Genomic DNA, 41,777 nt, shown 5'->3' with positions numbered 1-41,777 from the left:
CGGCATCTCAAACTTAATGTATTTATATAAGAGGAAAAAGCCACTTTTGGAGAGACTGAACTATTCATAAATTTTAAAAATATGAATAAAGTTCATCTAAATCGCTGTCGGAGACAGAAATAATTAATTAATTATTTGGAACTACATGTTCATTACCAAAATAACTGCTGCAAAATGATTCAATTTTTTAAAACTTCAGGCGAAACTGTAATCGCTGTTGATGCCATTCTTCCGCTAAGTCAGAACGACATTGAGAAATTAACCTGGCTGTTTTCCGGTGCCGGATTCCTGAAACAGGAAAAGCTGGAGGGTTGGTTTGTCGGCCCACGCAAAGAGATGCTCACGCCGTGGAGTACCAATGCCGTTGAAATCACCCAAAACATGGGCATCAAAGGGATTGTTAGAATAGAGGAATTTGTTGGGGTTGAAAATGAAAATGCAGCGTTTGATCCGATGTTGCAGGCCATATATAACAACCTCGACCAACATATTTTTATAATCGATAAGCAGCCCGATCCAATTCTGGAAATTGACGACATTGCAGCATACAATGAACAGGAAGGACTCGCTTTGAGCGCCGAAGAAATTGATTACCTCAATTCGGTGTCGAAAGCGATGGGGCGGCCGTTAACCGACAGCGAGGTTTACGGATTTGCCCAGGTGAATTCGGAACATTGCCGCCACAAAATATTTAACGGCACGTTTGTCATCGACGGGAAAGAGATGGAATCGTCACTTTTCCAGATGATTAAAAAGACCTCGAAAGAAAATCTCAATAAAATTGTTTCGGCCTATAAAGATAATTGTTCGTTTGTGCAGGGACCGGTGGCGCAGCAGTTTGCACCCAAAACGCAGGATAATCCCGATTTTTTTGAAATCAAAGAAGTGGAAACCGTACTCTCTTTGAAAGCTGAAACCCATAACTTTCCCACAACGGTGGAGCCTTTTAACGGGGCATCAACCGGAACCGGCGGTGAAATCCGCGACCGGATAGGCGGCGGAAAAGCCAGTTTCCCGGTGGCAGGAACGGCCGTTTACATGACTTCCTACCCGCGTACCGAAGCCCAGCGCCCGTGGGAGCAGTCAACCGAAGAGCGCGACTGGTTGTACCAGACGCCTGAAGAAATTTTAATTAAAGCATCGAACGGCGCCAGCGATTTCGGCAACAAATTCGGACAGCCACTTATCGCAGGCTCAGTGCTTACTTTCGAGCATTTTGAGTCGTTCAAAAAATACGGTTACGACAAAGTTATTATGCTGGCCGGCGGAATCGGCTACGGCAATAAAAAAGACAGTCTGAAAGATGATCCGGGGAAAGGAGACAGTGTTGTTTTACTGGGCGGCGACAATTACCGCATTGGAATGGGCGGGGGCGCTGTTTCTTCGGTTGCCACCGGTGAGTTTAAAAATCATATTGAACTCAACGCCGTGCAACGCGCCAACCCTGAAATGCAAAAACGGGTGTACAATGCCATTCGCGCGCTGGGCGAATCGGATAACAATCCAATTATTTCGATTCACGACCACGGCGCTGGCGGTCACCTGAACTGCCTGTCGGAACTGGTGGAAACCACAGGCGGCAAAATTGATACGGCAAAACTTCCTGTGGGCGATCCCACGCTTTCTCAAAAAGAAATTATCGGGAACGAATCGCAGGAGCGAATGGGGCTGGTGATGAAACCCGAAAATGTGGAATTGCTGAAACGCATTTCTGATCGGGAACGGGCTCCGATGTATGAAATTGGAGAGACCACCGGCGATATGCAGTTTACTTTCGAAAACTCGAAAACCGGCGAAAAACCAATCGACTGGCAGTTGGGCTACATGTTTGGGAATCCGCCGAAAACGGTTTTGGAAGATACAACCGAAAATCCTGATTTTGAGAATTTACAATACAATCCGGAGGAAATAAATTCGCTTGTTGAAAATGTAATTCAACTGGAATCGGTGGCTTGCAAAGACTGGCTCACCAACAAAGTCGATCGCTCGGTAACCGGCCGGATTGCCAAACAGCAGGGCGCCGGGAAATTGCATCTGCCGCTGAATAATGTGGGCGTTATCACGCTCGATTATCAGGGGAAAGCGGGGATTGCCACCTCAATCGGGCATGCGCCGGTTGCAGGTTTGGTTGATGCACCCAGCGGCTCAATTCTGTCGATTGCAGAAGCGTTGACAAATATAATCTGGGCGCCTTTAACCGATAAAATTAGAAGTATTTCGTTAAGTGCCAACTGGATGTGGCCGGCGAAAAATCCGGGTGAGAATGCACGGATTTACCACGCAGTGGAAGCTGCCAGCGATTTTGCCTGCGCGTTGGGAATAAATATTCCCACCGGGAAAGATTCCATGTCGATGACCCAGAAATACAAAGACGACGTGGTTTACGCACCGGGAACAGTTATCATTTCTGCCTCGGGCGAAGTTTCCGATGTGCGAAAAACTGTGGAACCGGTGTTGGTAAACGATGAATCGAAAGAGATTCTGTTCATCGATTTTTCTTTTACTGAACGCGCTTTGGGCGGAAGTGCTTTTGCACAGTCAATTAATCAAATTGGTAAAACAGCGCCCAATGTGACCAATCCTGAAAAATTTGTTGCGGCTTTTAATACTGTTCAAACCCTGATTGAAGAAGAGCTGATTCTGGCCGGTCACGATATTGGTTCGGGAGGTTTGATTACCTCTTTGCTCGAACTCTGTTTCAGTAGCAATAAAGGAGGAATGAAAGTTAACCTCGATGGTTTCAACGAAGCAGATGCCGTGAAGATTCTTTTCAGCGAAAACCCGGGGATCATTATTCAATGCGCTGATAATGAAAAAGTAAAAGAACAACTGATAGAAAATGAAGTTGGTTTTATTTTGCTTGGCAATTCGGTTCCTTACCGGAAAGTGAGAATATCTCATTCTGAAAATGAAACCGATTTCGATATCGATTCGCTACGCGATTTGTGGTTCAAAACTTCTTATTTGCTCGACCGAAATCAGAGCGGAAAAGAACTGGCGCTGGAACGTTTCAAAAACTACAAAAAACATGAACTTGATTATGATTTCCGTGCGTTTTCAGGCGTCGCTGCCGACTTTGGAATCAATATGGACCGTCGCGAAAAATCGGGAATTAAAGCTGCCATCATCCGCGAAAAAGGGGTGAACGGCGACCGCGAAATGGCTTACGCTATGCATCTGGCCGGAATGGATGTAAAAGATGTGCACATGACCGATTTGATTGCAGGCCGTGAAACGCTGGAAGACATCAACATGATTGTGTTTGTGGGCGGCTTTTCCAATTCCGATGTGCTCGGTTCGGCAAAAGGCTGGGCCGGTGCATTTAAATACAACGAGAAAGCGCGCATTGCACTCGAAAATTTTTACAAGCGTGAAGACACGCTTAGTCTCGGCGTTTGCAACGGCTGCCAGCTCATGGTGGAACTCGATTTGGTGTACCCGGAACACAGCATCAAACCGCGTATGGAACACAACGAGTCGCACAAATTTGAATCGGCATTCCTGAATGTGGATATTCTGGAAAATCAGTCGGTGATGCTGGGTAACATGGAAGGTATGAAACTGGGAATTTGGGTGGCGCACGGCGAAGGTAAATTTTACCTGCCGTTCAATGAAATGGAATACCACATTCCGATGAAATACAGCCATGATGAATACCCGGCAAATCCCAACGGCTCACATTTTTCAACCGCAGCAATTTGCTCGAGAGACGGCCGCCACCTGGCGATGATGCCACATCTTGAACGTGCATTCATGCCGTGGCAGTGGGCTAATTATCCTATCGACCGGAAAAAAGATGAGATTGCCCCGTGGGTTCAGGCATTTGTGAATGCGCGGGATTGGATTTTTGAAAGATTATAAAATTTTTCAAGAGTCATTCCGTACATTTTGCACCTCTTCTTTGGTCACTTCGGAGGCGTTGTTGCCAAAACTTTTCCGTATGTAAGTCAGCACATCGGCAATTTGTTTGTCCGACAAATGGGAGTGCGGAGGCATGAGGCTGTTGTAAACTTCCCCTTTTACTTCAATTTTTCCTGATAATCCTTCCAGGGTAATTTTTATCAAACGTTCCTTATCGCCGGTTACCCAATCGGTATCAATGAGTGGAGGATGCATTCCCGGAACGCCTGAACCATCGGCCATGTGACAGGCCAGGCAAACAGAATCGTACACTTTTTTTCCGGGATGATTAGACATGTCGGCTGATGCTGATTTTGTTTCAGTCACTGCATTTCCGGAGGTTTGTTTGGTTGGTTCTGATTGTTGCTGGCCTGAGTTTCCCTTTCCGCCGCAGGCACTTAAAGCAACAGCCAGCAGTAAAATGGCAATTTTGTTGATTCTCATTATTTTTGGTATTTTATGAATGGATAATTCTCCAGACTTTTCCTTTATTACTGTCCACTACATAGAGCGAACCATCAGGGCCCTGTGCCAGCCCACAAGGCCTGTACTCCGCGTCGCCTGTGCTGTTAACTGGTTCTGTGCCTGCAAAACCGTCGGCAAAAACTTCCCAGTCGCCCGACGGGTTTTCGCCATCAAATGGAACGAAAACCACAAAAAATCCTTCCTGTGGTTCTGGTGCCCGGTTCCACGATCCGTGAAAAGCGATAAATGCCCCGTTTTTATATTTTTCAGGAAACATACCTCCGGTATAGAACAACAAATCGTTGGGCGCCATGTGACCAGGAAAGGCCATGATGGGGGGCTTTTTGTTTTCGCATCGTTCCTGTATTGTTTTGTCTCCACCATATTCGGGAGCAAGAACTTTACTGTTCTGCAAATGGTCGTAGTAGCAATAGGGCCAGCCAAAATCAGAACCTTCAGTTACCAGGAAGAATTCCTCCGCCGGAAGTTCGGCACTCTCTTCGGTGGTGTACATTTCCGGGAAAAATTGGTGAAGTTGATCCCGGCCATGCTGAACGGCATACAATTCACCCACCTGATTGTTCCACCGCGTGGCCACGGCATGCCTGATTCCTGTTGCATAACGTTCGCCATCCTCCAAATAATGCTGGTTTAAACTGTTTTCATCTACCTTCCAAATTCCTCCGGCATAATCAAGAATGGGGCATGGATCCATTCCCGGCGAGCCTTTGGTGCGCATCTGTTCCATGCAAGCGTTTGAAGGAGCGCCAATAGTTACATACATGTTGCCTTGTCCGTCGAATTCCATTGGTTTGGCTTCGTGCTGGCCTTCCTGCGGAAACCCGCGGGCAATAAGTTCCCACGAATTACCGGGTTTCAGTTCACCTTCCTGCATGGGGTACCTCACCACCGCACTGTCGGCACCAAAATAGAGGTAGCCGTTGTGGAGCTTGATACCGGTACCTGTATGTTCTCCGGCATATTCAATAATATCTGCTTTTCCGTTGCCCGACGTATCGCGTAAACAGGCAATTCCCCTGTTGCCGTCGTTCTGGCGCAGCGAAACGTATATATCGCCGTTTTCATTCACTTCAATATGGCGGCCGCGGCCCACGTTGTCGGCAACTACCAGCGCCGAGAATCCTTCGGGTAATGTCAGTCCGCCGTTGTCGTTGTCGGGATGGAGCGTGTGATTTTCTGGTGCATTTTCCTGCCCGCACGAAACAGCGAGCAAGGTCAGTAAAACAAAGTATGCTAATTTTTTCATTGCACTAATGTTTAAGTTCAGTCAAATGAACGTTGTAACCCGGTAAAAAGTTCAGAAAAACCGGATTGTTTCTGTATCGGTTATTTCCTGCTGGTTTAACTGAAAACTGTTTCTTATTTTTGCTGTCTATTGCAAAAATTATGAATGAATATTTGAAGATAAATCATGAGTCTGAAGTTCCGAAATACAAGCAGGTCGTTGATCTGGTCATTTCTGATATTGAATCGGGTATTTTTAAACAGGGACAGCGCATTCCTTCGATAAATGAAACCAGCGAAGAGTTATTGCTGTCGCGCGATACAGTGGAGAAAGCGTATGTTTTTTTGAAAAAGAAAGGCATTCTCTCATCGGTTCGCGGGAAAGGATATTATGTAAATCAGACCAATGTGAGCAGGCAACTCAAGGTGGCATTGATTTTTAATAAACTCAGTAACTACAAGAGAAGTCTCTACTATTCTTTCATTGAAACTCTGGGGAGTAAAGCCAGCGTTGACGTTTTTATATACAATTATGATTTGGAACAGTTTGCCAAAATTATTTTCAACCATGTATCCAATTATGATTATTACGTTATTTTGCCGCATTTTAAAGACGAAAATGCCGATGTTGCCGGTGTTATCAGAAAAATTCCGGGCGAAAAAATACTTCTGATAGACCGGAATCTCGATATCCTGAAAGATTACCCGATAGTTTATCAGGAATACGAAAAAGATATTGAAACAGCACTGACTTGTGGGATTGAACTCATCCGGAAATATAACCAGCTGAACCTTGTTTTTCCTAAAAATCAGTATTACCCGAAATACATTATGCGCGGATTTCAGATTTTTTGCCAGGTGAATGAGCTTGAATTTTCAATTATTGATGAGTTAAAAGAGAAGGATTTAAGAAAAGATGAGGCGTATGTAATTGTTGCTGATGATGATTTATACCGTTTCATAAAAATTTTACAGGAAAAAGGCTGGATCCCGGGCCACGATGTGGGGATAGTGGCCTATAACGACAATCCGGTAAAAGAAATTTTGGAGGGTGGAATAACCACCATTTCAACCAACCATGATGAAATTGGGCGAACAGCTGCCGAGATGATTCTTTCAGGCAATTTCCGACGGATTAAAAGTCCGTTTGAATTCATTAAAAGGAAATCTTTATAGCACTGTGTGTTTTGTTATTCGCTGAGCAGTTTTTTAACATCTAAAGGAATAAACGGCCCTTTTGTTGCCGGAACCCGATTCATGCTGACATGTATCTGCATTTTGGCAGGTTCGAACAGGATGCACTGAAGGTTTTCTCTGGGTTTACGGGCTGCATGCATGGCTTTTTTCAGGTTGCCAAAATTAAATGTCCCGTAGTTATCACGGGCTTCAAGCATTAACTGAGAGAACCGTTTGTCAGTCACTGTTTCTTCAAACATCCCGGGGGAGTAGAAATAGTTGGATGCTGCTAAAACTCCTTTGCTGCCTTTTCTAATGGCAAAGTTTTGTTGCCCCAATTCGGCAAGCAGAGCTTCGGTACTGTCGGCACACATTACATTTACCGGCACTAGGTGTTGCTGTTCCGTTAAAATTTTTATCATTTCGTCTGCTGAGCCGGCTTTTTCAGCTGCATATTGCATTGCAAGCTGCACGGGCAGGCCGTCAAATTTGTCTTCGTCTTCAAAACCGTTGTAAACAAGCATGTTGCCGTAGCATACGCCTTTTTCATTAATTCCGGTGAATGTGCCGGCCAATCCAAGAAAAGAGGAAGCAACAGTGGCATAACCATGGTGGGGATGTTTTACCACTGTCAGGCCCAGTGCTTTATTAATTTTTTTGAAATTGTAGTCCGCGTTTCTTCCCATTAGTAATTGTCCGTCATTGGTGGCATCTCCCCATACAGCCAACACACTGCACGTTGCTTTTGGAACTGTATTGAGGGCCAGTAGTTTGAGGTATTCCACTCCCGAGTTTTCTGCCATTCCTGTAATAAAGGCAACCGTTTCAGGGGGAAGTTGTTCTTTTAGTTTAGTGGCTTTCTCGAAATAGCTGTTAAGCGTTTTTTCAGGAAAGAATTTTTCGCTTATATAAGCCAGGGCGTTAAGTTGTTTTTGAAGGATTGAACCATATTGCCTTCCCATTTCCTGCGGCCCCCCGTAAAGATGAATTACAGGTATCCCTTCATAATATTTCAGCCGTGGTGTCCCTCCTTTATTGGGAAATTCGTTATCCCAGTTTTCGTTAAAAACAGTGTTAAATGCTTTGTATGTACTACATCCTGAAAGCAATATAAATGTAAGGGTACAGAAAAGTAAACTAACCCTGAAAGTAGTTAAAACCTTCAGGGTTAATATTTTCAATTTCATTTTTTAAAAATCAGTGTAATCCCATTTTCCACGATATGGACGGCCTACCATAAGGTTAGCATAGTCGTCGCCAACAAACTTCTCTTTTTCAGGGTTCCACAATAGCGGACGCCCAAGTTCATAAGCAATGTTGGTAACGTTACAAACCGAAGCGGTGCGGTGCCCGGTTTCCACATCCGAAACAGGCTTGGTGCGGTTTTTTATGGCATCCACCCAGTCCTGGTAGTGATTATCGCTGAAATAAACCCGTTCATCGGTATCTTTTAATTCCGCTTTTGCAAGGTTTTCGTTGGGGAAAGTGCGTAAAAAGCTGCGGCTTACTTCAATTCGTCCTTCTGTGCCAATAAACTGCACTGCATTGTAATCACCCTCGCCGCCCCATTGTTTGTGGTTCATTCTTACACCATTTTCATAAACCATTGTAAGTCCGTTGTCCTGTGTCGGGTCGGCAGGAGGTAAAAATTGCACGGGACCCGATTCGTCCATGCCAAGTGCCCACTGGGCAATATCAAACATGTGGGCACCCCAGTCGGTAATCAGGCCGCCGCCAAAATTCCGGTAGCCACGCCACCATGCCCACGGGCCGTCGGTGCTCACTGGCGCTAAATCTTCGTGGTAACCCCGGTAAAGCGACGGGCCAACCCATTCGTTCCAATCCAGCCCCTCGGGAACCGGTTGTGTGGGCAAATCGCATTGTTTTACCGGTTCGCCAACACTCACGTTAACTTCTTTAATTTCACCAATATAACCGTTGCGAACTAACTCAACAGCATGGCGGAAATCGCGCCATGAGCGCTGCATGTTGCCGGTTTGGAACACGCGGTCGTATTTGCGGGTGGCGTTTACCATGGCACGGCCTTCGGCAACTGTAAGTGCCAGTGGTTTTTCGCAGTAGATATCTTTTCCTGCTTTGGCGGCATCAACAGCAATTTGTGCGTGCCAGTGGTCGGGAGTGACAATTACAACGGCATCCACATCGCTGCGTTCCAACAGCTCGCGATAGAAGTGGTAGCTGTCAACTTTTGCGTTCAGCCCTTTGTCTGTATTTTTTTTGTTGGCCGATTCGATGAATTTGTTCAGCTTGCTGTCAAAAACGTCGCAGGCAGCAACAACGGCTGTTTCTTTGCAGCCGCCAATACCATTGAGCAGCGTGTAAACTTGTTTCCCGGTTCCAATGAATCCCAGGTTAATACGATCGTTGGCAGCAACAAATCCTTTCCCGCCCATTACATGTCGTGGAATAATGGTTACTGCTGCTGCGCCGGCAGCTGCTTTTCCAATAAAGTTTCTTCGGTTCATCTTGTTCATAATGAAAAGTTTTACTGATTTACTATTATTTTAGAATATTAAACTCAACGGTTTTTGGTCTTTCAGACATCAAAGCAAAATTAAAATTTTTATTCAATTCTCATTAGCTTGTTTAGTGAATTGAACTGGTTAGACCAAAAATAAATTATCAAGCGCTCCGTTTCAATAAATGCATGAACAAAAGTGATACTTAAAAGCAGATTTCCGGGTAAATTGCCTAAAATTTTGTACACAATCCCAATTCAATTTGTGCCATTTTTACCGGTTCTGAAACCAGAAACCACGGGGAAAGCCACTTTTTGCTATGTTGTAGATTTTCTAAAAGTTACTACTTTTGATCGGTTAAATCTTTGAGATCAAAAAGTATCCATTATATGATAAAACAGGTGTTTTTTTTGATTGCAACATCGTTAGTTTTGTTTTGTGGCTCAGCTGCACCCCAGCCTTTTACATTGCAGGTAATTGTGAAAAATCAACCCGCTGCCCCTGCTGTTCTGGGCACTTTAAGGGGTGATAATTTTCTGCCGCTCGACACGCTGAAAGCGCAGCCTGTATTACGGGATCCTTCTTCAGTAGCTGAACCTGCATTGAAGAACTTTCATTTTCATTTTTCTGACAATGCCGTAAGAGGGGTTTACAGGCTCATGCTCGGCCAAACCACTTACGCAAAAGTAATGAACGAACCGCCGCAGCAACTCGATTTTATTTTCAATAAAGAAAATATTGTTTTAGAAACTGATTTTAAAGCCCCGCTGGACAGCCTGCAGGTTCACGAATCGGTAGAAAACCGCGTGTGGTTTGATTTTTTGCAGAAAGAACAATTGCTGACAGAAGAGATGGAATTGCTGGAAAAGGAAGTGGATTATTACAAGTCGAGGGTTGTTGAAGCCAGATCATCAGGAGGGAATACCACAAACTTGCAGGAGTTGGAACAGCAGGCCGATCAAAAAGCCAATGCGTTCAATCAACTGCAAATGGAGCGCAATATGTTTGTGGAAAATACGGTAAAAGAAAACCAAAACCTTTTTACTGCACGGCTCATTCAATCCTTCAGGCAACCTTTCCGCGACGGGTATCTGAATGCAGGAGAACGGAAGAATTCGGTTCAGCAGGAGTATTTCAGCTACATTGATTTTTCAGATGAATCGCTGATTAATTCCCCGGTTTTAACCGATAAGGTTTTTGAGTTCCTGGTAAGTTATAACCAGCCTGGCTACAATCAAGAACAAAGAGAAGGGGCTTATATTGAAGCAGTTGATAGGATAATGGCCAGTGCTCAAAAAGGAAATGAAAGAGTAGCAGAATTCATTTTAAATTATTTGGTGAATGGTTTTGAAGGACTGGGCATGGAAAATGTATTGACCTACATTGCGGAAAATTACAGCGATAATATTTGTCAGACCGACGAAAAAACCACACTTGAGCGCAAGCTGGAATACCAGAAAATGAAGCCCGGAACTTTTGTCCCCGATTTTACAATGGACAATATTAAAGGCCAGCCGCTGACTTTCTCGCATGTGCAGGAAAGCCGCAACCTTATTATTTTTTGGGCCAGTTGGTGCCCCCACTGTGTTGAATTGCTGCCCCGAGTTAAAACCTGGTTCCGGCAATTTAACCCCGGCAATTTTGAAATTATAGCCATTTCGCTCGATACTTCTGAAAAAGAGTGGAAAAATGCAGTTACTACAGCAGGGTTCGAAGAGTTTTATAACCTTTCGGATCTTAAAATGTGGGACGGGAAAGTTACAGAAGACTACAATGTATTTGCCACGCCCACTATGTTTTTAATCGATGCAAACCGGAAAATTCTGGCCAAACCGGAAACCTTTGAAGAGTTACTGAAGAATGCTGCTCGGTAACTGAAAATCTGTTTAATCCAAATAATGGTTAGCTATGTGGAAATTTGATGTAAAATTGTATTTTTGACAAAAACTATATTTTTATTGCAATCTTGATTATAAACCAATAACTAACAGACCCGGAAATGAAACTCACGATTATCGACATTGTCATAATTTTTGCCTACCTCCTTGCCACCGTTTTTATTGGCCTCATTCTTAAAAAAGTAGCCCAGAAAAGCAAAGCCAACTACCTGCTGGGCGGAAACAAACTGCCCTGGTACATGCTCGGCCTTTCCAACGCATCGGGTATGTTCGATATTTCTGGCACCATGTGGCTGGTAACGCTGCTGTTTGTTTACGGGCTGAAAAGTATTTGGATTCCCTGGCTCTGGCCGGTTTTTAACCAGATTTTTCTGATGGTGTTTCTGAGTATCTGGCTGCGCCGCTCGAAAGTAACTACCGGTGCCGAATGGATAAACACCCGCTTTGGCCGCCGGCGCGACAGTAACCTCTCGCACGGGGTGGTGGTGGTGTTTGCACTCATTATGTGTCTCGGCTACCTCGCCTACGGGTTTATCGGGCTGGGGAAATTTGTCATGATTTTTATCCCGTGGGATGTGGTGGCACCCTACATTCCGTTTGAAGTTCCGCTGGAATACGTACCCCATATTTACGGAATTGCCTTTACGCTGTTTGCCGTGTTTTACGCGGTGTTGGGCGGAATGTCCAGCATCGTGTGGGCCGATGTGCTGCAGTATGTTATCATGACCATTTCTGCTATTTTGATCGGCATCCTCGCCATGAAAGCCATGGCGGTGGAAACACTGCAAGTACCCGATGGCTGGCACTCGCCCTTTTTCGGCCGGGAGCTCGACCTCGACTGGCGCGGAACCATCGATGAAGTGAATGCCAAAATTGCCAGCGACGGCTATTCGCTCTTTTCCATCTTTTTTATGATGATGGTTTTCAAAGGTGTCCTGGTTTCGTTGGCCGGACCGGCGCCAACCTACGATATGCAGAAAATTCTTTCCACAAAATCGCCCAAAGAAGCCGCTAAAATGAGCGGATTTGTTTCAGTCGTGCTGATGCCCATTCGCTATTTTATGATTGCAGGTTTTGCCATTCTCGGGCTGCTGTATTACGATCGGCTGAACCTGATGGTGGCCGGCCAAATTGATTTCGAACAGATTTTACCGTCGGCCATTTCAGAATTTGTGCCCATCGGTTTTATGGGATTGCTGCTGGCCGGGTTGCTGGCGGCATTTAACTCCACTTTTGCCGGAACACTCAATGCAGCCCAGGCATACCTTGTAAACGATATTTACCTGCGCTACATCAAACCCGATGCGTCGAATATCGAAACCCGCAACATGAATTACATTACCGGCGTTCTGGTGGTGATTGTCAGTATCATTTTCGGCGTTTTTGCGCAGGATGTCAACAGCGTACTGCAGTGGATTGTGTCGGCGCTTTACGGTAGTTACGTGGTTTCCAACGTACTGAAATGGTACTGGTGGCGGTTCAACGGGTACGGCTATTTCTGGGGAATGGTTACCGGATTAATCCCGGCGCTGATTTTCCCCTATGTTTTTTCTGAAACGCTCGATTTATACTACTTCCCGTGGCTGCTGCTCATTTCAATTGTTGGTGCGCTGCTCGGAACATTTCTTACCAAACCAACTGATGAAGAAACCCTGAAGGGATTTTACAAAAATGTGAATCCCTGGGGATTTTGGGGCCCCATCAAACGCAAAGTAATGGCCGAAGATCCCACATTTGTGCCCAATAAAAATTTCAAACGCGATATGCTAAATGTGTTGCTGGGCACTATCGCCCAAACTGCGCTGGTAGCGCTGCCTATTTATATCATATTGAAAGAGACACTGCCCATCTGGATAACAATCATTATTACGCTGATTTGCGGATTTATTCTCAAAAAAACATGGTGGGACAGGCTGCCGGATAAGTAGTTTGTAGTTCGAAGTTTGTGGTTTGTTGTTCAGGTTTCGAAGTTTAAAAAATTAAAAGCAATAATATGATCCCATCAAAAAAAGAGTTCAATAAGCAACTGGAAAAACTGAAAAAGCAGCATGTGAAGTTGCTGACGAAAAAGAATAAACCGCAAAAAAAGGCATATAACGGAATTTATACACGCTATAAACGTCCGATACTAACCGGCGAACATGCGCCGCTGGAGTGGCGGTTCAATTTAAATTACGAAACCAATCCGTTTTTAATGCAACGGATTGGAATTAACGCAGCGTTTAACAGCGGTGCCATTTATCTTGATGGGAAATATTTACTTGTAGCCCGCGTGGAAGGTTGGGACCGCAAATCGTTTTTTGCTGTGGCTGAAAGTCCGAATGGAATTGACAACTGGCGGTTTTGGAAACGCCCCATAGTCCTACCCGAAACGGATGAACCCGATACAAATGTGTACGACATGCGGGTAGTTCAGCATGAAGACGGCTGGATTTACGGTATTTTTTGTGCCGAACGGAAAGATTCTTCGGCACCAAAGGGCGACACCTCCATGGCAACCGCCAGTGGCGGAATTGCACGCACCAAAGATTTGGTGAACTGGGAACGCCTGCCCGATTTCATTTCGCACCACGGACAACAGCGAAACCTGGTGTTGCATCCCGAATTTGTGGATGGTATATATGCTTTTTACACCCGCCCGCAGGATGGGTTCATTGAAGTGGGCGGCGGTGGCGGCATTGGCTGGGCTCTGGTTGACGACATCACCAAAGCCGAAGCGCTGCACGAAGAAATCATCGATGAGAAAGTGTACCACAGCATCAAAGAACTGAAAAACGGGCAGGGCCCGGCACCGCTGAAAACTGAAAAAGGATGGCTGCACCTGGCACATGGTGTGCGTAGCTGTGCGGCTGGATTGCGGTATGTGTTGTACATGTTTGTGGCAAGCCTGGAAGATCCGTCGAAAGTGATTGCGAGACCCGGCGGGTATTTTATGGCACCGGAAGGGGAGGAGCGCATCGGCGATGTTTCGAACGTTTTGTTCGCCAACGGTTGGATTCGAAACGAAAAAGATGAGGTTTTTATTTATTACGGTTCATCCGATACGCGCATGCACGTGGCCACTTCAACCATCGAGCGGCTGGTGGATTATTGTCTGAACACTCCGGAAGACGGATTGCGTTCGGCCGAAAGTGTGAAGAAAATTAATGAATTAATAGATCGCAATAAGTCATACCCTCACTCAAAGTGAGGATATGACTGAGCCTTTGGTTTCAGAAAAATTGGAAAACGTGAAACACTTCGTACTTTTGGAGAAATATTAAAATTATGGAAAAAACTTACAACTGGGCCGTGTTAGGCTGCGGTCATATTGCCAAAAAGTTTAGTAACGATTTAAAATTGCTGCCCAATGCAAATCTTTACGCGGCTGCTTCGCGCAACCTTCAAAAAGCAAAAGGTTTTGCCGGCGAATTTGGATATGAAAAAGCTTACGGGAGTTACGAAGAGATGGTGAACGACCCGAAAGTGGATGTGGTGTATGTGGCCACGCCTCACTCGCATCACCGCGAGCACGCCCTGCTATGCCTGGAAAACCAAAAGGCCGTTTTGTGCGAAAAAGCTTTTGCAATGAACCGGAATGAAGCCTCGGAAATTATTGCTGTTGCACAGAAAAACAACACGTTTTTAATGGAGGCATTCTGGACCATGTTTCAGCCGAGTTTCAAAAAGGCAATGGAAATTATCAAATCCGGTGAGTTGGGTAAGCTAAAAACGGTTCGTTCCGATTTTGCATTCAACGGAGTTTTCGATCCTCAGAAGCGGCTTTACAACGTGAATCTTGGTGGCGGGTCGCTGCTCGATATTGGAATATATCCTGTATTTGCGGCGCTTACTTCGCTGGGGAAACCTGAAATCATAAAAACATTTGCCGATTTTGCTTCAACTGGTTCGGAAGAAAGTATCAGTATGATATTCAAATACAAAAATGGCCAAATGGCCAGCCTCACTTCCAGCTTTGCTTCTTTTTCGCCCACTCAAACTGAGTATTGGTGCGAAAACGGCTACCTGGTTTTAAATCCCAAATGGTTTGTGCCTACAAATATTACCGTTTGGAAAAAAGGTGAAGAGCCCGTGAATTATCCGTCGGAACACAAGGAAGGTTTTGGTTACCAGTACGAAGCTGCGCATGTGATGGATTGCCTCGATGCCGGTAAAATTGAAAGCGACAGAATGCCCTGGCAAATGAGCCTCGACCTGATGGAAACGCTGGACAGGGTTCGTATCGATGCCGGGATATTTTTCCCGGGTCACGATAAAAACTTATTTTTTTAATAAAATTAATCTGAATGAATATGAAGAAAAATCAATTATTGTTAATCGTAATTTTAGCTGTCACTGTTGCATCCTGTATGATGTCAGGTAGTTCGGGTGAAAGTGATGCAAATCGTAAGGATGTTGTCGGGAGCTGGCAAATTGCCGGGAAATCCTACGAAACGATTAAAGATAAAAATGAGGAGAAGGAGACTCAAACTGTGCTTTCATTTCAGTTGAAGGCGGACTCAACAGGTACCATGGTTTATGAGATGAAAAACAGGAAGAATGAAATACCTATTACCTGGACCTGGAAAGCTGAAAAAAAACTTGGCAGCGAAAACTTTGGAGTGAGCATGAAAAGTGATGTTGTGATACGTGGCGGTGGATTTACTATGTTGGGATTAATGATAGAAGAAAATGCGGGGAAGCTGAATTTAAAATCATCCGATTATCTGTTTGAAAAAGATTAGCCGAAATTTATTTGTAAACTCATTCTATTTGCATGAATTTAAATAAGTTAAAAAAGGAGTTTGAAAATGAACTCACCGATAACATCCTGAACTACTGGGCAAAAGAAGTTTATGATCCGAAACGGGGAACCTTTTTCGGGCGGATTACCAACAATGGTGAGAAATTTCCGGAAGCGCCGCTTTCTGCTGTTTTTATTACGCGAATTATGTGGACTTATGCTGCGGCTTACCGCCATTATCCAACAGCTGTTTACCAAAAAATGGCCGATGAGGCATTTCGCATTTTGAAGGAATCGTTTTGGGATCCGGTTAACGGGGGAATTTATTGGAGCGTTAATCCTGAAGGCACACCCGTGGATACCAAAAAGCAGTTTTATGCCGAAGCATTTTTCATTTATGCACTTTCAGAATATTACCTTGCTTTTAAAGATAAAACGGCGAAGCAAATTGCGGAGTCAATGTTCATGCTAATGGAAAAATTTGCTTTCGACAACGAATTTGGCGGATATTTTGAGGCCAAAACTGCCGACTGGGAAGAAACCGACGACCAGCGACTGAGCCCCCAAGAACTGAATGTGAAAAAGTCGATGAATACACACCTTCATATCCTGGAAGCCTACACCAACCTGTACCGGATTTGGAAAACCGAAGAGTCGGAAAAGCAGCTGCGCCATCTCATTCGCCTTTTTCTCGATAAAATTATTGATGCGGAAACTTATCATTTCCACCTGTTTTTTGATGCCGACTGGACCGTGCGTTCTGACATCGATTCCTACGGTCACGATATTGAAGGAAGCTGGCTGCTTTGCGAGGCTGCCGAAGTTTTGGGCGACGAGGAACTGATTGAAGAAGTGGAGAAAGTGGCCATCAAAATGGCTGAAGTGACTAAAAATGAAGGATTAGATGAAAACGGAGGATTGTATTATGAAAAAGATGGCGATCACTTGCAGGAACAGTTCGACTGGTGGCCGCAGGCAGAAGCGGTAGTCGGGTTTTTCAATGCCTGGCAACTGACTGGCGAGGAGAATTACCTCGGACTCACCCGGCAAAGCTGGGGTTTTATTCAGAAATACATTATCGACTCTGAAAAAGGGGAGTGGTTTTGGGGAGTGGATGCTGAACTGAAAACCCTGCCCAATGACAAAGTAAACGGCTGGAAAGCACCGTACCACAACAGCCGAATGTGCATGGAAATGATGCGCAGAATTGCACAGGATGGAGAAAAAAAAGCTGACAAATAAAGTATCAGTTTGAAATTTCATAGAATGAGAAAACTTTTGGTTATTTTGTCAGTTGTTACTGCATTTTCAGGATTAAACACGGGATGTAAAACAACACAGACAACAGTGGATACAACTACAATTAACGAACTCGATTTGGACAGGTACCTCGGAAAGTGGTACGAAATTGCCCGGTATGATCACTCTTTTGAGCGTGATTTGGTTGGCGTAACGGCTACCTATTCTTATCGCGACGACGGAAAAATAAAAGTGGTGAACGCGGGCTTCAAAAACAGCCTCGATGGAAAATATAATGAAGCCATTGGAAAAGCAAAGCAGCCTAATCCTGAAAAAGCCCCCGGAAAGTTGAAAGTCTCCTTTTTCTGGATTTTTTATGCCGATTATTTTATTCTCGAACTTGACGAAGATTACCAGTGGGTACTAATCGGAAGTTCGTCCGATAAATATTTGTGGATTTTAAGCCGCACACCTCAGCTTGAAAAAGAAACGCTGAATGACATTCTTTCAAAGGCAGAAGAGCGCGGATACAATACCAGCAAGTTGATTTGGGTGGAGCAGAAAACGCAAATTTAGAAAGAACAGTTCTGTTTTTGGGTCATTGTATTTTTTGCAGTAATTTTTCTCCTGAAATAAATCCGTATTTTCTGAAAATCTCCTTTCCCTGTTTGTCGAGAATCAAATGGGTGGGAACTGCCGAAATCCCGAAATATTTCATCACATTCTGGCTGTTTGCGTTCATTACACTCAGCACAACGACATTTATTTTTTCGCCCGGTGTGTTTTCTACTTTTTCCAGTTCAGGTTTCATTTGTTTACAAATGGTGCATCCGGTGGATTTGAATTGCAGCAGCGTGTATTCAAAATTTTTATTGTTTTGCGTGTAGTTGAAAAGTGAATCCACCCACTGTTCCCCCGAAATAACCTCCCCGCTTTGATTCGATTCCCTCATTTTTTCAGAAATAAAGTTGTTAAGGTTGTCTTTCATGAAATACCCCAGCAGCAAAAACGCAACCAGCAATGATGAAAGGATAACAGGAAGGTATTGTTTTTTCATTTTCAGATCCGTTTCTACAAAGTTAAAATTTTTGAAGTAACAGATTTTAACCCTCCAAAGGATTAAGCCTCGAAATATTCTTTCAATTCATTTTTATACGCAATATTTGTAAAATGCCGAAAGTTAATAAAAACCTCACCGAGGGAAATATTGGCAGGCAGTTGACAAGCCTTACCTGGCCCATGTTGCTGGGCCTGGCAGGCATGGTGATTTTCAACCTGGTGGACACCTATTTCATCGGGCGGCTGGGAGTGCAGCAGCTGGCAGCCATCGGGTTTTGTTTTCCGGTTATCATGTTTGTGAATAGTCTGGCTCACGGAATAGGTATTGGAACTTCCTCGCTCGTATCGCGCAACATTGTAAGTACCAGGCGCGAAATTGTGCGCCGGATGGCCAGCCGTGCAGTTTTTCTGGGTGTCATTATTGTTGTGGTATTTGTGATTTTCGGCCTGTTAACCATCAAATCCTTATTTTCCGCACTTGGAGCAGTTCCCGAAATTTTGGGATACATCAACGATTACATGAGTGTGTGGTACTATGGGGTTGCATTTGTAGTGGTGCCCATGATTGGAAACAACATTGTACGCGCCACCGGTGACACTTTTTATCCCGGGATGCTCATGGTTCTGGCGGCGGTAATCAATGCCATTCTCGACCCCTTGCTGATTTTTGGCATTGGCCCGTTTCCCGAAATGGGCATAAAAGGTGCCGCCCTTGCTACAGTTATTTCAAGAGGAGCAAGCCTGATTTTTATTCTTTTTATCCTCATTCGCCGCGAAAATTTGTTGACCCGGAGCATTGGCCGTATTTCTGAAATTTTGAAAACCTGGGGCGAAGTATTGTACATTGCCGGTCCTGCAAGCTTGGCTTTGTTGATTACTCCCATTTCGCTCGGACTGATTACCCGAATTATTGCCGGTTTTGGCGAAGAGGCAGTGGCAGCTTTCGGTGTGGCTTCGCGTGTTGAAACCTTTGCCCTCATGATGATCTCAGCGCTGGGCTCTGTGATGATTATTTATATGGGGCAGAATATCAGTCAGCATAAATTTTCAAGGATTTTTCAGGCGTTAAAATATGCGGGAATCTTTTCGTTGAGCTGGGGTGCTTTAATTTTTGTGGGATTTCTACTTTTTGCCGATTCCGTTTCTGCATTATTTTCCGATAATCAAGCGGTTATTGACATTACTTCCGATTATCTGAAAATTGTGGGGATGAGCTACGGATTTCAGGGATTGGTGATGCTCAGCATGGCCAGTTTCAACGGCCTTAAAAAACCGTTGCCTTCCGCGTTTTTTTCATTCCTTCGCATGATGGGGATCTATGTTCCTCTTGCCTGGCTGGGAAGTATTCTGTTTGAGTTGCCCGGTGTGTTTTGGGCCGCCTTTACCGCCAATGTCATCTCCGGAGTGGCTGCATTTTTTTACCTAATCCGCACTGTCAAAAAAATGAAAGGTACATGAGGAAATCGATAATTTTCCGCAAACTTACATTTTTGTTAAGCCTGACTGGCTTTTCCCATCTGTCAACCCGATTTTGCTATTTTTGCACCGCAATGTGAAAAACAAACATTAACATCATAACCGGTTTGTTCAAAGGCCGGAATAATTCAATCCACAATTTTTTGTTTGATTGACGGGGTGCACAGGCATCCTGAAATCGAGGTACTTTAAAGGAGAAGGGAAAACATGATTCACAAAACAGAAGCCGAAGAACGGGAATATTTAAATGCAGTAACGCAAAAACTGAACAATGCCCTGGAAGAAATTGACAATAAAGTTTCGGGATATACCAAAGATTTGCAGGAACAGAAAAATTACCTGTACGAGAATAAATCCGACATGGATCATGTGGAGAAAAATGCCGTACGGCAATCGGTAACAACCGCCGCATTAACCGGTGAAGCTGCCCTGGAGCGCAAAAAACGAATTCAGAAACTGCTCAAATCTCCCTACTTTGGCCGCTTCGATTTTTCGGAAAATGGCAACGGGCAGGCATTTCCTGTTTACGTAGGAGTTCATGCTTATTTTGATGAAGCAGAAAAAGCCAACCTGATTCACGACTGGCGGGCGCCCATTTCCACGCTGTTTTACGATTTTGAAAATGGCCCGGCGTACTACGAAACTCCGGATGGCAGAGTGGATGGAATCATCTTGCTGAAACGGCAATACCGTATCCGCAATGGGAAAATGGAGTACATGCTGGAAAGTTCGCTCAACATTCACGACGATATTTTGCAGAAGGAGTTGAGCAAAGCATCGGACGATAAAATGAACCATATCGTGGCCACTATTCAGCGTAACCAGAATGCCATCATCCGCAACGAAACCTCGCGTGAGCTGATCATTCAGGGGGTGGCCGGCTCGGGGAAAACCTCCATCGCCTTGCATCGCATCGCTTTTTTGTTGTACCGTTTCCGCGAAGATATTTCTTCCGAAGACATTTTGATTCTTTCTCCTAACAAGGTGTTTGCCGACTACATTTCAAACGTGTTACCCGAGTTGGGTGAAGAGAAAATTCCTGAACTGGGGATGGAAGAGCTGGCCGCCAACCTGCTGGATGGAAAATATCGGTTTCAAACCTTTTTCCAGCAGGTTTCCGCGCTTCTGGAGAAAAACAATGAGGCTTTTCGCGAACGCATTCAGTTTAAATCCACCTTCGGATTTGTGAAAAAACTGAACGAGTACCTGGCACACATCGAAAACAACTATTTTGAACCCGAAATGCTGATGGTAAAAAGGAATCCTGTTCCTGTAGATTACATTGAAGAACATTTCCGGAAATGGCACCGGGTGCCTTTGTTTAGCCGTTTCAATAAAGTGGTGGAAGACATCGAGCGTGATCTGCTGTTTTACAACAATTACGAAATTTCGGGAAAAGAACGCAACGAACTGCGCAAATCAGTTAAAAATATGTTCCGCATCACGAATTTGCGGGCGCTGTACAAAGATTTTTACGAATGGTTAGAAATGCCGGAAATGCTGAAAATGGCCGCCAAAAGTGCGTACGAATATTCCGATGTCTTTCCGCTTATTTTCCTGAAAATGAAACTGGAAGGCGCGGGTTCGTTCAGTAAGGTGAAACACCTGCTGGTGGACGAAATGCAGGATTACACGCCGGTGCAATATGCCGTTTTAGCGCGGTTATTTCCCTGCAAAAAAACCATTCTGGGCGATGCCAGCCAGTCGGTGAACACTTACAGTTCGTCGTCTTCCGAAGAAATTGCCAAAGTATTTCCCGGTGCCGATGTGATGAAACTGAACAAAAGCTACCGTTCTACTTATGAAATTGCCTCATTTGCCCAAAAAATTATTCCCAACACCGAAATGGAAGCCATGGAACGACACGGCGAAGAACCGGCTGTTATTCATTGCAAAAACAGGGCAGGGGAGTTGAAATTGATCCAGGAACGCATTGCTGCGTTCAAAGAATCAGAGCACCACTCGCTGGGAATTATCTGTAAAACCCAGAAACAGGCCGCCCAAATTCATAATGAGTTATCGGAAGAATTTCCGGATGCTATATTACTTACAGAAGAAAGCGCGGCTTTTTCGGGCGGGGTAATTGTTTGCTCGGTGCACATGTCGAAAGGACTGGAGTTTGATGAGGTGGTAGTGCCCGGCGCTGATGCAAAAAATTACCACAGTTCCAACGATCGCAGCTTGTTTTACATTGCCTGTACACGCGCCATGCACAAGTTGAGTATTACGTTTGTAGAGGAGAAATCACTTTTTTTGAATGGAGAATAGTCTATGGAAATTTGTCCGCTGTGTTATACAAAAAGTTTTCAACCCGAAATAGAAGGTCCTCAGGGCCGCAGGTTATATCTGTGCGAAAACTGTAAGCTGGTATTTGAAAAGAGAATTAACCGTCCGGAGCGAGATGTGGAAAAAGATCGTTACCTGGAGCATGACAACAGTATAAACGATAAAGGGTATGTGCAACATTTGAACCGGGCCATAAAACCTGTGTTAAACTATTTAAAGCCCGATTATCAGGGACTTGATTACGGTTGTGGCCCGGTACCCACGCTCAACCGGCTGCTCGAAAAAGAAAGCTATAATTGTGAATTTTACGATCCCATCTTTTTCCCTGAACCACCGACGGGAAAGTTCGATTTTATTTTTGCCACCGAGTGCTTCGAGCATTTTTTCAGACCAGCCGATGAAATGTGCAAATTAAGCGGCTTGCTCAAACCGGAAGGAATTCTCGTGGTTATGACACAACCCTGGAAGGATACAACCAAATTTAAAAGCTGGCGGTATGCCACCGATCCCACGCATGTGGTTTTTTACAACCTGGAAACCATTGAGTTTATTTCCCGGAATTATGGTTTTACTTTGCTGAAAAATTACCGGGACCGGGTTTTTATTCTTCAGAAAAAATGAACGGACACCTGGCTTGCTGATTTTTATTTCTCAGAAAGTGATCACTTTATCGCTGTCCACCACCCATTCGGTTAACTCGGGCATGGTACTGATTTCAGTTCCTTCAATGAGCGGGGTATTTTTCAATCCGCGGGCATCGGCACATGAGCCACAGATTTTTACTTTGGCGCCCTTTTTAATGGAGGACTTCATCATTCGTTCGATGTTGTAATACCCGTTTGGTGTGGTTTGTCCGGCTACGGCACACGATGTAGCATCGGCCATCAAAAAAATCCGTACTTCCACATCTTCGTGGGCTTTGTTCAACTGGTTGGCCAAACGTAATCCGTTATATGCTTTCTCTGTCCCGTATGGTCCGTCGTTAATTAAAATCAAAATTTTCTGCATAGTTTGTTATTTATTTAAACATTCGGCACAAAATCGTATTTCGGGCCTGATTTTCAGTCGTTCGATTGCAATGGGTTGGTGGCATTTTAGGCACAGTCCATAATCTTTATCGTGAACGACCTGCGAAATTTTCTGTAGCTGATCGAGCCGGGATTGCAGGTTGCGCATACTGGCATCCACAATACTTTTGTTGTTGATGGCATCCATCCGCGAAATACGCCCGATGGCATTGTCGGGCGATACGGGAGACGTAAATTCTTTTAATTCCGTTATTTTTTTCGTGAGTTTTTTAATGTCACGATTAATTACCTCAATGATTTGCTGGCGTTCTTCTGGTGTCATATTCTTTTTGATATGCCTCCAAAAATAAGGTTATTTTTTGAGGTTCCTGTTTTATCACAGAACAACTTCAAAATCAATTTTGACAAGAAAAAAATACCAATTGAGGATTTTCATCGACTTTCAGCGTTGGTAATTTAAAAATTAAGGCAACGGGCTTCCCACCGGAATATCGCAGCGGTGCCCCGGCTGTCCGTGTGGCGGATTTATCCGTTCTCCGCTTGCAGTAGTTGTTGGTGTTGTTTGCCTTCTTTGCGAACCATTCAGACGCCTTGCATTTTCAATAGTAGGCGCCATTGGGTTGTTGGCAAGTGTTGGAGCGGTGTTGCCGGCGGACACTGTGTTATTTGCCGGCGCAGCATTTAGCGGTTGACCAACCGGAATGTCGCACCGGTGCCCGGGTTCACCGTGTGGAGGATTAATCATTACCTGCTCATTTGTATTGCTTGCAGTTGTTGCAGTTAACGGTTGCCCCACCGGAATATCGCAGCGGTGCCCCGGCTGTCCGTGTGGCGGGTTTATCATCACCTGTTCACTGTTTTCTTCGGTTGTCTGTTGTGCTGCTGTTTCTGAAACCGGTTCTGCAATTTCATCTGTAACAATATCATTTTCTGATGTGTTGGCTTCTGGTTCAGAATTCACAATATTGTTTTGTTGTTGTTCGGGTAATTGGGAAGACTGGTTGGAATCATTCCTTGCAGGACTGCATGAAACTATTGCAAACAGGGCTGCTGCAGCAAAAACAGAACTATATAATTTGAATTGATTTTTCAGGTACTTCATAATTTAAAATTTATTGATTTATAAATAGTTGTTTCATTTTTAATAAGCTGTTAAAACTTGCTATTGAAACAACACCTTTGAGCTCAAATGGTTTATCGTAAGTTATTCAATTTTTCAAAGTCGGTAAATGTTTTGGAATGAACCAATTTCGAATGTGTTTTGAAATGATCAGGAAGAATAAAGTAGTTTATCTGCCGACCATTTTCCTGCTCCGTTTATCAGCAAGAAAATAAGCAGCATGGCCATGGCAAAATCGGTGCGGGCGGCATGGGCCATAAACCAGAATCCTTCGTTCAGCAAAATGGGGATTTTGGTACTTATCAGAGCGGTTGCCATTATGGTTAACAGCGGAATGGCAGCCAGCCGTGTGAGCAAGCCGGTTAACAGAAGAATTCCGCAAACAACTTCGAAGCTTGCCACAAAATATGCCCAAAACTCCGGGTTTTCGAAACCGATTTTTGTAAACCTACCCACACCTACAATTTCGGGAAGAAGAAATTTCTGAATGCCTTCGGACAGAAAAACCAGCCCGACAATGATTCGTGGGATGAGAGAACGATTGTCATCTGTCGTTTTTACCAGCTTTTCAAAAAAATGATTGATTGAATTCATTGTGTTTCAATTTCAAGAATAACAACCTTACTTCAGGTTTGTTTTTACAGCCTTTCTCCGGTTCTATCGTCCGTCGGGTTTCATCGGTGTTTCATCTTGGCCACTGTTTTAATTTTTCGCTCGCAAGGCCTGGCGATGCAGCAAAAGGGTTTCGCGACAGCAATAAAATCTTTCGTTAAGTGAACATCTATAAACAAATTGATGATATGTGTGTTTGGTTGTAATGATTTGATGACTTTAGCTAAATAGAAACCCAATAACAAAAATTTACTATGAAGCAATTTAAAATTAGTAAACAATTCACCGATCGTGATAATTTTACCCTGAATATTTACCTGCAGGAAATTGGCAAAACAGATATTTTGACCGCTGAGCAGGAATTTGAACTTGCCCGCCGAATTGAAGAAGGGGATAAAAGAGCGCTTGATGAATTGGTTAAGGCTAATCTTCGTTTTGTGGTTTCTGTTGCAAAAAAATACCAGAACCAGGGATTGAGTTTATCGGATTTGATTAGTGAGGGAAATGTGGGGTTAATCACTGCTGCCGAGCGTTTTGACAGAACCCGCGGGTTTAAATTTATTTCTTATGCTGTATGGTGGATCAGGCAATCAATTTTGCAGGCAATAGCTGAGAAATCCAGAATAGTGAGGGTTCCGCAAAATAAAGTGGGGTTGAAAAATAAAATCACTAAAGCGTATAACCAGTTGAGCCATGAGTTTCTTCGCGAACCAACTATCGACGAATTATCCGATTTATTGGATTTGCAGTATGAAATTGTTGAAGAAGTAATAAATTCTGTAAATGACCAAATATCAATGGATGCCCCACTTGGCAATGAGGGTGAAACGAATTTGTACGATATGACTTTGAATGAAGATTCGCCCAGTGCTGAAACCCACTTAAATAAAGATTCATTTCGGATAGAAATAGAACGCTCGCTTGCAGTGCTTAATGAGCGGGATTCTGAAATTGTCCGTTGTTTATATGGATTCAATGAACAGGAGCCTCTTTCTTTGAGCGAAACAGCATTCATTTTTGGATTGTCACAAGATAGGGTGCGTCAAATAATGGATGGTGCAATTAAAAAACTAAAAACTCATCACCAAAGCAAAAGTGTACTCAAAGAATATATGTATGCATAGTGGCTAATGCCGGTTAAATTGTTGAAATTCAACTTTGGTCGATTCCTGTCAGTTGCACAATTTTTTCAAGGTAGAAGTATCTCAACCAGGAAACAAACCAACCGCTTATAATTAGAATGAAATGAGTTATGGCAACAATAATTAAACCCGAAGAACTGGATTTCAGGCCCGATGCAAAGTCACCGGAAGACTTTAGTGTTGAAACGTTAGCGCCCAGGTTAAGCACCCTGGCAAAATCAGAGAAATTTATGTTTGACATACGTAAACTTCAACCGGATAAATATTCCTTTCCTTATCATTTTCATAAGGATGCAGAGGAACTTATAAAGATTCTTTCAGGAAGTACAGCAGGCTTTTTTACGTTAAATGCCGAAAAAAGCGCCAGGGCTTACGAAAACAGCTGTTGAAAAAGAAAGACATATTGGAAGAGCTGCACCGAAAATGGCTGAAAGAATTTTCAGGGGATTTGTAAACGTCTCCGGGCTGGCTTGATAATTTTCAATCCCGGTTTTCATGAACATCATCCAGAATAATACGTTCGGTAGTGTATTAATTATTTTTTAAAACATTAACTTAAAAATTTCACTATGAACAAAAAAGTACTATTCGCGCTAATTATGGCCTTTGGAATTTTGGGACTTGCTGCCTGCAGCAACGATGACGATGTTACCGACGAACCCTGTTCAACTGCCTGGTCAACTGAAATTCAGGCCGAAATTGAAGGCATGTCGCTTGCGGCACAAACTTATGCTTCCGACCCAACACCAGCCAATTGCGAAGCATACAGATCTGCCGCCCAGGCTTATATCGATGCGTTAAAACCCTATGGTGATTGTGCCACTTTAACAGGGCAAAGCAGAGTGGCCTGGGAAGAAGCAGTAGCTGAAGCCGAAGCAGATATTGCTGAAATGGACTGCTCGTAGCACAGTTTATTTCAGGTTCATAATAAAAGTTAAAACCCAGAGGTGTATGATCTTTAACACCCCTGGGCAACTTTTACACAAAAAATCCGATAAATGCCACATCGCAGTCAGCCAAAAGAACACCGATGTGGTGAGTGAGTAACCCAATATCTCAGGTTTTTCATAAATGGTAAAACCAATTAACCTGCAGGTTCAATAATCATCAGCACATCTCCTTTCGAAACCGAGTCACTCGCTTCAAATTTGATCTCTTTCACAACACCATCTACCGCAGAGTCTATATTATTCATCATTTTCATGGCTTCAATAACAGCTACAGTTTCTCCGGCATTTACTTTATCGCCCACTGCTTTTTTATACTCCACAATCATTCCCGGAAGCGGAGCAGTGAGGCTGCCTGTTTGTTCAACCTCTTTTATTCCCGCTTTCTTTTTGCGGCGGACCTGCGGACCGGCAACTCCGGTTGAATTCGGATCGTTAATCTCAACCGTGAAGGTTTCACCATCGACCGTGACTTCCAGTTCACGTCCGTTACCCGATGATTTTTTCGAGGTGAGTTCGCCTGCCAGTGCTTTCCGCACAATTTCGGCTTCCTTTTTCACCTGCTCCATGGTTTTTGGTTTCACGTCTTCAGGAATTTCTTCAAGTCCATACTTCCATTTCAGAAAACGCTTGCCGGTTACCGGATACAAAGCGCAAAGCACTTCATCGTCTTTATTTTTAGCGAGGTCACCGAATTTTTTCTTTACCTCCTCCATTTCAGGCTCCAAAATTGACCCCGGACGAACGGTAATCGGCGTTTCTCCGCGTGGATAACCTTTCAGAGCTTTTTCCTGGACTTCAGGATTGATGGGCAGGGTAGTTTTTCCGTACAAACCGTAGCAAAGGTCTTTTACCTCTTTGGTAATTTTTGAATATTCGCCTTCGTAAGAATCGAACAGTACGTTGTTTACTGTTTGCACACCCACAATTTGTGACGTAGGTGTTACCAACGGAATGTTCCCCAAATCTTTCCTCACTTTTGGCAGCAGGCGGAAAACCTCGTCCAGCTTATCCAGTGCATCCATTGCTTTCAGCTGGTTTACCAGGTTTGAAAGCATTCCGCCCGGAGTTTGATGGAGCAACACGTTGATATCGGTAATGGCGTATTTCGGACTGTTGTCCAAATGCCGGTATTTCGGAATGTATTTTTCCATTTCAGCAGCAATCTCATTCACTTTGTTGATGTCCAACCCGGTGTCTCGGTTTGTTCCCAACAACGACATAATTAACGGTTCAACCGCCGCGTGGGAAGTACGGTAAGCGTAAGGACCGATGCAGGTATCGACAATATCCACCCCCGCCTCGATGGCTTTAAAAATAGCCAGATCGCCCATGCCCGATGTAAAGTGGGTATGCAAATTTACAGGAATGTCGGTGATTTTTTTGATCTCACGAACCAGGTTATAGATATCGTAAGGAGCAATCAAACCTGCCATATCTTTAATACAGATGGAATCCACACCAAAATCAACCAGTTCTTTCACTTTGCCGGTGTAGTATTCCATATTGTACACATCGCCTCCAAGCCGCGGTTGATCGAGCGTGTAGCACACCACTCCCTGAAAATGTTTTTTGTTGTTTTTGATAACTTTCGCTGCCGTTTCAAAATTGCGAAAATCGTTCAGTGCATCAAAACAGCGGAAAATATCCATTCCGTTGTCGGCAGCCCGCTGAACGAATGCTTCCACCACATCGTCGGCATAATTGCGGTAACCCACTACGTTTTGACCGCGCAAAAGCATCATAAACGGCGTTTTGGGCATGTGCTTTTTCAGCGTACGCAAACGCTCCCACGGGTCTTCACCCAAATACCTGTGCATGGCATCGAACGTGGCGCCCCCCCAGGTTTCCACTGCATTAAAGCCTACGTTGTCCATCATTTCAGCCACCGGGATCATATCTTCGGTGCGGCCACGCGTGGCAAACAACGACTGGTGTCCGTCGCGTAAACTTAAATCGTTAATTTTTATCGGATTGTCGGCCTTTGGCCGGTCTTTTTCAAATTTCAGTAGAGCCATTTTAAGCGCTCCGTGTTTATCGTATTTCATTGTTTTTCCTTTTTAATTGTTTTTTATGTTCATTCAACATATAGTGCTGCGTCAATTATTTTTTGTCATTTCGAGTTTTCACCCAATTTTATTGGGCATAATGAAACGATGACAGACTAACTATTGCTGTCATTTCGACGAGTATTCGAGGAGAAATCTGTTTCAAATTCAGAGATTTCCTGCCCGTCCCTGCCCGGCAAAGTCATTCAGGCGGGCGGTCAGGCGGGCTCACCCGGAATACCGGGATTCTCACAAAGTGATCGCTTCGCGTGAAATGACAATTTTTGATGATTTATGGCTGACACAACATTAGGCTCTGAGCAGCACGCGTCCCCTGAGCTGAATGACCTGGCGCTTGTTCATATTTATTTCAATACCTGTACGCGACCATCTGCCTAAACGTGTTTTGTTTTCGGATACTACTGCATTTGCTTTTTCCTGTTCGATGTAATAAGCTGCAGCTATCATGGCTGCTTTTCTCTTTTTTTCGTAAGTAGTCATAACAGTATATTTTAAAATTATAATGGAATATTTCCGTGTTTTTTAGCCGGAAGCACTTCGGTTTTAGTGCTCATAGCTTCCAGCGCATCAATTAACCTCATGCGTGTTTCAGAAGGAATAATTACCGCATCGATGTATCCGCGCTGGGCAGCCCGGTAAGGAACATTAAATGCTTCTTCGTATTCATCGATTTTTTCCTGCGTTTTGGCGGCTTTGTCTTCAGCTTCATTAATTTCTTTGCGGTATGTGGAAATTACTTCAACCGCACCTTTTGCGCCCATTACCGCAATTTCGGCGGTAGGCCAGGCAAAAACCATGTCGGCGCCCAATTGTTTGGAACACATGGCCAGGTAAGCCCCTCCATAATCTTTGCGTGTTACCACAGTAAATTTCGGCACGGTAGCTTCGGCATAACTCCAGAGCAATTTTGCGCCGTGGCGGATAATTCCACCTTGCTCCTGCTGAACACCGGGTAAATAACCGGGCACATCCACAAATGTAACCAACGGAATATTAAACGCATCGCAAGTACGCACAAACCGACTGATTTTGTCAGATGCATCGATATCGAGACACCCGGCCTGAATCAACGGCTGATTGGCGATAATGCCTACCGATTGGTTATTCAATCTGCCGAACCCTACAATCGCATTTTCGGCATAATGCTCGTGTACTTCATAAAAACTGTCGTGGTCGAGCACCGATTCGATAATGTTTTTCATGTCGTAAGGCATTTTGGCATCATCGGGAATGATGGTGTCCAACTCTTCGCAAACACGTGCCGGATCATCACCCATCGGAACAATCGGTGCATTTTCCAGGTTGTTATTTGGAAGATAACTCAGCAGCTCGATTATCGATTCGATGGTTTCTTCATCGCTCTCGCAGGCAAAATGGGCATTTCCGCTTTTTGCATTGTGTGCCATAGCACCGCCCAGTTCTTCAAAAGTGGTTTCTTCGCCGGTAACCGTTTTAATCACATACGGACTGGTAATAAACATGTGACTCTTCTTCTTCACCATATACACAAAATCGGTCATGGCAGGCGAGTAAACAGCTCCGCCGGCACAGGGTCCCATAATGGCTGAAATTTGTGGAATTACACCTGAGGCTCTGGAGTTTCGCATAAATATTTCGCCGTAGCCTTTCAGTGCATCAACTCCTTCCTCCACACGTGCGCCACCTGAGTCGTTCAGTCCCACAACCGGCGCTCCGGCTTTAACAGCAAGGTCCATTACCTTGCTGATTTTAGCAGCATGCATTTCGCCCAGCGATCCTCCCCGCGAAGTGAAATCCTGAGAAAATGCAAATACCGTGCGGCCGTTTACTTTACCGTGTCCTACAATTACACCATCGGAATTGATGTCAACTTTTTCCATGCCAAAATTCACCGAACGGTGCTTCACCAGCATATCAATTTCACGGAACGTGCCATTGTCGAATAGTAAATCGAGGCGTTCGCGGGCGGTCAGTTTTCCTTTCTGATGTTGCTTTTCGATTCTTGCCCCGCCTCCCATGGCCAGTGCTTCCTCCCGCTTTTTCTTTAAAAGTTCAATTTTTTCTGATACCTTCATGAATTCTTCCTGTTTTACATTGTATTTTTATGGCTTTGTAAATCAATATGATACAGTATGATTGCATCCATTTTTTTCTTTAAACACTTTTTAATCTGTTTTATAGAGAATTTTTTCTTTAATTAAAATCATAGTTGACCCTGTTTTAATAACCTTCACAGAATTTTGCTCAATTAAAATCCAGTTTTATACAATCAGTGTGCCGTATTTACAATTTCGTAAAAATAATCAACTCTATGTGAAATAGGTGTTATAAGGGCTATTTCCTCTTTATTCTTCAAACTAAACAAATAAACTTCTTCAAAATTTTTCATCCTGATGCCTCCCCTGTTATTATCTTCAATCAAGTTAAATGTTGTTTCAATTCTTTCGCAATAAAGAAAAAATTCTTTAAATGAAAAAATACTTTTTTCATATTTCATACTCAGAAGTGGAAATTTATACCGGCAAACTAATATCCTCGGCAAAAGCAAATGATTAAAGTTCTGTAATTCAGGCTATTATTAATTATTATCTTAATGTTAAATCGGAAGTGTATTTTTATTGCTGTTGAGCTTTGAATTATTTCACATTATCACTGTGTAATGGACAAATCACTCATTCCGGTTGTATAAAATTATCAGAAACCTTTATTCGCAACATTCCGCTCAGTAGATTATACAAAGCAAATAACTCCAGTGAAAACGGCAGGTAACCCAGGTAGCCTGCAAGGGGCATTTCAAAAATTTTGGGCTGGTTCAAATAAGGCAGTTCGTAGGTCCATTTGGGCCATGAGTAGTAATTCCACAATTCCCAGAAAAAACCACATATCACCACGCCAATCCAGAGATTCCAAACCGGCCGCCAGTTGCCGCTTTGTGTGTAGTGTAGCAAAGTTTTAAACCCCAACCAGTAATTTACGGGTTCAACAATAAAATAGACCGATATCCAGACAAAAGGAAAAAATATGCGCGGCCATACCAGGAACAAAACCAGCATAACCCACCCGGAGATGAAAAAGAACGGGGGGAGATTTTTACCGGTTTTCCAACGGCGTTTGTTTAAAGCCGGAAGCCGGAAGGTTGACACAAATTCACCTGTAACAAATACGGCCGGCAGCACAGTACTGAAATTCAGTGAGGCATACAATGCATACGCCACATCACTAAAATATTCACGGCCGGTGTAATGCCAGTTTTGCAGCACGGTGTTGAAAAGTTCGAACAACCACCAGAGCGGTATTGAAAATATAAACAGAAGAAGAAATCCGGTTTTACTTCTGTTCACCAGCGATGTTCCTTTTCGCATGAAAACAAGTCCGTCAATTGCCAGGATGTATCCCAGCCATAGTGGGAAAAATGTAAGGTGTGTTCGTACCCCCTCCAAATACCAGTTCAGAAACCAGAATATGGCTGCCAGTAGAAGTCCCAGCCATCCGTGGAGCGGATAATTTCTTTGCCTGTTCCTCATAACAGGAAAAATACAAAAAAATCAGGATTTATTTTTACTGAAGTTCAAAAAAACTATCGCCTTAGTAATGAAGGTTGGGGAGAATGGAACGGACTTCACTGTCTCGTTTGTTGAAACAATTACCTGCTTAAATTAAATGTTAACAGTGTGCTTAAATTTTGGTTCTTTTTGTTGCGAACTAAAAAAACTTGATTATATTTGTACGAAAAATTATAAAATGGAAGAATCAGAAAGAATACAAAAACAAAAAGAGCTGATTGAATCCATCGGAAGAGATAATGAAAAGGATGGATTTCAACCCGTAACGGCGCGTATTATGGGCTTGTTAATGGTGATGGATAAAGAAGAATACACTTTCGACGAGATTGTAGAGGAAATGCAGATCAGCAAAAGTACTGTCAGCAATGCGTTGAGAAATCTTGAACTTCGCGGTGTTCTTGAGTATGTTACCTACCCCGGCGACCGCAAACGCTATTTTCGTTTTGTTTCTGCTGATATAAGTAATATGATTGATGAAGTCGAAAAAAAAATGCAGCAGAAATTAGATATAATGAACCGAATCATAGAATTAAAAAAGAATCCAAATTCAAGAAATGCGAAATTTTTAAAAAACATAACGGAAGGAATAAGTTTTTTTATTGAGCACATAGACAAACTTAAAGAGGAATATAAAAACAAACATTAATTTTTTTTGCCATTTAAGTTCGTAATGTTCAGAACTAATTAATATTTAAAAGATAAAACAGAATAAATGAAACAATTGGTAGTCATAGTTTTAATGGGCCTTTTACAATTTCCTGAAGCAGCGAGTAGCCAGGAACATTATACGCTCAACAAACTGCTGAAAAATGCAGTTGAGAATAGCCATGCCATGAAAAAGGCGACTTTACAGGAAAGTGAAAGCAATGCAAAAAGAAAAGAAATTGCAGCCACCGGGCTTCCCCAGGTTGAAGGTGATTTAAGCTATTCCAGAATGGGAATTCCTGATATTGAGATACCGCAGGAAATGGCAGAGAATTTACCGGAAAATATTGCCCCATTACTTGGCGGACTTTCCGATATAAATGCTTTACACACGTCTTCTGCAGGATTAACAGTAAGTCAATTGCTGTATAGCAAAGCCTATTTAACCGGTGTAAAACAGGCAAAAAAGGCTGAGGAATTGTACAAAGTAATGCTTCAGAAAACCGAAGAAGAAGTGATAAATGAGGTATCGACCATGTATAATAAGGTGCAGGCGAGTAAAGCATCTTTAAAAATTCTGGATGAGAATATTGAAGCGCTGGAGCAACTTTATGAAATATTGCAACTTCAGTACGAAAATGATTTTGTAAAGCTTACCGATGTAAGCCGGTTAAAAGTAACTGTAACCAATCTGAAAACTCAAAGAGAAACCCTGCAAAACGGAATTCAGATTCAAAAACGTTTTTTAAAAATAATGGCTGGCCTTCCAGTTGAAGAAGAAATTACATTGGATACTATCTCAGCCGAACAGGTTACTGAGAGGCGTCCTTCGCCAGGTTTCTTTTCGCTTGAAAACCTTCCTACCTATCAATTGCTTCAAAAGCAAAATGAACTCGCTGAACTTGAAATAGAATCGGGTAAAGCAGCCTATTATCCCAATCTGGCTGCATTCGGGCAATTCTCCTATTCAAGCTACGCCACTGAATTTCAGTTTAAAAATTTCAACAATATGAATACCATCGGCCTCCAGGCAACAATACCCATTTTTAGTTCAGGAAAACGAAAACAGAAGGTTCTTCAGTCGCAGCTAAAATTGGAGCAAAACATGGAAGATATGAAGTTGAACAGTAAGTATTTGGATGCGAATTATAAAAACGCTTCCAACTCATTATTGTCAGCATGGTCGAACCTGCAGGATCAAAAGGAAAACAAGGAGTTGGCCAACGAAGTGTACGAGCAGGTAAAACTTCAGTATGATGAAGGAATGGCTTCGTTAACTGATCTGCTAAATGTGGAAACTTCGCTATTAGAAGCTGAAAACTTATTCAACCAGCAACTTTTAAAATATAATCTTGCAGAAATCGAGCTCCTCAAAGCCACAGGAAAACTAAAAACATTAATCAATTAAAATTCAAAATGAAGACAGTAAAACAAATTTCCATTGCGCTCATTATTCTTGTATTAGTAGGTTTGGCAGCGTATAAATTAAATGCGAACAAAGAACAAATAAGGGAAACAACCGAGCTGGCCTCGCAAACGATTTCCGAAATTCCAGTAAAAATAGTTGCACCACAAACCGGTACCATCAACAAACAAATTTCGACTACCGGGACGGTAAGCGCCACTGAGGAACTGATGGTTTTATCGGAAACCCAGGGAAAAGTGCAAAAGATATACAAAAACGTGGGCGACCGTGTTCAGAAAAACGAAGTGATTATTGAAGTTGACGATGAAGTTATTGCCGCCAATGTGCTGGTTGCCGAAGCCGACTTCGAACAGCAAACCAAAGATATTGAACGTTTGCAGCGCCTTGAACAAGGAAACGCCATTTCGAAACACGATTTGGAACAGGCGCGGATAGCATTGAAAAAAGCGGAAGCCGACCTGATTACTGCCCGCAAAGCCCTGCGCGACACCAAAATAAAAGCGCCCATCTCGGGGATTATCAACAAACGATTGGTTGAAAACGGACAATTTATTTCAGGAGGAATGCCCATCTGCGAAATTGTAAACACGGCGAAACTAAAAATATGGGTTAAAATTCCGGAGAAAGACATTTTTAAACTGGCAAAGGGACAAGCAGTTCACGTAACCATCCCTTCCCTGCCCGGAAAAACATTCACCGGAAAGCTCAATTCGATTGGCGAAAAAGCCGACAATGCCATGAAGTTTGATGCTGAAGTGGTGATGGACAACCACAACGGCGAACAGCGCCTGAAAGCCGGGCTTTTCAGCGAAGTACTGATTCCGGTTGAAGCCTCGGAAACCATTCTGATTGAAAAAACGGCGATTACAGGAAGCATGAAAAACCCTTCAGTTTTTGTGGTGGAAGGCGACAAAGCTGTGAAGAAAGAAATCATTACCAACGAGAGTGACGACAAATTCGTTGAAGTGGTGAGTGGACTAAATAAAGAGGGCCGTGTGGTTGTGAGCGGACAGTTAAACCTGAACGACGGCGACCGGGTAAAAATTATCCAATAAAAAATTATCATGAATATTACTGGTATTTCTATAAAAAGAACGACCATTCCGGTCGTTGTATTTACCATTTTGGCACTGGCCGGTATTTACAGCTACACCCGCCTGAATGTTGAACTGATCCCGAATATTGACATTCCCGTCAATGTGGTGATGACTGTTTATCCGGGAGCAGCACCCAGCGAGGTGGAAAGCTCCGTAACCAAACCGATTGAAGATGCTGTTTCGGGTATGGAAGGAATTGATAAACTTTTGTCGTATTCGTTCGAGAACATGTCAATCGTGGTTGTTCAGTTGAAAGACGACATGGACGCTGACATTTCGCTTCAGGACTGTGAACGCAAGGTAAACATGATTCAAAGCGATTTGCCTGAAGATGCCGAACTTCCCCGGTTTATGAAAATGGACATGAACATGTTGCCTGTTATGAGCATCGCAGCTTCCTCGAACATGCCCGAACAACAGTTCTACGATTTGATCGATTTAGATATTGTTCCATACATTTCCCAGATTAAAGGTGTTGCCCAGGTTGAAATTATTGGTGGTAACCAACGCGAAATCCAGATTAAAGCTGATGCCCAGAAACTGCAGCAATACGGCATTTCACTGTCGCTGCTGAAACAGATGGTAGCTGCTTCGAACCTCGACTTTCCGGTGGGAGATATAAAAGACGATCAAACCCGTTCGCTGATTCGTTTAAGCGGAAAATTTGCTTCGGTTGATGAAATTGGGGAGCTCATCCTTCGCACATCGCCCGATGGATCGACCATCAAGGTGAAAGATGTGGCCACAGTTGTTGACGGAAATAAGGAAAGTACCAAACTGGCTCGTATCAACGGAACTCCGGCTATTGGTTTGTCGGTTACAAAACAGAGCGGTGCCAATGCAGTTAAAATCAGTGAAGAGGTTCAGGAACTTTTTAAAGATTTTGAAACCAAATACAGCGCCCAAAACCTGAAATTTACCATCGCCAGCGACTCTTCCGAGTTTACGAAAGATGCCGTTAACAGCGTAATGGTCGATCTGATTTTTGCTATCGTTCTGGTATCCGTTACCATGTTGCTGTTCCTGCACAGTTTCCGAAACCTGCTGTTTGTAATTGTTTCCATCCCAACCTCCATTATTTCAACTTTTGTTATCTTCAATATCTTCGGGTTCTCACTCAACCTGCTCACTTTGTTGGCCATGTCAATTGTTGTTGGTGTGATTGTGGATGATGCCATTGTGGTGTTGGAAAACATCTACCGCCACATGGAACAGGGCAAAAAACGCTGGCAGGCTTCGCTGGATGCTACCAAAGAGTTGGGCATCACAGTTGTTTCAATTACCATCGTGCTTATTGCGGTGTTCCTGCCTATTGGTATTACCAGCGGAATAACCGGCGAATTGCTTCGCTCGTTTTCATTGGTTATTGTGTTCTCCATCCTAATCAGTTTGCTGGTGTCGTTTACGCTGGTTCCGTTACTGACTTCACGCTTCGGAAAAATTAAAATACTAAAGAAAAGCAATGTGCTCGACCGTATCCTGATGGGATTTGAGTCGGCAATCAATACCATAAAAAACTACATCATGTCGGCGCTGCACTGGGCGTTAAATCACAAAACAGTAACGCTGGTTTCGGTGGTGCTGCTTTTATTCGGTTCTGTTTTACTGGTGTCAAACGGGTATATCCAAACTGAATTTATGGATGCCGGCGACCGTGGTGAATTTATTCTGAAGGTGGAGCTTGAAAAGAATGCAACACTCGATGAAACGAATAAAATTTGCGCCCAGATTGAAGAGGAACTGATGAAGTATCCTGAAGTTGAGTTGCTTTTCACCAAAGTAGGTTCTGAAGGTGGAAGTATGTCATTCAACGAAACCCCGAATGCAGCAGAAATCAATGTAAAACTTGTTGACAAAAAGAAACGGCATGTTTCGTCCAAAGTATTCAGTATCCAGGTAAAAAATACATTGTCGGAGGTGTTTGCAGGCCCCAAATTTACGGTAAACGAAGCCAGCATCATGGGTACAACTACCCGCCCGCTTGAATTAATCGTGCGTGGCAACAATTACGACGAAGTAAAACAATATGCAGCCAGGGTATTCGAAATTGCCAAAAATGCCCGGGGTACAACCGACGTTGAAACCTCCGACGAAGAAGGAAATCCGGAACTGAACATTGAAATCGACCGCGACAAACTGGCCAAAGTGGGTTTGACCCTGGGCGAAGTTGGCGCAGAGTTACGTATCGCTTTTGCCGGAGACAACAACCTGAAATACAAAGAATCAGGCGAAGAGTACGACATCAATATTATTCTCGACGAGTTCAACAAAAAGAGTAAGGGAGATGTGGAAAATATGTCGCTGATTACCCGCTCCGGGAATAATATTCAACTGAAACAGATTGCCAGTGTAACTGAAAAAAGGGGCCCGGCAATGTTATCCCGTTACAATAAATTGTCTTCAATTTCCATTACCGGGCAGGTAGCCGGAAATACAATTGGTACCATTGGCGAGGAAATTGAAACGAAACTGGCCCAGGTTGAGAAGCCCATTGGTGTGGATGTTGTTTACGCCGGTGATCTTGAAAATCAGTCTGAATCGTTCGGCAGCATGCTTGTTGCCCTGATTGCCTCGATACTGCTGGTTTATTTAACCATGGTAGCGCTGTACGACAGTTACGCCTATCCGTTTGTGGTGATGTTTTCTATGCCACTTTCAATAGTTGGCGCATTGCTGGCATTGGCACTGGCCGGGAAAAGCATAAGTCTTTTTTCCATCATGGGTATCATCATGCTGATGGGACTTGTGGCGAAGAATGCCATCCTGGTAGTTGACTTTGCCAATGAAATGGTAAACAAAGGCGTAAAAGTGTACGATGCCATTGTTGAGGCAACAAGCCTGCGTTTCCGCCCGATTTTGATGACCAACCTGGCCCTGATCTTTGGATTGCTCCCGCTGGCTCTTTCGAGTGGTGCGGGTGCCGAGTGGAAAAGCGGTATCGGTTGGGTGCTGATTGGAGGACTTACCAGTTCGATGTTCCTGTCGCTGATTGTCATTCCGGTAATATATGTAATGATTTCAAAACTTGTGAAAAAAGATCAACCAAGCAAAAAAGAACAACTGACCGAAATTTATGTCGAAAAGGGAATGATTCAGAATAAATACAATTGAAGTCGATTTAATATTAACATTTTAAAATTTAAGAAAAATGAAGAAGATTATTTTAACATTAGCTGTCGCATTAGGTTTGGGAATTACTCAAACAAACGCACAAAAGTTATCAGGTGGTATCAAAGCAGAATCCAACTTGTCGAATTTTATTCTTTCAGATTTAGGTAGCGCAGAAAGTTCTATGAAACTTGGAGCCGGAATAGGCGGTTTCTTGAAATATGATTTGAGCGACTTTTTTGCCATTCAACCAGAGCTGATGCTGCACTTTAAATCATCAAAAATGGAGCATAATACCACAAAAGATGATTTTCAGTATATCGGTTTTAATTTGCCTGTTTACGCAATGGGGCAATGGCAAAATGAGGGAGGAAACAGGTTTTATGCAGGTGTTGGCCCATACATTGGGCTCGGCTTAGGTGCAAAATACAAAGATGCCGATATTGATCTTTATGAAGAGGTGGCCGGCCAAAAACCTATGCAGCGCTTCGATTTCGGTTTTGGAGCCCAGGTTGGATATGAGTTTAATGAGGGAATACAAATTAATGCCGGGTATAAACTTGGAATAATTGACGCGCTTGATGCCGAAAAGGACAACACAACAATGTTGCCTCAAATGGTTTCATTGGGCCTGGGTTTTCGGTTTTAAAACTTGACATAAAAAGTTAAATTAAAACTTTATAAGAGGAGATAAAATGAATACACCCGATGTAGCTCAACGTGAAGAGCGTCTGTTTATTCTTTTAAAACTTTACAAGAAAAAATGCAGGAGGCTGCAGGTTCGAATCCTGTCATCGGGACAATCTCTTTTTGGACTGCCAAATTTTTAATATAAAATGAAAAGCCAGCCATCAAATAATAGAAACGCAAAATCCTTTAATGGCATTATCTATTCACTTCTTCTTTGCATATTACCTTGGGCAACACCTAAAATTAGCGCACAACCACATATGAATGCGAACACCCCCAAGGTTGCTGTTGTTCTAAGCGGCGGAGGCGCCAAAGGTTTTGCCCATGTTGGAGTTTTAAAAGTCCTGGAACAGGAAGGAATTCCTATCGACATAATGGTTGGGACCAGCATGGGAAGCCTTATTGGCGGTTTTTACTCATTGGGTTATACTGCCCGGGAAATTGAGGAAATTGTTAAAAGTCAGGATTGGGAAAAGGTTCTTTCCGATAATGTTTCAAGAAATGTTCTTTCAAAAAACGATCAGGTGCAGAAACAAAAATACCTCTTGTCCTTTTCGTTTTCCGATGTAAAATCGGTAGGTCTGCCACAAGGTATTATAAGAGGGCAGAATGTGCTGAACATTTTTTGCGGACTGGCTGGAAACCTTCCTGTGAATGCGAATTTTAGCCAGTTACCCATTTCTTTTGCCTGTGTTGCCGCCAACCTTGAAAGCGGTGAGGAAGTAGTTTTAAAAGATGGCTTTTTCCCAACGGCCCTGTTTTCGAGTATGGCAATACCCGGTTTTTTTCAACCTTGCCAGCGCGAAAACCTGTTGCTGGTGGATGGCGGGATTGTAAACAATTTTCCTACCGACGTAGCCAAACGAATGGGCGCCGACATCATTGTCGGGGTCGATATCAGAGAAAACCTCAAGCCGAAAGAAGAGTTAACCTCGGTGGACGGGATTTTCAATCAAATGATTGGGTTCCTGGAACAGGAAAAAGATTCTGTCAACAACAGTCTGTGCGACATCAAAATACGACCCGATATCTCGGGCTATTCCGTAGGAAGTTTTTCACGCGAAGCTGCCGACACTCTTGTTTTAAGGGGCGAAAGAGCGACACATTTAGTACAAGATCAAATCAGGGAACTAAAACAGAAATTCAATCTTAAACAACGGGAATATTCGAGGAAATATATTTCTGATGAGAAATGGCAAATTACAGACATAGACTTTACGGGCGGCCACAACCTCGATGAAACGTTCCTTAAAAATAAACTAAACCTTGAATTACCTGGAAGGTATTCCAAAGAGCAAATCAAAAATGCCATCGACCGGTTGTACGGGCACGGTGATTTCGCTCTGGTGTATTACCATCTGACAGACAACGCAAATGGCAAAACACTTCACCTGGATATCACCCCCCGGAAAGTGTATTCGCAACGATTTGGGTTTAAGGTTAACACCAACGATGCTGCGGCGCTTTTGCTCAATGTAACCCGAAGGAACCATTCCAAAACAATCAGTTATTTATCGGCAAGCACTGAGTTGTCGGCCAATCCCGGAGTCAGTATAGTAACTGAAACCAGAAAAAGAGATCTGCCCACACTCGGAATCGAAATAAAAGGGAAATACCAGAAATACAACATTTACGAAGAAGGCGATAAAATGTTCAACGCAGAAATTTTTCATACTTCGGGGGATATCTACCTGTATAAATACTTTTGGAATAAATTGAATTTTGGGTTCGGAATACGGGAAGAATATTTTAACGGCGATGTGTTTTCGAAAAAAACAAATGATGCGGTTTTGATGTCAAAAACCGACCAGTTGATTACAAACGGGTACACCTATCTCTCTTTCGATAACATGGACCATTTTTATTTCCCGGAAAAGGGTACGCGACTTGATGCTGAATTTTCGCTAAATACCGACTTTTCAGACGGCAGCACATTGTGTCCGGTTTTGCTTTTTAAAATGAATAATGTAATTCCTGTTCAGCCCAATATGGCCCTTTTATTCGATTTATACAGCCGTTCACTCTTTAATTCCGAATACCCACTGATTAAAACAACAATTGTTGGTGGAGAACCATATTCACAATATTTTAATTATCACCTCCCATTTGTAGGCCTGCCTCCGGTTACAATTGCTGATCGGTTTGTCAATATTGCTTTGATTGGAATTCGGTATCAGGTAAATAAGGACCAATACATCTCCCTGCTTTATAATATGATGGCGCAGGGAAACAATTTTGATCATCTCGATAATTTCAACACCATTGGCGGCGGAGGTGTAAAATATTCGATAAACACGGCAATTGGCCCCATTGATTTGGGAATAGGTTATTCCGGGTATCATGAAAAACCTACATTCTCTGCAAATTTAGGATATTGGTTTTGAAAATAATCCATTGAAAATCC

Annotated in this window: 35 protein-coding genes and 1 tRNA gene; 22 read left to right on the top strand and 14 right to left on the bottom strand. The window is 43.3% G+C overall.

Features of this window, described 5'->3' with window-relative positions:
* The first annotated feature begins 174 nt into the window (after positions 1 to 174).
* Complete coding sequence (gene purL, locus BUC07_RS17410) at positions 175 to 3,861, top strand: phosphoribosylformylglycinamidine synthase (RefSeq protein ID WP_073172706.1); 3,687 nt, start codon at positions 175 to 177, stop codon at positions 3,859 to 3,861.
* A gap of 6 nt (positions 3,862 to 3,867) precedes the next feature.
* Here purL and BUC07_RS17405 read toward each other — a convergent pair whose 3' ends face one another.
* On the bottom strand, positions 3,868 to 4,344 hold the full coding sequence (locus BUC07_RS17405) for a c-type cytochrome (RefSeq protein ID WP_073172703.1): 477 nt from the start codon (positions 4,342 to 4,344) through the stop codon (positions 3,868 to 3,870).
* A 13-nt stretch (positions 4,345 to 4,357) separates the two neighbouring features.
* Complete coding sequence (locus tag BUC07_RS17400; RefSeq protein WP_139279630.1) at positions 4,358 to 5,632, bottom strand: PQQ-dependent sugar dehydrogenase; 1,275 nt, start codon at positions 5,630 to 5,632, stop codon at positions 4,358 to 4,360.
* Between the two features lie 140 nt (positions 5,633 to 5,772).
* Here BUC07_RS17400 and BUC07_RS17395 point away from each other — a divergent pair, with 140 nt between their 5' ends.
* A complete protein-coding gene (locus BUC07_RS17395) occupies positions 5,773 to 6,786 on the top strand; it encodes a GntR family transcriptional regulator (protein ID WP_073172698.1) in 1,014 nt (337 codons plus the stop codon).
* Between the two features lie 14 nt (positions 6,787 to 6,800).
* Here the strand turns inward: BUC07_RS17395 and BUC07_RS17390 are convergent, their stop codons facing one another.
* Positions 6,801 to 7,973: a C45 family autoproteolytic acyltransferase/hydrolase gene (locus BUC07_RS17390; protein ID WP_073172694.1), complete on the bottom strand. Its 1,173-nt coding sequence runs from the start codon at positions 7,971 to 7,973 to the stop codon at positions 6,801 to 6,803.
* A gap of 3 nt (positions 7,974 to 7,976) precedes the next feature.
* Entirely contained in the window at positions 7,977 to 9,281 is a 1,305-nt protein-coding gene (locus tag BUC07_RS17385; RefSeq protein WP_217652726.1) for a Gfo/Idh/MocA family protein, read from the bottom strand.
* Positions 9,282 to 9,655: 374 nt separating this feature from the next.
* Between BUC07_RS17385 and BUC07_RS17380 the strand changes: the two genes are divergently transcribed.
* From BUC07_RS17380 to BUC07_RS17350, 7 genes are all read left to right on the top strand, one after another.
* On the top strand, positions 9,656 to 11,140 hold the full coding sequence (locus tag BUC07_RS17380) for a TlpA family protein disulfide reductase (protein WP_073172688.1): 1,485 nt from the start codon (positions 9,656 to 9,658) through the stop codon (positions 11,138 to 11,140).
* Positions 11,141 to 11,265: 125 nt separating this feature from the next.
* Positions 11,266 to 13,092 carry a sodium:solute symporter family protein gene (locus BUC07_RS17375; protein ID WP_073172685.1) on the top strand — a complete coding sequence of 609 codons (1,827 nt, stop codon included), beginning with the start codon at positions 11,266 to 11,268 and terminating at the stop codon, positions 13,090 to 13,092.
* Positions 13,093 to 13,157: 65 nt separating this feature from the next.
* Positions 13,158 to 14,354 carry a glycoside hydrolase family 130 protein gene (locus tag BUC07_RS17370; RefSeq protein ID WP_073172682.1) on the top strand — a complete coding sequence of 399 codons (1,197 nt, stop codon included), beginning with the start codon at positions 13,158 to 13,160 and terminating at the stop codon, positions 14,352 to 14,354.
* Positions 14,355 to 14,431: 77 nt separating this feature from the next.
* Positions 14,432 to 15,436, top strand: a complete 1,005-nt coding sequence (locus tag BUC07_RS17365) for a Gfo/Idh/MocA family protein (protein ID WP_073172678.1) — start codon at positions 14,432 to 14,434, stop codon at positions 15,434 to 15,436.
* A 14-nt stretch (positions 15,437 to 15,450) separates the two neighbouring features.
* Entirely contained in the window at positions 15,451 to 15,888 is a 438-nt protein-coding gene (locus tag BUC07_RS17360) for a hypothetical protein (protein ID WP_139279629.1), read from the top strand.
* Positions 15,889 to 15,920: 32 nt separating this feature from the next.
* Positions 15,921 to 17,129 carry an AGE family epimerase/isomerase gene (locus BUC07_RS17355; RefSeq protein WP_073172671.1) on the top strand — a complete coding sequence of 403 codons (1,209 nt, stop codon included), beginning with the start codon at positions 15,921 to 15,923 and terminating at the stop codon, positions 17,127 to 17,129.
* A 24-nt stretch (positions 17,130 to 17,153) separates the two neighbouring features.
* On the top strand, positions 17,154 to 17,702 hold the full coding sequence (locus tag BUC07_RS17350) for a lipocalin family protein (protein ID WP_073172667.1): 549 nt from the start codon (positions 17,154 to 17,156) through the stop codon (positions 17,700 to 17,702).
* Positions 17,703 to 17,724: 22 nt separating this feature from the next.
* Here the strand turns inward: BUC07_RS17350 and BUC07_RS17345 are convergent, their stop codons facing one another.
* A complete protein-coding gene (locus BUC07_RS17345; RefSeq protein WP_073172665.1) occupies positions 17,725 to 18,183 on the bottom strand; it encodes a TlpA family protein disulfide reductase in 459 nt (152 codons plus the stop codon).
* Between the two features lie 113 nt (positions 18,184 to 18,296).
* On the opposite strand from BUC07_RS17345, the gene BUC07_RS17340 reads away from it, so the two are divergent.
* The 3 genes from BUC07_RS17340 to BUC07_RS17330 all read left to right on the top strand — a co-directional run bounded on the left by BUC07_RS17340 (position 18,297) and on the right by BUC07_RS17330 (position 22,568).
* On the top strand, positions 18,297 to 19,643 hold the full coding sequence (locus BUC07_RS17340) for an MATE family efflux transporter (protein WP_073172662.1): 1,347 nt from the start codon (positions 18,297 to 18,299) through the stop codon (positions 19,641 to 19,643).
* A gap of 225 nt (positions 19,644 to 19,868) precedes the next feature.
* Entirely contained in the window at positions 19,869 to 21,929 is a 2,061-nt protein-coding gene (locus tag BUC07_RS17335) for a HelD family protein (protein ID WP_073172659.1), read from the top strand.
* A 3-nt stretch (positions 21,930 to 21,932) separates the two neighbouring features.
* Positions 21,933 to 22,568: a class I SAM-dependent methyltransferase gene (locus BUC07_RS17330; protein WP_073172656.1), complete on the top strand. Its 636-nt coding sequence runs from the start codon at positions 21,933 to 21,935 to the stop codon at positions 22,566 to 22,568.
* 30 nt (positions 22,569 to 22,598) lie between these two features.
* Here the strand turns inward: BUC07_RS17330 and BUC07_RS17325 are convergent, their stop codons facing one another.
* From BUC07_RS17325 to BUC07_RS17310, 4 genes are all read right to left on the bottom strand, one after another.
* A complete protein-coding gene (locus BUC07_RS17325; RefSeq protein WP_073172653.1) occupies positions 22,599 to 22,955 on the bottom strand; it encodes a DsrE/DsrF/TusD sulfur relay family protein in 357 nt (118 codons plus the stop codon).
* 6 nt (positions 22,956 to 22,961) lie between these two features.
* The gene (locus BUC07_RS17320) at positions 22,962 to 23,297 is read right to left on the bottom strand and encodes a TraR/DksA family transcriptional regulator (RefSeq protein ID WP_073172650.1); all 336 of its coding nucleotides are present in this window, start codon (positions 23,295 to 23,297) and stop codon (positions 22,962 to 22,964) included.
* A 141-nt stretch (positions 23,298 to 23,438) separates the two neighbouring features.
* Positions 23,439 to 24,077, bottom strand: coding sequence for a hypothetical protein (locus BUC07_RS17315; protein WP_073172646.1), 639 nt, complete (start codon positions 24,075 to 24,077; stop codon positions 23,439 to 23,441).
* Between the two features lie 168 nt (positions 24,078 to 24,245).
* Positions 24,246 to 24,689: a DoxX family protein gene (locus BUC07_RS17310; RefSeq protein WP_073172642.1), complete on the bottom strand. Its 444-nt coding sequence runs from the start codon at positions 24,687 to 24,689 to the stop codon at positions 24,246 to 24,248.
* 272 nt (positions 24,690 to 24,961) lie between these two features.
* Here BUC07_RS17310 and BUC07_RS17305 point away from each other — a divergent pair, with 272 nt between their 5' ends.
* From BUC07_RS17305 to BUC07_RS17295, 3 genes are all read left to right on the top strand, one after another.
* Positions 24,962 to 25,831, top strand: a complete 870-nt coding sequence (locus BUC07_RS17305; protein WP_073172640.1) for a sigma-70 family RNA polymerase sigma factor — start codon at positions 24,962 to 24,964, stop codon at positions 25,829 to 25,831.
* Between the two features lie 128 nt (positions 25,832 to 25,959).
* A complete protein-coding gene (locus BUC07_RS17300) occupies positions 25,960 to 26,238 on the top strand; it encodes a hypothetical protein (RefSeq protein WP_073172636.1) in 279 nt (92 codons plus the stop codon).
* Between the two features lie 180 nt (positions 26,239 to 26,418).
* Positions 26,419 to 26,754 carry a hypothetical protein gene (locus BUC07_RS17295; RefSeq protein WP_073172632.1) on the top strand — a complete coding sequence of 112 codons (336 nt, stop codon included), beginning with the start codon at positions 26,419 to 26,421 and terminating at the stop codon, positions 26,752 to 26,754.
* 179 nt (positions 26,755 to 26,933) lie between these two features.
* On the opposite strand, the gene BUC07_RS17290 is transcribed toward BUC07_RS17295, so the two are convergent.
* The 5 genes from BUC07_RS17290 to BUC07_RS17270 all read right to left on the bottom strand — a co-directional run bounded on the left by BUC07_RS17290 (position 26,934) and on the right by BUC07_RS17270 (position 32,368).
* On the bottom strand, positions 26,934 to 28,844 hold the full coding sequence (locus BUC07_RS17290) for a pyruvate carboxylase subunit B (RefSeq protein WP_073172629.1): 1,911 nt from the start codon (positions 28,842 to 28,844) through the stop codon (positions 26,934 to 26,936).
* 309 nt (positions 28,845 to 29,153) lie between these two features.
* Entirely contained in the window at positions 29,154 to 29,345 is a 192-nt protein-coding gene (locus BUC07_RS17285; protein WP_073172626.1) for a hypothetical protein, read from the bottom strand.
* Positions 29,346 to 29,362: 17 nt separating this feature from the next.
* Positions 29,363 to 30,919: an acyl-CoA carboxylase subunit beta gene (locus BUC07_RS17280; RefSeq protein WP_073172623.1), complete on the bottom strand. Its 1,557-nt coding sequence runs from the start codon at positions 30,917 to 30,919 to the stop codon at positions 29,363 to 29,365.
* Positions 30,920 to 31,113: 194 nt separating this feature from the next.
* A complete protein-coding gene (locus BUC07_RS17275) occupies positions 31,114 to 31,341 on the bottom strand; it encodes a hypothetical protein (protein WP_073172617.1) in 228 nt (75 codons plus the stop codon).
* A 175-nt stretch (positions 31,342 to 31,516) separates the two neighbouring features.
* Positions 31,517 to 32,368, bottom strand: a complete 852-nt coding sequence (locus tag BUC07_RS17270; RefSeq protein ID WP_073172614.1) for a hypothetical protein — start codon at positions 32,366 to 32,368, stop codon at positions 31,517 to 31,519.
* Between the two features lie 217 nt (positions 32,369 to 32,585).
* Here BUC07_RS17270 and BUC07_RS17265 point away from each other — a divergent pair, with 217 nt between their 5' ends.
* The 7 genes from BUC07_RS17265 (at position 32,586) to BUC07_RS17240 (ending at position 41,757) form a co-directional block, all read left to right on the top strand.
* The gene (locus BUC07_RS17265; protein WP_073172611.1) at positions 32,586 to 33,053 is read left to right on the top strand and encodes a GbsR/MarR family transcriptional regulator; all 468 of its coding nucleotides are present in this window, start codon (positions 32,586 to 32,588) and stop codon (positions 33,051 to 33,053) included.
* A gap of 66 nt (positions 33,054 to 33,119) precedes the next feature.
* Positions 33,120 to 34,460 carry a TolC family protein gene (locus BUC07_RS17260; RefSeq protein ID WP_083578325.1) on the top strand — a complete coding sequence of 447 codons (1,341 nt, stop codon included), beginning with the start codon at positions 33,120 to 33,122 and terminating at the stop codon, positions 34,458 to 34,460.
* An 8-nt stretch (positions 34,461 to 34,468) separates the two neighbouring features.
* A complete protein-coding gene (locus BUC07_RS17255) occupies positions 34,469 to 35,533 on the top strand; it encodes an efflux RND transporter periplasmic adaptor subunit (protein ID WP_073172605.1) in 1,065 nt (354 codons plus the stop codon).
* 9 nt (positions 35,534 to 35,542) lie between these two features.
* Positions 35,543 to 38,686, top strand: coding sequence for an efflux RND transporter permease subunit (locus tag BUC07_RS17250; protein ID WP_073172602.1), 3,144 nt, complete (start codon positions 35,543 to 35,545; stop codon positions 38,684 to 38,686).
* Between the two features lie 37 nt (positions 38,687 to 38,723).
* Positions 38,724 to 39,332 carry a porin family protein gene (locus BUC07_RS17245; RefSeq protein ID WP_073172599.1) on the top strand — a complete coding sequence of 203 codons (609 nt, stop codon included), beginning with the start codon at positions 38,724 to 38,726 and terminating at the stop codon, positions 39,330 to 39,332.
* A gap of 55 nt (positions 39,333 to 39,387) precedes the next feature.
* Positions 39,388 to 39,483, top strand: a tRNA-OTHER gene (locus BUC07_RS20990).
* 150 nt (positions 39,484 to 39,633) lie between these two features.
* On the top strand, positions 39,634 to 41,757 hold the full coding sequence (locus BUC07_RS17240; protein ID WP_073172595.1) for a patatin-like phospholipase family protein: 2,124 nt from the start codon (positions 39,634 to 39,636) through the stop codon (positions 41,755 to 41,757).
* Positions 41,758 to 41,777 lie beyond the last annotated feature (20 nt).

This window comes from Tangfeifania diversioriginum, assembly GCF_900141875.1.
In the GTDB taxonomy this organism is placed as follows: domain Bacteria; phylum Bacteroidota; class Bacteroidia; order Bacteroidales; family Prolixibacteraceae; genus Tangfeifania; species Tangfeifania diversioriginum.
The sequence above is the reverse complement of the archived record's forward strand: the minus strand, read 5'-3'. Positions and strand labels throughout refer to the sequence as shown.

What these genes read in the sequence shown, in the direction of transcription:
- purL (WP_073172706.1), top strand. Translation starts at nt 175, where the DNA reads ATGATTCAATTTTTTAAAACTTCAGGCGAAACTGTAATCGCTGTTGAT.
- BUC07_RS17405 (WP_073172703.1), bottom strand. Translation starts at nt 4,344, where the DNA reads ATGAGAATCAACAAAATTGCCATTTTACTGCTGGCTGTTGCTTTAAGT.
- BUC07_RS17400 (WP_139279630.1), bottom strand. Translation starts at nt 5,632, where the DNA reads ATGAAAAAATTAGCATACTTTGTTTTACTGACCTTGCTCGCTGTTTCG.
- BUC07_RS17395 (WP_073172698.1), top strand. Translation starts at nt 5,773, where the DNA reads ATGAATGAATATTTGAAGATAAATCATGAGTCTGAAGTTCCGAAATAC.
- BUC07_RS17390 (WP_073172694.1), bottom strand. Translation starts at nt 7,973, where the DNA reads ATGAAATTGAAAATATTAACCCTGAAGGTTTTAACTACTTTCAGGGTT.
- BUC07_RS17385 (WP_217652726.1), bottom strand. Translation starts at nt 9,281, where the DNA reads ATGAACAAGATGAACCGAAGAAACTTTATTGGAAAAGCAGCTGCCGGC.
- BUC07_RS17380 (WP_073172688.1), top strand. Translation starts at nt 9,656, where the DNA reads ATGATAAAACAGGTGTTTTTTTTGATTGCAACATCGTTAGTTTTGTTT.
- BUC07_RS17375 (WP_073172685.1), top strand. Translation starts at nt 11,266, where the DNA reads ATGAAACTCACGATTATCGACATTGTCATAATTTTTGCCTACCTCCTT.
- BUC07_RS17370 (WP_073172682.1), top strand. Translation starts at nt 13,158, where the DNA reads ATGATCCCATCAAAAAAAGAGTTCAATAAGCAACTGGAAAAACTGAAA.
- BUC07_RS17365 (WP_073172678.1), top strand. Translation starts at nt 14,432, where the DNA reads ATGGAAAAAACTTACAACTGGGCCGTGTTAGGCTGCGGTCATATTGCC.
- BUC07_RS17360 (WP_139279629.1), top strand. Translation starts at nt 15,451, where the DNA reads ATGAATATGAAGAAAAATCAATTATTGTTAATCGTAATTTTAGCTGTC.
- BUC07_RS17355 (WP_073172671.1), top strand. Translation starts at nt 15,921, where the DNA reads ATGAATTTAAATAAGTTAAAAAAGGAGTTTGAAAATGAACTCACCGAT.
- BUC07_RS17350 (WP_073172667.1), top strand. Translation starts at nt 17,154, where the DNA reads ATGAGAAAACTTTTGGTTATTTTGTCAGTTGTTACTGCATTTTCAGGA.
- BUC07_RS17345 (WP_073172665.1), bottom strand. Translation starts at nt 18,183, where the DNA reads ATGAAAAAACAATACCTTCCTGTTATCCTTTCATCATTGCTGGTTGCG.
- BUC07_RS17340 (WP_073172662.1), top strand. Translation starts at nt 18,297, where the DNA reads ATGCCGAAAGTTAATAAAAACCTCACCGAGGGAAATATTGGCAGGCAG.
- BUC07_RS17335 (WP_073172659.1), top strand. Translation starts at nt 19,869, where the DNA reads ATGATTCACAAAACAGAAGCCGAAGAACGGGAATATTTAAATGCAGTA.
- BUC07_RS17330 (WP_073172656.1), top strand. Translation starts at nt 21,933, where the DNA reads ATGGAAATTTGTCCGCTGTGTTATACAAAAAGTTTTCAACCCGAAATA.
- BUC07_RS17325 (WP_073172653.1), bottom strand. Translation starts at nt 22,955, where the DNA reads ATGCAGAAAATTTTGATTTTAATTAACGACGGACCATACGGGACAGAG.
- BUC07_RS17320 (WP_073172650.1), bottom strand. Translation starts at nt 23,297, where the DNA reads ATGACACCAGAAGAACGCCAGCAAATCATTGAGGTAATTAATCGTGAC.
- BUC07_RS17315 (WP_073172646.1), bottom strand. Translation starts at nt 24,077, where the DNA reads ATGAAGTACCTGAAAAATCAATTCAAATTATATAGTTCTGTTTTTGCT.
- BUC07_RS17310 (WP_073172642.1), bottom strand. Translation starts at nt 24,689, where the DNA reads ATGAATTCAATCAATCATTTTTTTGAAAAGCTGGTAAAAACGACAGAT.
- BUC07_RS17305 (WP_073172640.1), top strand. Translation starts at nt 24,962, where the DNA reads ATGAAGCAATTTAAAATTAGTAAACAATTCACCGATCGTGATAATTTT.
- BUC07_RS17300 (WP_073172636.1), top strand. Translation starts at nt 25,960, where the DNA reads ATGGCAACAATAATTAAACCCGAAGAACTGGATTTCAGGCCCGATGCA.
- BUC07_RS17295 (WP_073172632.1), top strand. Translation starts at nt 26,419, where the DNA reads ATGAACAAAAAAGTACTATTCGCGCTAATTATGGCCTTTGGAATTTTG.
- BUC07_RS17290 (WP_073172629.1), bottom strand. Translation starts at nt 28,844, where the DNA reads ATGAAATACGATAAACACGGAGCGCTTAAAATGGCTCTACTGAAATTT.
- BUC07_RS17285 (WP_073172626.1), bottom strand. Translation starts at nt 29,345, where the DNA reads ATGACTACTTACGAAAAAAAGAGAAAAGCAGCCATGATAGCTGCAGCT.
- BUC07_RS17280 (WP_073172623.1), bottom strand. Translation starts at nt 30,919, where the DNA reads ATGAAGGTATCAGAAAAAATTGAACTTTTAAAGAAAAAGCGGGAGGAA.
- BUC07_RS17275 (WP_073172617.1), bottom strand. Translation starts at nt 31,341, where the DNA reads ATGAAATATGAAAAAAGTATTTTTTCATTTAAAGAATTTTTTCTTTAT.
- BUC07_RS17270 (WP_073172614.1), bottom strand. Translation starts at nt 32,368, where the DNA reads ATGAGGAACAGGCAAAGAAATTATCCGCTCCACGGATGGCTGGGACTT.
- BUC07_RS17265 (WP_073172611.1), top strand. Translation starts at nt 32,586, where the DNA reads ATGGAAGAATCAGAAAGAATACAAAAACAAAAAGAGCTGATTGAATCC.
- BUC07_RS17260 (WP_083578325.1), top strand. Translation starts at nt 33,120, where the DNA reads ATGAAACAATTGGTAGTCATAGTTTTAATGGGCCTTTTACAATTTCCT.
- BUC07_RS17255 (WP_073172605.1), top strand. Translation starts at nt 34,469, where the DNA reads ATGAAGACAGTAAAACAAATTTCCATTGCGCTCATTATTCTTGTATTA.
- BUC07_RS17250 (WP_073172602.1), top strand. Translation starts at nt 35,543, where the DNA reads ATGAATATTACTGGTATTTCTATAAAAAGAACGACCATTCCGGTCGTT.
- BUC07_RS17245 (WP_073172599.1), top strand. Translation starts at nt 38,724, where the DNA reads ATGAAGAAGATTATTTTAACATTAGCTGTCGCATTAGGTTTGGGAATT.
- BUC07_RS17240 (WP_073172595.1), top strand. Translation starts at nt 39,634, where the DNA reads ATGAATGCGAACACCCCCAAGGTTGCTGTTGTTCTAAGCGGCGGAGGC.